Raw genomic sequence first — 57,671 nt, forward strand, 5'->3', positions numbered from 1 at the left:
TCGCCGCACTGCCGGGTCACCCGAGTACGTCCAGTACGCGGGAGACCCGGCAGCGCGGCGAGGCACGGCACCGGACGACGCGGGCCTGACCGGCAGGATCCGAAAGAGACGGCCTAGGCGCTGCCTCCCGGGCTCGGGACGTCGCGATCCGCCGAAGGGTCGATTCACCGAAGGGGAGGCCCCCATGGGCTCCGTTCAACGCAAACTCCTGGCCGTGGCCGCCGCGTGCGCGCTCGCCGCCACCACCGGGGCCGCCGCATCGGCCGGCTCCACGTCGACGGCCCCGCCCGCGCGGGCGTCCGGGGCGGGGCCGCTGGACGGGATGCGGATCCTCATCTCCAACGACGACGGCATCCAGGCCGCCAAGCCCAACCACTCCGACGGACTCGGCGCCTACGAGATGCGCCGCGCACTCTGCGCCGCCGGAGCCGACGTCGTGGTCATGGCACCGTGGCAGGTGCAGAGCGGGCGCGGAACCGCCGTCACCAACCACGGCGTACTGACCGTCCAGCAGCGGGAGCGGATGCCGGCCGGCTACGAGAACGACTGCGCGGGCGCACCCTCGGGCGCCCCGGTCTTCGGCGTCTGCCTGGCGGACGGCCCCTGCGGCCCCGACACACCGAGCGCGACCCCCGCCGACACCGTCAAACTGGCCCTGCGCGGCGGACTCGCCGCCAAGGCGGGCTGGAGCGGCGCCCCCGACCTGGTGGTCACCGGCATCAACTCCGGCCTCAACGTGAGCTCTTCGGTCAACGACTCCGGCACCGTCGGAGCCGCCATCGCCGCCATCGACATCGGCGTCCCGGCCGTGGCCTTCAGCGCCTCCGCGAACGCGGACATGAGCACGCACCCCGTGGAGAACTACCGGGCCACCGCCCGGTTCGGCGCGGAGTTCCTCGCCGGACTGAAGGAACACCGGCTGCTCACCGACGCGTTCGCCCTCAAGGTGGACCACCCCGACATCAGCGCGGGCGCGCAGGCCCGGCCGCCGGTCTGTACCCGGGTCGGCTCCGGCGCGTACGCCTACCACGGCTACGTACGGAAGGGCGCCGGGGACGGCTTCGACATCGCCCTCGGCGACTGCGCGTCGGCGAACCCCGGCAGCGCGGAATGCGTGGAAGGCCGCCCGGACGCCGACTCCACGGCAGCCCTCGGCGGCGCCGTCTCGGTCACCGCCGTCACCTCGGACCGTACGTACGGCACCACGGTCGACGCGAAGAAGCAGCTGAAGAAGACCGAGCAGTACGTGAAGAAGTCCGCCCCCCGCTCCTGAGCCCCACGTGCGCGTCAGATCCACGCGCACGTCAGATCCACGCGTCACGCGTCACCAGCCACGAGCCACGAGAACGGAACGCCCCATGAAGATGGTCATCGCGCGGGACTACGCGGACCTCAGCCGCACCGCTGCCGACATCGTCCTCGGCGAGATGCTGCACGACCGGCGGGTCAACATGGCCCTCACCGCGGGCGCCAGCCCCGCGGGCACGTACGAGATCGTCACCGAGCGGCTGCGCGGGAACCCCGGTGCCTTCTCCGACGTGCACTTCTACACCTTCGACGAGGTGCCGCTCGCCGGGAGGGAGCGCGGACTGACCCTCTCCGCGCTGTACGAGCACCTCTACGGGCCCGGTGGAGTGCCGGAGGCCAACATCCACCCGCTCACGGTCGCCGATCACGCGTCCGTGGCCCGGGAGCTGCACGGGAACGGCGGGCTGGACCTGATGCTCATCGGGCTCGGCGCGGACGGCCACTTCTGCGGCAACATGCCGTACGCCACCCGCTTCGACCAGGAGACCTACACCTACGAGCTCAAGGACTCCTATCCCTGGTACGAGGACGCCCTGCGGCTGCTGCCCGACCCCACGGAGGTCCCCTCGCACGTGGTGACGATGGGGGCGGCCATGCTCGCCAAGGTGCGGCGCCTCGTGCTGATCGTGAGCGGCGCCGCCAAGGCGGACGCCCTCGCCGGCATGCTGGAGCGGGAGATCTCGACCGACTTCCCGGCAACGATCCTGCGCACGCACCCCAACCTCGTCGTCGTCGCCGACCGGGAGGCGGCGTCGAGGCTGGGCTGACCCGGTGGCGAGGGGCGGATCCCGGGTGGTCCGGGGTCCGCCCTCGGGGCTCCTTCAGAACCAGGTGAGGGTGAGGGGGAAGGTGGTGGTGGCGGTGGCCGGGGTGGTGTCGGTGGCGGTGGCGGTGATCTGGATGGTTCCGGTGGCCCAGGGTTTGCCGGTGATGCGGCCGGTGTTGGCGTCGAGGGTCAGGCCCCAGGGGAGTCCGGTGGCGGTGTAGCGGACGGGAGGCTTTCCGCCGGTGGTGGTGAGCTGGATGGTGCAGTTCTGGTTGAACTTGCAGCTCTGCGGGCCGGGGCTGACCAGCTTCAGCTCGGCCGAGGTCGGAGTGGGGGTCGGGGTGGGCGTGGGAGTCGGTGTCGGGGTGGGGGTGGGCGTCGGGGTGGGTGTCGGCGTCGGTGTGCCGCCGCAGCCCGGTGTGGCCTCCGGGGGCAGCGGGACGCGCCAGATCTGGGTGTCGTTCTCCGAGCCGACGAGCAGACTGGTGCAGTCGAGGTACGTCACCGTCTCGCCCTGCGACTGCGCGGGCAGGGCCACGTCCGCGAGCTTGGTGCCCGCGGTGTCGTACACCGAGGCCGTGTTGGCCCCCATCGGCCCGCCGCTGCGCAGGGTGTACGAGGCCCCCGAGGGCGAGAACGCGCCGTCGGTGGCGAAGACCGGGCCCGGCCGGACGGCGGTCAGGGTGCTCAGCTGCCCGGGGACCGGTGACAGCGGCGCCTGGTACAACTGGCCTGCCGCTCCGATGAGTTTGCTCGCGATGTGGATCCGGCCGGTGACGGGGTCGGTGAGCAGGGATTCGGCGTCGTGCCTCCCGTCGGGGTAGGAGAAGCGGTACGTCACGGGCGTCACCGAGGCGTTGGCGAGCTGGTCGGGCTCGGTGAAGGAGTGCACGGTGATCTCGGCGCGATTGCCGAAGTTGTCTCCGATGTCGCCGACCAGGATCGCGGGGCGGCCCGAGGAGTCCTTGCCGATGGCCAGCCCCTCCCAGTCGGTGTTGCCGACCCCCGAGACCGTGTACGTGGCCTTGAGCTGGCCGGTGGCGCCGTTGCAGTCGATGGCGAAGACCTGGTTGGTGTTCCCGCTGTCGTTGACGGCGTAGAAGACGCCGGGGTGTTTGCGGCTCATGGCGAGCCCGCTGAGCTCGGCCAGCCCTCCGGGGAGGGTGCACTTGCGCTCGGGAGCGGCGGCAGCAGCGCCCGCGCCGGACAGGGGCGCGGACAGGGGCGTCAGGACGGCCGCGTCGGCGGGACCGGCGGCCGGTCCGGTCAGCCAGGCCGCGGCCGGCAGGGCCGTGGCGAGGACCGCGGTGGCGAGGGCGGCGGCGCGCGGGGGTGTGAGGAGTAGTCGTAACATGCCCACCATGTGAGGGGGACTCAGGTTCCGGCGCCAGGGTCAATCGGCCTCCCTTTGAGCATCGTTCAATGCCGGGCGGGCATGTCCGGCCGTCCGGAGGGGCCTCTGGCCGGCCCGCCCGGACGTGGCCCGCGCGGTCATCGGGAGGGCTCCCGTACGGGGGCCTTGTGCCGGGAGTGCGCGATGAAGGCGCGGGCCGCGCGGCTCAGCGGCCGACGGGCGTGCGCGATGCCCACCGGGCGCAGGAGGGGCGGGGTGAAGGAACGTACCTCCGCCCGGCTGCCGAAGGCCCTGGCGACCACGTCGCGGTACCAGATGAGGGAGCCCCGGCCGTCGGTCACCCCGGTCACCCAGCCGAGGCGTTCGTCCACCTCCATGCAGGGCACCGGCCGCACGCCCAGACAGCTGAACATGGCCTCCATCTCGGTGCGCCGGCCGGTCCCGGGCGTGGGCAGCACCATCGGGAGCCCGTCGAGCGCGCGGAACGGCAGCGGGTCGGGCAGTGCGGACCCCACGGGGGAGATGAGCACCACCTCGCGCTCCTGGATGAAGTGGGTGGAGAGCTCCTGGTCGAGGGGGAGGTCGACGAGGGCCAACTCCGCCCGCCCCTGAGTGAGTTCCTGGACCACCGCCTCGCGGCTGTCGTACTGGTGGAGTCTCACGTCGAGGCCGGGGTGCCGCTCCGTGAAGGTGTGGATGAGCTCGGAGGCCAGGTCGAGGGCCAGGGTGGGGGTGGTGACCAGGGACAGGGCGGCCCTGGCGCCCAGTCCGTGGGGGGTGCCGATGTCGTCGATGGCCTCCACCGCGTCGAGCACGGTGCGGGCCAGCCGGACGACCCGGGCCCCTTCCGGTGTGAGGTCCACCCCCCTTCCCCGGCGGGCGAGGAGATCGACCCCGAGGTCGCGTTCCATGGCCTGGACGGCTCGGGACAGGGCGGACTGGGCGACGAAGACGGAGGCGGCCGCGCCGGTGATGGAACGGCAGTCGGCGACGGCGACGAGGTAGCGGAGCTGGGCGAGGGTGGGGGTCATGACCGGACGGTAACCGGGCAAGGGTGTACCTGTAAGACCGCGTCGGGTGAACAACCGTCAGACTTCGCAAAGGTGCTCATGCCGGACCGGTGACAACTCATACCCATGCGGCATGAGCCCGCGCCGATGCGGAACGACGGCCGGTGGTCCGAAGGCGGACCGATCGGGCACGACACCGCAGGTCACGGCCTCGGCGGGAGTGCGCCGACGCCATGTACGGGGGGCCGTCGGAGTGGGTGGGGGCCGTCCGGGGCGCGAAGTGAACGGCGCCGCAACACCGTTGACAGTGCAGGGCCGTCACCGCACGATGCATCCCGGCAACAGGGAATTTGACCACTGCTCAACCCTGTCCCCGCCGGATCGCCCGGCCGTTTCGCGGATCGCCCACCTCGGATCCCCCAGCGGGAGGGCGTGTCGTCCGCCGTCCTTCCCGCACACCTGCTGTCGCCTCCCCCGTCTTCCGTCCCGCACTGCGCCATGTCACACAGCACTGGAAGAGGAGCGTCCGTGTCCCCCCAGCCCGAGCCGTCCCCCCAGCCCTTGCGCGCCCTTCCGCCCCGGCCGTCCCCGCCGGGGGAGCGGAGCGAGCCGTCGTCCTCCGAGCTGCCCGATCCGTCGGCTTCGGCCCGGCCGCCCGGGCAGCCCCGGCAGCCCGGGCGGCTCCGCGCCGGCGACCGCGACCTGGTCGTCGCGGTCAGCCCGTTCGAGGAGCCCAACCCGCGGATCGTCACCGCCGCCGAGCGCGCCGGCGCCCTGGGCCTGCTCGACCTCGGCCGGGACTCCGGGTCCGCGCGACGCGCCATGGCCGAGATCGCGCGGCGCCTCGGAGCCGGCCGCTACGGAGTACGGGTGCCCGCGGGCTGCCCCGTATCGCCCGGGGAGCTGCCGGCCGAGGTGGACACCGTGCTGCTCGCCGACCCCGCGCAGCACACCCCGGACGGGGTGGCCGGCTGGGCGGCCGCCGCCGGACGGCCCCGGGTGTGGGCCGAGATCACCGATCCGGCCGAGGCCCTGGCCGCGACGGCCGCCGGGGTGGAGGCACTCGTGGCCAAGGGGCACGAGGCGGGCGGCCGGGTGGGCGGGACCACCACCTTCGTGCTCCTCCAACAGCTGCTCGCGGACCCCGCGTTCGGACTGCCCGTACGGGCCTGCGGCGGGATCGGGCCGCACACCGCGGCCGCGGCCGTCGCGGGCGGAGCCGCCGGGGTGGTGGTCGACGTACAACTGGCCCTCACGCCCGAGGGGGAAGCCGGGCTGCCCGCCGAAGTGGCCGCGGCCGTACGGGCCATGGACGGCTCCGAGACCAGACTGCTGCGGGGCCACCGGGTGTACGCGCGCCCCGACCTGACCCCGCCGCAGGGCCCGGTCGCCCCCCTGCTCGGTGCCCGGGACCTGCGCACGCAGCTGCTCCCGGTCGGGCAGGACGGGGCCTCGGCGGCCCGGCTGGCCGCCCGCCACCGGACGACCGGAGGCATCCTCCAGGGCATCCGGTCGGCCGTCGCGGGACACCTGGCGGCCGTCGTACGGGCCCGGCCGCTGGGGGGCGGCCACGGCCCGGGGCGACCGCTCCCGGTGGCGCAGGGGCCGATGACCCGGGTCAGCGACCAGGCGGCCTTCGCCGAAGCGGTGGCCGCCGGGGGCGGGGTCCCCTATCTGGCGCTCGCGGTCATGGAGGGGCCGCAGGTGCGCCGGCTCCTCGCCGAGACCGCCGAACGGCTCGGCGAGCGGCCCTGGGGGGTGGGCATGCTCGGCTTCGCCCCGGCCGAGCTGCGGGCCGAGCAGCTCGAGGCCGTCGCCGAGGTGCGTCCGCCGTACGCGATCATCGCGGGCGGCACCCCGGGGCAGGCGGCCCCGCTGGAGGCCGCCGGGACCCGAACCCATCTGCACGTGCCCTCGCCGGGCCTGCTGGAGCGGTATCTCGCCGACGGGGCACGGCGGTTCGTGTTCGAAGGGCTGGAATGCGGGGGCCACGTCGGGCCGCGCGCCTCGTTCCCGCTGTGGGAGGAGCAGATCGAGCTGCTGCTCGCCTGCCCCGAACCGGCCGCCCTGGACGTGCTGTTCGCCGGCGGGATCCACGACGCCCGCTCCGCCGCGATGGCTGCCGCCGCGGCGGCCCCGCTGGCCGAACGGGGTGCGCGCGTCGGGTTGCTCATGGGCACCGCCTACCTCTTCACCGAGGAGGCGGTGGCGGCGGGCGCGGTCCTTCCCCGCTTCCAGCGGGCGGCGCTGGAGTGCGCGGACACCGTGCTGCTGCACACCGCGCCCGGACACGCCACCCGCTGCGCGGTCACCCCCTACGTGGACACCTTCGAGGCCACCCGGCAGCGGCTCGCCGAGGGCGGCGCCGAGCCGCGCGAGGTGTGGGAGGAGCTGGAGCGGCTCAACCTGGGGAGGCTCCGGATCGCCAGCAAGGGACTGCGCCGCGGGGCCGAGGGCGACGGGCTGGAGTCCGTGGACGAGGAACAGCAGGGCTCCGAGGGGCTGTTCATGCTCGGACAGGCCGCCACCCTGCGCTCCGGGACCACCACGGTCGCCGCCCTGCACGCCGAAGTCACCGAAGGTGCCACCGAGTTGCTCGACCGGCGGGCCCGGGAACTCGCCGGTCGGCAGCCCGAGGGCGATCGGGCGGCCGCGACGGCCGGCGCCTGGGGCGTCGCGCGGCCCGATCCGCTGGACGTCGCCGTCGTCGGCATGGCCTGCGCCTACCCCGGCGCACCGGACCTCGCCGCCTACTGGGCGCGGATCCTGGACGGGAGCGACGCCGTGACCGAGGTCCCGGCCGAACGCTGGGATACCGAACTGCACTTCGACGCCGACCCGGCACGGGCCGGGGAACGCACCCCGTCCCGCTGGGGCGGCTTCCTCGGTCCGATGCCCTTCGACGCCCTCGCGCACGGCATCCCGCCGGCCTCGCTGGCCGGGATCGAGCCGGTGCAACTGCTCGCCCTGGAGATCTCGGCGCGGGCCCTGGCGGACGCCGGGTACGGCAAGGACCGGGAGTTCGACCGGTCCCGGACCTCGGTCGTGTTCGGCGCGGAGGCCGGCACCGAGCTGGCGGGCGCGTACGGGCTGCGCGCCCTGTACCCCGGATACCTGGGCGAGCTCCCTCCCGAACTGGACGAACAGCTCCCGCGGCTCACCGAGGACTCCTTCCCCGGGGTGCTCGCCAACGTCATCGCGGGCCGGGTCGCCAACCGGCTGGACCTCGGCGGCGCGAACTGCACCGTCGACGCCGCATGCGCCTCCTCGTTGGCCGCGCTCGACCTCGCCTGTCGCCAACTGCGCGACAAGGACAGCGACATGGTGCTGTGCGGCGGCGCCGACGTCCACAACGGCATCAACGACTACCTGCTGTTCTCCTCCGTCCGCGCACTGTCCCCGGCGGGCCGCTGCCGCCCCTTCGACGCGGCCGCCGACGGGATCGCCCTCGGGGAGGGGGTGGGCGCCCTGGTGCTGAAGCGGCTCGCGGACGCGGAACGGGACGGCGACCGGGTCTACGCCGTGATCAAGGCGGTCGGAGCGGCCAGCGACGGACGCTCCCTCGGCCTGACCGCACCCCGGCCGGAGGGGCAGCGCAGGGCCCTGGACCGGGCCTACGAACGGGCCGGGATCAGCCCCGCCGAGGTCGGCCTGATCGAGGCGCACGGCACCGGCACCGTGGTCGGCGACACCACCGAACTGGCCGTACTGACCTCCCTGTTCACCGAGTCGGGCGCCGCTCCCGGAGGCTGCGCGCTGGGGTCGGTGAAATCCCAGATCGGGCACACCAAGTGTGCGGCCGGGCTGGCCGGACTGATCAAGGCGGTCCGGGCGGTCCACTCGGGCGTACGGCCGCCCACCCTGCACCTCGACGCACCGGTCCCCGCCTGGAACGCGGAGAGCAGCCCCTTCACCTTCGACACCGGCGCCCGGCCGTGGGCGGTGCCCGCCGAGCGACGGATCGCCGGAGTCAGCGCCTTCGGCTTCGGCGGCACGAACTACCACGCGGTGCTGACCGGTTACGCGGGAGCCGAGGAGCCCCGGCACGGACAGGAGGAATGGCCGGCCGAACTGTTCTGCTTCCGCGGCGAGGACCGGCGTGCCGCGGGCCGGGCGATGGCCCGACTGGCGGCCCGGCTGGAGGAGAACGACGCGGCCGGGCGCCCGTGGGCGCTGCGGGACCTCGCGGCCGAGGCCTCGGCCGGCACCGGCGCCGTACGGGTCGCGGTCGTCGCCGCCGAACTGGACGAGCTCGCGGCCCGGCTGGAGCGGGCGCGGGCCTTCACCCCGGGCGAGGGCGTCCACGTACGGGAGGAATCGGCGGAGCCCGGGCAGGTGGCCTTCCTCTTCCCCGGTCAGGGCAGTCAACGCCCCGGGATGTTCGGAGAGTTGTTCACCGCCTTCCCCCGGCTGCGGGAACTCCTCGACGCGGCGCCGCGCACGGTGGTCTCCGCGATGTTCCCCCCGGCGGCGTTCACCGCGCAGGGGCGGACCGCCCAGCGGGCCGCGGTCACCGACACCCGGGTCGCCCAGCCGGCCCTCGGGCTGGCGGGCTCGGCAGCGCACCTGCTGCTCGGGGAGTTGGGCGTACGCCCGGACTGCGTCGCCGGGCACTCGTACGGAGAACTCACCGCACTATGGGCGGCGGGGGTGTGGGACCAGGAGAGCCTGCTCCGGCTGAGCGCGCGCCGGGCCGAAGCCATCGTCGCGGCCGCCGGGACGGATCCGGGCTCGATGGCGGCGGTGACGGCCGCGCCGGAGGAGGTGCGAGAGATCGCCGCACGGGCCGGGTGCGTGATCGCGAACCACAACGCACCCCGGCAGTGCGTGATTTCGGGGCCTGCCGCCGCCGTGGCCGAGGCGGTGACCGCCCTGCGGGACGCGGGACTGTCGGCGTCCCCGCTCCCCGTCGCCTGCGCCTTCCACAGCGAGGTCGTCGCGGGGGCGGCCACGGCCCTGGCCGAGGAACTCGCCGGGACGGAACTGGCCGACGCGGCCGTCCCGGTCTGGTCGAACACGACGGCCGGCCCCTACCCGGCGACCGCCGATGCGGTACGGGACCTGGTGGCCCGTCAGGTCGCCGAGCCGGTCCGGTTCGTGGAGCAGGTGGAACACATGTACGCGGCCGGAGTACGGACCTTCGTGGAAGCCGGGCCGGGCCGCGTCCTGTCCGGCCTGGTCGGCCGCATCCTGCGCGACCGGCCGCACACGGTGGTGCCGCTGGACGTGCCGGGCGAGCACGGGCTGCTCCGCCTGGTCACGGCGCTGGCGGAACTGGCGGCGGCCGGCGTGCCGGTGGCGCCGGAAGCCCTGTTCCGCGGCCGCACCCGACGGCTCCCCGAGCGCGCTCCGCGCCGCCCGGGCTGGCTGGTCGACGGCCACCTGGTCCGCACCCGGGACGGCAACCCCGTCCCCGGCGGCCTCCGCCCGGCCCGCCGGGTCCACGTCGCGGTATCCGAAGGAAAGGGAGCCCACCAGATGACACAGCCGATGAACGGCACCGAACCGGCGAAGGGCGCCGGCGACCCGGGGGCCGGGGGGAACGGGGTGCCCGACGCGTGGGGCTCGGCCGGGACCCCCGCCCGGGAGGGGGTCCCGGTGGCCGCGCACGAGAACGGCCGCTTCGTGAGCAACGGGCACGGCGCGGCCCCGGGCGCAGGCGGGCCTTGGCTGCCGGGTGCGGGCGCCGGCGCGGGTGGGGGTTCCGGTCCCGTGGGGAGCAGCGGTCCGGCAGGGGGCGGGCACTGGCTGCCGCGCGGGGGCCCGGGTGTGGGTTCCGGTCCGCTGGGGGGCTCGACGGGCGGGCCCGGGGACGCGTCGAACGGCCGGGCCGGGCTTCCGGTGGCCGGTTCCGTCGGCCGGGGTGGGGACGGCCAACAGCTCCGGACCGCGAACGGCTCCCTCGGCGCGGGCCTCGAGCCGCTGCCGGGCCCGCCCGCGTGGGCGGTCGCGGGCTCCGGCCACCCGGCCGAGCACGCTGCGCCTGCTCCGGCCGACCGCCGTGAGGAGGCGGTCCTGGAGTACCTCCGGGGCTCGCGCGAACTGGTACAGGCGCAGCGGGACGTGATGATGGGCTACCTGGCCTCGACGGCACCGCCGTGGACCGGATCCGACCCGGTCGTACCCGGGTACCGCACGGCCACCGGCCCGGCCGCCGCGATCCGGCCCTCCACCTCCGGCGCCCTCCACGGCCACGAGGGACCGCAGGGGGCGGGTGGAGCCCCGGGGATGCTCCCGAGCGCGGCTCCGGCTGCCCTCCGGGCCGAGCCCCGGCCGGACGGCCAAGGCCTGCCGGGGGGTGCCGATGGCGCCTGGTCCGGGTCCGCAGTCGGTGCGGACCACGGCGTCGGCCCCGCCTACTGGGCCGGTGCCGGACCGGACGACCGAGGCATGCAGGGGGGACCGGTCCATGGCGTGGCTCCGACGGGTCCCGTGCGCGGCGCCGGGGACGCCGGCCCGTGGCCGACGGCCGCCGAGGGCGGGGGTTGGGGTGCCGGACAGCCCGGCGGCCCCCGGGCGTTCGCGGACGCAGCCGCTCCGTATGCACGGGCGGAGTCCGGGCCCGACGGCGCGGGCCTGGCCGGAGGTACCGACGCCGCCTGGTCCGCCACCCACGGCGGAGACGCGGCCCCGGTCCCCGGCGGAGCCGGCCCGTGGCCGGCCCACGTCGGGGCTGCCGAACCCGGGATCCCGGGTTCGGGCATGCCCGGCGGCATGGCCCCGGGCGTCGGGACGCTCGGCGGCGGGTTCCAGGGTTCCGGGTTCGCCGGCGGCGTGGCCGCAGATCCGGGGATGCCCGGCGGCATTGCCCCGGGCGGCGGGGCGCCCGGTGGCGCGTTCCCGGGCTCCGGGTTCGCCGGCGGCGTGGCGGTAGATGCGGGGATGCCGGGTGGCGCGGCCTCGGGGGTGGGGATGCCGGGTGGCGCGGTCTCGGGTTCCGGGATGCCCGGTGGTGCGGCCGCAGGTGCGGGGGCGCCCGCCGGGGCGGTCTCGGGGGGTGGTCTGCCCGGGGGTGACGGTCGGGGTTCTGTGGGCGGGGACGCGGGCCTTGGGGGGCCGCCTTCCTCCGAGGAAGTGATGGACGTGATCGTGGAGATCGTCCACACCCGGACCGGATACCCCCGGGACATGCTCGCTCCCGAGCTGGACCTGGAGGCGGACCTGTCCATCGACTCCATCAAGCGGGTCGAGATCATCGGCGCCCTGGCCGACCGGATCGGTCTGCCCCAAGACCCGGGCGGCTCCGCCGAGTCCGCGATCGAGGAGCTGTCCCGGATCAAGACCCTGCGCGGCATCGTGGACTGGGTCTCCGGCCACACCGCCCACCCGGAGGCCCCCGCCGCTGAAGCGGGGGCCGCGGCAACGGCCCCGCCCGCGCTCGACCGCCTCCGGGTGGACCTGCAGACGCTGCCGCCCGCCCCCGGGGACCCGGAGGTCCTGCGGGGTCTGCGGATCGGGGTCGTCGGGGACCTCGGAGACGGCCAGGGCGTCGGGCCCGCGGTCGCAGGCGCCCTCCGGGCCCGGGGGGTGGACGTACGGCAACTAGCCCAGGCCGAAGCCGGGTTCGACGCCGTCCTCGACCTGTCCGCCCTGCGGCCGGGAGCGCCGCCCGTCCTGCCCGAGGCCTTTCCCGGGCTGCAACGGGCCCTCACCGGCGGTGTGCACCGGCTCCTCCTGGTCACCGCCCGGGGCGAGTCCGCCGGAGCGGGAGTGCACGGCTTCGCCCGCAGCGCCTCCCTCGAATACCCCGGCCGGCTGATCCGCGCCGTGGAAGTCCACGCCAAGGAGGATCCCGAGCGGATCGCGGCGCAGCTCCTCGCCGAGCTGAGCTGCGAACCCGCCGAGCCCGCCGAACCGGCCCAACCGGCCGACGGCACCCCGCCCGTGGAGGCGCTCGCCTCCGTCGTCTACACCGCCGACGGCCTACGGGTCACCCCCCGGCCGGTCCCCGCACCGCTCGTCCCCGGCGACGGGACACCGCCCCTGGACGCAGGCTCGGTGGTCCTGCTCACCGGCGGGGCCCGCGGGATCACCGCACGGACCGCCCTGGCCCTCGCCACGGCCACCGGATGCCACGTAGAGCTCATGGGGCGTACCCCGCAACCCGCCGCCGAGTCGGATGAGTTCGGGCACGCGACCGACCGGGTCGCCCTGCGCGCCGCACTGATCGCCACCGGCCTGCGCACCCCCGCGGAGATCGAGGCCGCGGCCTCGCGGATCCTCGCCGAACGCGAGGTACGGGCCACCCTGGCCGCACTCGCGACCGTGGCCGCGTCCGTCGGCTACCACTGCGCGGACGTCACGGACGAGCAGGCGGTACGCGCCGTCGTGGCCGCCGTACGGGCCCGCCACGGCCGGCTGGACGGGATCGTGCACGGAGCCGGGATGCTGAGCGACGGACTGCTCCGGGACAAGCAACCCGCCGCCTTCGCCGAGGTGTTCACCACGAAGGTGGCCGGAGCCCGCCACCTCGCCGCCGCGGCGGCCGAGCACGGCGCGGCGCCCGCGCCCCGCTTCCTCGCCCTGTTCGGCAGCGTGGCGGGCGTGTACGGAAACCGGGGCCAGACCGACTACGCCGCCGCCAACGACGCCCTCGACGGCCTCGCGCACCTCTGGGCGGAGGACTTCCCGGGCCGGGTGCTGTCCGTCGACTGGGGTCCCTGGGCCGCAGAGGCGGGCGGGATGGTCAGCCCCGAACTGGCACGTGCGTACACCCGCCGCGGCATTCCGCTCATCGCCCCGGAGGAGGGCGGCGCGGCGTTCCTGGCCGAACTCGCACACGGGACCGACGTACAGGTGGTCCTGATGGCGGCCGAGGGGCGCGAGGGGCACGAGGGGAGTGAGCGGCGTGGCTGACCGCCATCGACAGAACCAGGCGCAGAGCCAGAGCCAGAGCCAGAGCCAGGGCAGGCCGCAGGGCCAGGGCGGCCGGCGGCATCACCGCGGCCCGCGGCCCACCGATGCGGCCATCGTCGGGATGGGCGCCGTGTTCCCGGGCGCCGCCGACCTCGCCGCGTACCGCCGCAACCTCCTGGCCGGTACGGACTGCATAGGCGACGTCCCGCCCGGGCGGTGGGACCCCGAGGTGTACTACGACCCGGACGGCGCCACCGGACCGGTATCCGGCGACCGGTTCTACTGCCGGCGCGGGGGCTTCGTGGACGGGCTCGCCGCCTTCGACCCGACCCGGTTCGGCATCATGCCGGCCACCGTGGAAGGAGCCGAACCGGACCAGATGCTCGCCCTGCAGGCCACGGCCGAGGCCATCGCCGACGCGGGGGGCGAAAGCCGCCTCCCGGCCGACCGCTCGCGGATCGGCATCGTGCTGGGGCGCGGCGGGTTCATGGGGGTGGCCACCGCCCGGCTGGATCAACGCGTGCGCACCGCACACCAGTTGGCGCACACCCTGCGGGAGCTCGCGCCCGAACTCGATGAGCGGCGGATCGCCGAGGTGCGCTCCGCCTTCCAGCAGGCCCTGGGCCCCGAACGGCCCGACGCGTCGATCGGACTCGTACCGAGCTTCACGGCCGCCCGGACCGCCAACCGGCTCGACTTCCACGGACCGGCGTACACCCTGGACGCGGCCTGCGCTTCCTCCCTGCTGGCGGTCGACCAGGCGGTGGGGCTGCTGGCCGGCGGGCGCTGCGACGTGGTGGTCGCCGGGGCCGTCCACCACTGCCACATCGCCACCCTGTGGAGCGTCTTCACGCAGCTGCGCGCCCTGAGCCCCAGCGAGCGGATCCGGCCCTTCGACCGGCGCGCCGACGGAACCCTGCTGTCCGAGGGCACCGGAGTGGTGCTGCTGAAGCGGCTGGCCGACGCGGAGCGCGACGGCGACCGGATCTACGCGGTGATCCGTGGCACCGGCGTGGCCGGGGATGGCAAGGCGGCGAGCCTGATGAGCCCGCTCGTCGCGGGCCAGGTGCGGGCGCTGGAACGGGCCTGGCGAGAGGCCGGTCTCGATCCGCGGGCGCCCGGCGCGCTGGGACTGCTGGAGGCGCACGGGACCGGGACCCCGGTGGGTGATGCCGCCGAACTGGACACTCTGGCCCAGGTGTTCGGACCCTCCGTGGGCGGCGGAACGGGGTCCGGGATCGACACCGGCCCGGACGCCGGGAACGCGATCGGCTTCGGCTCGGTGAAGTCGATGCTCGGCCACACCATGCAGGCCTCCGGCATGGCCGGGCTGATCAAGGCCGCGCTCGCGGTGCACGAGGGGGTGCTGCCGCCGACCCTGCACCTGGAGGAGCCGCACCCCGGCCTGGCCCGGACCCGGATGCGGCCGGTGACGGCGGCCCGGCCGTGGGAACGCGGGCCGGCGCCGCGCCGCGCCGGGGTGAACGCCTTCGGCTTCGGCGGCATCAACGCCCACGTGGTGCTGGAGGAGGCTCCCGGCGCCGCGCGCCGCGCCGCGTCCTCGAACCGGACGGCGCCCGCGCGACCGGCAGCCGCGCGACCGGCGCCCGCGCCCGTACGCCGGTTCCTGCCCCTGGGCGACCAGCCCGCGCCGATGGGGGCGCCCGCACGGGAGGAGGTGCTGCTGCTGGCGGCCTCCGACGCGACGGACCTGGCGGACCGGCTGGCGTCCGGATCCCCGGTGTCCGGCGGAGACGGGCCCTGCCGGCTCGCGGTCGTCGGTCCCACGCCCCAGCGGCTCGCGCTGGCCGCGAAGGTCGTGGCGCGCGGCCGGGCGTGGCGGGGGCGCGGTGAGGTGTGGTTCACGCCCGAGCCGCTGGGCGGCCGGCTGGCGTTCCTGTTCCCGGGCCTGGAGCCGGAGTTCGCCCCGGCGCTGGACGACGTCGCGGACCGGCTCGGGCTGGAGCGGCCCCGGCTGACCGGGGGCGAGGAGCTGACGGAACGCGCCCTGGACGCCATCGCCACGGGCCGCTTCCTCGCCCGGGCCCTGCCCGAAGTCGGGATCCGGGCCGAAGTGCTGGCGGGGCACAGCCTGGGGGAGTGGGCGGCGATGGTGACCGCCGGGATGTACCGGCAGGACGCGGCCGACACCTTCCTGGACTCGCTGCGCCCCGGATCGGTGAAGGTGCCGGACCTGGTCTACGCGGCGCTGGGATGCGGGACCCGCCGGGCGGAGGCCGCGCTGCACGGACTGGACGGGGTGGTGGTCAGCCATGACAACTGCCCCCACCAGTCGGTGATCTGCGGCGATCGCGCCGAAGTGGCCACGGTTGTGGACCGGTTGAAGGCCGAGGGCGTCCTCGGCCAGGAACTCCCCTTCCGCTCCGGCTTCCACACCCCCATGTGGGAGCCCTACCTCGGACAGGTCCGTGCCGCCTTCGCCCGACTGCCGCTCCAGCCCGGCACCTTGCCCGTCTGGTCGGCGACCACCTGCGGGCCGTTCCCTCCGGAGCCCGAGGCGGTGCGCGAGCTCGTGGTCCGCCATCTGTTGGAGCCGGTCCGGTTCCGCGAGCTGACGCTCCGGCTGTACGAGGACGCGGGCGTCCGCGGCTTCGTCACGCTGGGCCCGGGAAGCCTCCCGGGCTTCGTCGAGGACACCCTGCGCGACCGCCCCCACCTCGCGGTGGCGGCCTCCTCGCCCCGGCTCACTGGGCTCGCCGCCCTGCGGCGCACCTGCGCCGCCCTGTGGACCGAAGGGCACGCGCCGCGCTGGGACCGGCTGGCCCCCGATGCGCCGGGAGGTCCCGACCGGGCAGCCGCCGGACCACCGGCAGCGCCCGCGGCAGGGCGCAGCGTGCTCCTGGACCTCGGCTCGCCGCTGGTCCGCCTCGGCGAGGCCGCACGCACCACCCTCGCCGGCCTCCTCCCCCAAACCACCACCCGGCCGGCCAGTCCCGCCACCCCGCCGACACCCGCGGCCTCAACCCCGTCGGCCTTCGCCGCCTCAACCCCGTCGGCTCCCGCCGCCTCAACCCCGTCGGCTCCCGCCGCCTCAACCCTGTCGGCTCCAGCGGCCTCGACCCTCTCGGCCGCTCCAGCGGCCTCGACCCTCTCGGCTCCTGCCGCCTCGGCCCCTGCCGCCCCGCGCACCCCCGCCCCGCGCCCCCCAGGGTCCGCGGGCCCCCGGCCGGTCCTGCTCTCCGCCCTGGACGCGGCCCCCGCCGGAGCACCGGCCGAGCCGTACACCGCGCCGCGGAGCAAGCCGCACACCGCGCCGCAGGGCAAGCCGCACACCGCGAAGCAGCCCGCGCCGCACACCGCGGAGCGGCCCGACCACCGCCCCGGCGCCCGCTCCGGGAGTCACACCCTGCACCTCTCCCTCGCCGCGCTGCCCTACGTACGGGACCACTGCGTCTACCTGCAGCCCGAAGGCTGGCCGGAGGACTCCGACCGGTTCCCCGTCGTCCCCATGACGACCACGCTGGAGCTGGCGGCCGAAGCAGCGCTGCGGGACGCACCGCCGGGCCTGGCCGTCGTCGGCTACGAACGCGTACGGGCCCTGCGCTGGCTCCCCGTGGAGCCGGCCCTCGACGTGGAGGTCACCGTACGGCCCGCCGGACCGGGCCGCGTGCGCGTCACCCTCGGGGAGTACGCCGACGTGTTCGTGCTGCTCGGCGATCGCTACGCGCCCCTGCCCGGCCCCGACACCACCCCGCTGCGCGAACCCCGGCCGGCCCCGGTCAGCGCCGAGGCCCTCTACCGGGACCGGTGGATGTTCCACGGCCCCCGCTTCGCCGGGGTGCACGAGGTGCGGGCCGTCGCCGCGGACGGCATCCGCGGCGTGCTGCGGGCGCTGCCCGACCCGGGGGCGCTGCTCGATGCCGCCGGGCAGCTCTTCGGGCACTGGATGCAGCTGAAGCTCCCCGTGGACCGGCTGGTGTTCCCGGCCACCGTGGACGGCATCCGCTTCTCGGGGCCGCCGCCCGCCCCGTACGAGCTCGTCGGGGCCACGGCCCGGATCCGCGAGGTCCGCGATGTCACCGTGCGCGGGGACATCGAGCTGGTGCGGGCAGACGGCCGGGTCTGGGCCCGGATCGACGGCTGGACGTACCGCCGCTTCGGCGCCGACGAGCGGGTCTGGCCGATGAAGTTCACCCCGGAGGTCTGCGGCATCGGGGAACCCCGCCCCGAGGGCTGGTGCCTGGCCCGGCGCCGCTGGACCGACCCGGCCTCGCAGGAGCTGGTCATGCGCCGCTACCTCGGCGCCGCCGAGCGCGCGTCCTATGAGCGGCTCGCGCCGCGCGCCCGGGCGCCCTGGCTGTTGGGCCGGATCGCCGCCAAGGACGCGCTGCGCCACCTGCTCTGGGACGGCGGAGCCGGACCGGTCTTCCCGGCCGAGGTGCCGATCGGCAACGATGCGGCCGGGCGGCCCCTCGCCGGGGGAGCCCTGGCCGGGGGAGTCCGGCTGACGATCGCCCACAAGGACCGCATCGCCGTCGCCCTCGCCCACCCCGGCCTGCCGGTCGGCATCGACGTGGAGCAGGTGACCACCGACCCGGACGCGCTCATCCGCATCGCCCTGGCGCCGGGCGAACTCGGCCTCGCCGAGCGGCTGGCGGCCCGGGAGGGCACGGGACTGCCGGCCGCGCTCACCGCCCTCTGGTGCGCCAAGGAGGCGGCCGCCAAGGCCGCCGGGACCGGACTCGGAGGCCGCCCGCGCGACTGGCGGACCACCGGCGACCCGGACTCCGGCGAACTGCGCGTGCTCTCCCCGGAGGGGCACCCGTACCCGGTCCGCACCACCCTGCTCGCGGACTCGCCACTCGACCACCCCGACCCTCGTGGCCGGCCCGGCAATGCGGGCCACACCGGCAACACGGGCCACACCGGCCACACCGATCACTCCGGCCACGTCATCGCCTGGACTGACCGGCCGGCGACCCCGTCCCCCGTCCCCTTCCACCTCACGGAGACCAGTCATGGCAGCTGACATCCTCGCCGAGATCACCGGCATGCTCGTGGAGATCGTCGGTGACGAGCACCTCCTCGCGGACGAGGTCACGATGAAGACGACGTTCAACGAGGACCTCGCCCTGGAGAGCATCGAGTTCGTCGCCCTCGCCGAACTCCTCCACCACCGCTACGGCTCCGGCGTCGACCTGATGGGCTTCCTGTCCGAGAAGGACATGGACGGCATCCTCGCCATGTCCGTGGGCGAACTCGTCACGCACATCGGCCGGATCACCCACGCCTCCCTCACCCACACGACCCTCGCCCACACCCCCCTCACCCGCGTCTCGGCGGGAGCCGCCGCGACCGGATCGGACGGCTGATCCCGCCATGGCCTTCGTTCCCGCGGGCACCGTCCGCTTCCACGTCCAGCAGCTCCCGGCCACCGCGCACGCGGACGGCCCCGACGCCTTCGACCGCCCCGTGGTGGTGTTCCTGCACGGGCTGGTCGTCGACAACCTCTCCTCCTTCTACTGCCCCCTCGCCGTGCCGGTGGCCCGGGCCGGGCACGAGGTGGTCCTCTACGATCTGCGCGGCCACGGCCGTTCCGAGCGGCCGGCCACCGGATACGACAGCCGCACCGCCGTACGGGACCTCTTCGCCCTGCTCGGCGCCCTCGGCCTCGGGCACCGCCCGGTCCACCTGGTCGGCAACAGCTACGGCGGAACCCTGGCGCTGCACGCCGCCCTGGCCCGACCCGACCTGGTCGCCGGGCTCACCCTCCTCGAACCCCCGCTCAGCGGGGCCTGGGTGGACAACATGGTGGACACGCTGTCGGCGGCGGCGCTCAGTCTGGAGGACAGTGCGGTACCCGCCGACCTGCTCACGCTGCGCCTGCGCAAGGCGGCCAACCTCACGGCCATCGCCGACGACCTGCTCAACCGCACCACCCTCATCGACGACATCGCGGCGAGCCGCACCTTCACCCCGGCCGACTACGCCGGACTGCGCTGCCCCGTCCTGATCGTCTGCGGCGAGCACTCCGAACTCGTCCCGGGCGCCCGGGAACTGGCCCGCCACGCCCCGCACGTCACCGCCGTCGAGATCCTGCCGGGCCTCGGGCACGACGTGCTGAAGGAGAGCAGCGGAGCGCTGAGAGCGGCCGTACTCGCCCACCTCGACGCCACGGCCACGGCCACGGCGGGAGCGCTGGTCCGATGAGGGTGCTCTTCACGGTGCCGCCGCTCGCGGGCCACATCAATCCGACCGTGGCGGTCGGCGCCGAACTGGCCGCCCGCGGGCACGAGGTCGCCTGGACCGGCCCGCCGGGGGCGCTGTCCCGGCTGCTGCCCGAGCACGCCCGGATCCTCTCCGCGGGCGCCGAAGCGGGCGGCGACTACGCCCTGCTGCACGCCCGCTGGCGCGATCTGCGCGGGGTCGGGGCGCTGCGGTTCCTCTGGGAGGAGGCGCTGGTCCCGTTGGCCAGGGCGATGCTCCCGGGCGTGGTCCGGGCGATCGGTGCCTTCGGGCCGGACGTGCTGGTCGCCGACCAGCAGGCCCTGGCCGGTCCGGTGGCCGCGCGGCGGCTCGGGGTGCCCTGGGTGACCTCCGCCAGCACCTCGGCGGAACTCACCCAGCCCTTCGCGGACTTCCCCAAGGTCGGGGAGTGGGTCGCCGAACAGATCGCCGGGCTGCTGACGGACTGCGGCGGAGGTCCCGAGCCGGCCGCAGAACCGTGGGATCCACGGTTCTCGGAGCGACTGGTCCTGGTCTTCTCCAGCCGCGAACTGGTGGGAGGAGACCAGAAGTTCCCGCCTCACTACGCCTTCGTCGGTCCGGCCTTCGGGGCCCGCCCGCCCGCCCCCCGCTTCCCCTGGGAGCGGCTGGACCCGGAACGGCGCCGCGTACTCGTCTCGCTCGGAACCCTCAACCAGCAAGCCGGAGGCCGCTTCTACGGTGCGGTCCTGGGCGCCGCCGAACGGCTCGGCGAACACGTCCAGCTGGTCCTGGCGGCCCCCGCCCCGCTGGTCGGGGCGGTCCCCGGGAACGTACTGCTGCGCGACAGCGTCCCGCAGCTGGACCTCCTCCCGCACCTGGACGCCGTCGTCTGCCACGGGGGCCACAACACCGTCTGCGAGACCCTCGCGCACGGCCTGCCGCTGGTGGTCGCCCCGATCCGCGACGACCAGCCGATCGTCGCCCGGCAGGTCGTGGAGGCCGGGGCCGGGGTGCGGGTGCGGTTCGGCCGGACCAGGGCCGAGGAACTGCGCGACGCACTGACGGCCGTCCTGGACGACCCCGGCCACCGCCGGGGTGCCCGGCGGATCCAGGCCTCATTCGCCGCGGCCGGCGGGGCCGCCGCCGCGGCCGACCGGTTGGAGGAACTCCTATGACGCGCCCCCCGCTCCCTTCCCCCGCCCGGATCCGCCTCACCGCACCCCCGCTGCTGTCCCGCGTCCGGTGGACCTCCGTCCTCCTGCTCGCCGCCCTCGGCGCGGGCACGGTACGGACGGCCCGCCGCCTGCGGGCGGTCCCGGTGCTGCCCATGACCGCCCCCGCGGACGCCGGGGTGCCGCGCGCCGCCGGCTGGCGGCTGCTCACCGCCGGCGGCGTCGAGCCCGACGTCGTCACCTTCCTCGCCGCCTGTTCCTACGCCGACCGGGAGGGCCTGCGGGTACTGGACCTGCTGCCGGGGGACCTGCCCACCGAGCGGGTCCTCGGCCTGCTGCGCCTGGTGGACCCGGCCGGCTACCGGCAGGACCGACTGGGCGAGGGGCGCGGGGCCGGATTCGCCGTGCTCGTCGCCGAGGAGGTGCTCGCCCGGGCCGGCGTGGACCTGCCGGGACCGGACGCCACTCCGGCGGAACTCATGGCCGTCATCCGGCGCGTGAAGGAGTACGCCGCCGATGCCACGGGCCTGGCCATCGCACCCGCGCTGAGCTGCGGACCACCCGCCGACACGGGCGGACCGGCGCGGGCGGCCGAACTGCGGGCCCAGGGACTGCCGCCCGGAGCGCTCGCCGCCGCCCAGCTCGCCGGGCTGGCCCTGCTGGGCGGGGCCGCCGTACGCCAGGGCCGGTGGGGGGCCGCCGCGGCGGGGCTGTACTGGATCCAGCCCTACCTGGCCCTCGGCCGGTCCGGCGCGCCCCTGCGCCCCGGCGACCTCGCCCGGGCCACGGCCGCCCGGCCCCTACGCTCCCTCGGCGCGGCCCTGCGTACGGCGGCCGCGACGACCCGTACGCCGCCACCCCGGGCCGCCGTACCGGCGAACGGGCAGGCCACGGCGCAGGACGCGGACCGGGCCGGCATCCGGGCCGAGGGAGTCCGCGCGGAAGTGGTCCGGGCGGAAGCGGTCCGGGCCGAGTCGCTCCGGGCCGAGGCGGACCGGGCCGAGACGGTCCGCGCCGAGGCCGTCCGCGCGTACCGGTCCGACCTGGCCGCCGGGACCGACCGGTTCTTCGAACCGCGCCGGCCGGACTGCCCGTGGTGCGGCTCCGGAAACCTGACCGTGCGGGTCCGGGTGCCCGACCTGCTCCAGGGCAAGCCCGGCCGCTTCACCCTGGAGCAGTGCGGAGCCTGCGGGCACGTCTTCCAGAACCCCCGGCTGTCCCCGGAGGGGCTGGAGTTCTACTACCGCGACTTCTACGACGGCCGCGGCGGCGAGGGCGCCGCCACCGTCTTCGGCCGGCTCGGCGCCGCCTACCGGGGCCGGGCCGAGATGCTCCGCCCCCACACCGATCCCGTGTCCTGGCTCGACGTCGGCACCGGCCACGGCCACTTCTGCAACGCGGCCCGAGCCGTCTGGCCCGACACCCGCTTCGACGGGCTGGACATGGGCGACGGGGTCCGCGAGGCCGAGCGGCGCGGCTGGGTGGAGACGGGGTACCAGGGCCAGTTCCCCGAGTTCGCGGTGAAACTGGCGGGCCAGTACGAGGTCGTCAGCATGTACCACTACCTGGAGCACACCCGGGACCCGCTCGCGGAACTGGACACGGCGGCCGCCGTCCTCGCCCCCGGCGGCTACCTCACCATCGAACTCCCCGACCCCGAGTCCCGGATGGCCCGGCTGCTCGGACCGGCCTGGCTGCCCTGGTTCCAGCCGCAGCACCAGCACCTGATCCCCTCCTCGAACCTGCGCGAAGCGCTGGCCGACCGGGGCTTCACCGTCCTCGCCGAGGAACACGGGGCCGCCCACCAGGGCAACGACTTCTTCGGCGCGGTGGCCCTGACCGCGACCCGGCTGGCCCCCGACCCGGACCGGCCCTGGGGACCCCCGGCCACCGCCGGCCGACGCGCGCTCACCGGCGCCGTACGGCTGGCCTCGCTGCCCTGCTTCGCCGCCGCGACGGTCCTCGACGGGCTGCGCACCGCCGCGGCCCGCAGCACGGACGGCGGCAACGCCTACCGGATGCTGGCCCGCAAGGACGCACGATGACGGCCCCCGGCACACCGGCCACCACCGGCCCCGCGGCACTTCCCGGAAGCGACCTCGCCCGCCGGGCCACCGCCGACCCGCTCTTCCGCCTGGTGGCCTACGCCCTGGAGGCCGCGCACGGCCGGCCCCCGGCAGCCGTCTGGAGCGCCCCCTACACCTTCCACCTCGGCTCCCCGGGCCTCGTCGCGGCAGCCGGCTGGCCGGTGGCGGCCGCAGCGGCCCCGCGCACCGACGGCCTGGTCCGGCTCAGCTCCCTGGCCCACCCGGCGGACGGCTGCGACCTTCCGCTGACCCTGTCCGGGCCGCCGCCCGCCGCCCCGGCCTGGGCCGCCCGCCCGTACGCGCTGCTGCGCGCGCTGGCCCGGGCCGGCTACGGCCGGGGCGGGACCGACCTGCACGTGCAGGGCTCCCTCACGCAGGCCGCCGGGCTGGCCACGGAGGAGGCCGCCGACTGTGCGGTGGCGCTCGCGGTGGCCGACGTCCACACACCGGCGGGCGAGGACCCGGACCGGTCCCTGCTGGCCCGGCTGACGGCGGAAGCCCTGCCGGACGGCGACGACGCCCTGCGCCGGGGCGCCCTCTTCGCCCGGCCGGGCCGGGCCCTGCTGCTCGGCCACCGCCCGGCCGGGCCGGAGCCCCGGCGGCACCGGCAGCGGTACGTGGTCTTCGACCCGGCCGGGTCGGGGTCCCGCCTGGTGCTGCTGGCCCTGCGGCCGGACCCCGACGGCACGCAGGACCGTACGGCCGAACTGGCCCGGGCCGTCGGGTGCGCCCGCCGGGCCGGGGCCCTGAGCGCCTGGCCGCCCGGGCAGCGGCCGGGGCGGAGCGTCCTGGTCCTGCTGCCCGAGGCCCGGCTGACGGCGGTCCGGGCGGCGGTCGCGGAGGACTTCCGCGACCGGGGGCTGCCCGCGCCCCGCTTCCTGAACATCACCGTGGCCGGCGCGGCCCGCCGCGAGGCGTGACCCCGGCCCCCGACACCAGGCCCCACACCGGGCCCTCACCCCGAGCACCACACCACTCATCACGAGGAGGAACCACCCATGCCCCTCCGTCCCCCGTCGTCGACGACGGCGAGCGCGAGCGCGACCGCTCGCGCGAGACACCGGATCCACCGGTCCGCCCTGGTCGCAGGCCTCGGCGCCCTGGGCCTGCTGGGCGCCTTCACCATCGCCAACTCCCAGGCGGCCGAGAGCGGTTCCGCGTCGCCCGCGGCCGCAGCCGCGCTGCCCGCGTACGACCACGTGGTCGTCGTCGTGTACGAGAACAAGCAGTACGGCGAGATCATGGGCAGCGCCAACGCCCCGTACATCAACCAGCTCGCGGGCGGCGGCGCGAGCCTGACCGGCATGAAGGCGCTGACCCACCCCAGCCAGCCGAACTACTTCAACCTCTTCTCCGGCGCCACCCAGGGCATCACCGGGGACGGCTGCTACACCCCGCAGTCGATGACCGCGGCCAACCTCGGCCAGGAGGTGATCGCGGCCGGCAAGACCTTCGCGACGTACAACGAGGACCTGCCGAGCGAGGGTTCCACGGCCTGCACCAACGGCCAGTACGCCCAGAAGCACAACCCGTGGTTCGCCTTCAAGAACGTGCCGCTCAACACCGGCAAGACCTGGGCGCAGTTCCCGCAGAACAACTTCGCGGCGCTGCCGAACCTGTCGTTCATCGTCCCCAACCAGTGCAACGACATGCACTCCTGCTCCGTCGGCACGGGTGACACCTGGACGAAGAACAACATCGACGCCTACGCGCAGTGGGCCAAGGCCAACAACAGCCTGCTGGTGCTGACCTGGGACGAGGACAACTACCTCGGCTCCAACCAGATCGCCACCGTCTTCTACGGGGCGAACGTCAAGACGGGCACCTACTCCACCGCCTTCAACCACCACCACCTGCTGCGCACCTTCGAGGACCTGTTCGGCACGGCGACGCACGCCGGCAACGCCGCCAACGTCCAGCCGATCAGCGAGGTGTTCGGCTCGACGACCCCGACACCCACCCCGACCCCGACGTCCACCACGACCCCGACCCCGACCCCGACTCCCACGCCCACCCCGACCCCCACTCCGACCTCGGCCGAGCTGAAGCTGGTCAGCCCCGGCCCGCAGAGCTGCAAGTTCAACCAGAACTGCACCATCCAGCTCACCACCACCGGCGGAAAGCCTCCCGTCCGCTACACCGCCACCGGACTCCCCTGGGGCCTGACCCTCGACGCCAACACCGGCCGCATCACCGGCAAACCCTGGGCCACCGGAACCATCCAGATCACCGCCACCGCCACCGACACCACCCCGGCCACCGCCACCACCACCTTCCCCCTCACCCTCACCTGGTTCTGACCCACCTGGTTCCGAACGTGCAAGGAGGCACCCGTGTACCTGTCGACCAGCCGTGCGGCGGACATCGCCGCAGACCCTCCGGCTCCGAAGGGCCCCCTGCGGGCCGTCCCCGGCACGGTGCTCGCCCTCGGCATGGTCAGCCTGGTCACGGACGTCTCCGCCGAGATGGTCACCGCCGTCCTGCCGCTGTACCTGGTGGCCGGACTGGGGATGTCCCCGCTCGCTTTCGGCGCCCTGGACGGGCTGAACCAGGGCGCCACCGCGCTGCTGCGCCTCGTGGGCGGACGGGTCTCGGACCGCACCAACCGGCGCAAGCTCGTCGCCGGCACGGGCTACGCGATCTCGGCCGCCTGCAAGGCGGCCCTGCTCGCGGTCACCACCCCCTGGTCGGTGGCGGCGGTGCTCGCCGCCGACCGGACCGGCAAGGGACTGCGCACCGCCCCGCGCGATGCGCTGATCTCGCTGTCCTGCCCGCCGGGGGAGCAGGGCCGTGCCTTCGGCGTGCACCGCGCGCTGGACACGGCCGGGGCCCTGCTGGGACCGCTGGCCGCCTTCGGCGTGCTGTGGGTGGCGGTGGACGGGTACGAGGCCGTCTTCACCGTGAGCTGCTGCCTCGCGGTGCTGGGTGTGCTGGTACTGGCCCTGTTCGTACGGGAAAGTCCCGCGCCCGCACCGGCGGCCGGTACGGCCGGTACGCCTCCGGTGCGGACCCTCCTGCGGATCCCGGGCCTGCGGCGGCTCTGCCTGACCGCCGCCGTGCTCGGCCTCTTCACCGTCGGCGACGCCTTCCTCTACCTCCTCCTCCAGCGGCGCCTGGACCTGCCGACGGCCTGGTTCCCGCTGCTGCCGGTCGGCACCGCGGCCGTGTTCCTGCTGGCCGCCGTGCCCGTGGGGCGGCTCGCCGACCGGCTGGGCCGCCACCGGGTGTTCCTCGGCGGCCACGGGCTGCTGCTCGGCGCCTGCCTGCTGCTCCTGGCCCCGGTACCGCCCGGCCCCGCGCTCGTGCTCGGGGTCCTGGGGCTGGTCGGCCTGTTCTACGCGGCCACCGACGGGGTGCTGATGGCCGCCGCGGGGCCGCTGCTGCCCCCCGGGCTGCGCACCACCGGGCTGGCGGTGCTCCAGACGGCGCAGGCCCTGGCGCGGTTCGCGGGTTCCCTGCTCTTCGGCGCCGCCTGGACCCTGTGGGGACCGGGCCCGGCGCTGGCCGCGGCGGCCGGCGGACTGCTGCTGGCCCTGACCGCCACGGCCCTGGCCACCTCCGCTCCGGCGGAGGAACCGCCCGGGGCGTGAGGGCGCAGGGTCAGGCGGTCGCTCCGCTCGGCTGCGGCTGCTCCTTCGCGGCCCGCTGCCGCAGGGCGTCCTCGTCGGTGTCCGCGTCGTAGGAGATCAGCTTCGGCAGCAGGGCGGCCAGGAGCGCCACCGAGGCCACGCAGGCGAGTCCGCCGCTCCAGAAGGCCGAACGGGTACCGGTCCAGCCGGCCATCGTGCCCGCGCGGACCTGGCCCAGCTGCGGGCCCACGGTGTACGAGAGCACCTCGATGCCCGCGAGCCGGCCCCGCAGTTCCTCGGGGATCGTCTGGTTCCAGATCGTGGCGCGCCCCAGCCCGCTGAGCATGTCGCCCGCACCGGCCACCGCGAGGCACAGCAGCACCAGCCAGATGTTCCCCGACCAGCCCGCGGCCGCGATGGCCAGCCCCCAGACCCCCGCCCCGCACACCACCAGCAGCCCGTGGCGGCGTACCCGCGAGGCCCAGCCGCTGGTCAGCCCCAGCACCAGGGAGCCCACCGCGCCCGCCGCGTACATCAGACCCAGCGCCCACACGGCGTCGAGCTCGTCCGCCAGGAACGGGAAGATGGCGTTCGGGAAGGCGAAGAACATCGCCGCCAGGTCCACGGCGTACGTGCCGAGCAGCACGGGCCGGCTCCAGGCGTACCGGGCCCCCTCGGCGATCCCCCGCAAGGAGGGCCGCTCGGCGTCCCGTGCGGGCGGAGCCGGACGCAGCCGCAGGCACAGCAGCACCGATACGAAGAATCCCGTGACGGTGACCGCGTACGCGGACGCGTACCCGGCGTACGCGACGACCAGGCCGGCCACCGCCGGACCGGCGATGGCGCCGAACTGGTAGCGCAGCCCGTTCAGCGCGGCCGCGGCGGTCAGCTGGTCGTGCGGCACGATCCGCGCCATCAGCGAGTCCATGGCCGGCCGCTGCAGGCCGGTCAGCGCCGATACGCACGCCGCGACCACGTACAGCGGCCACAGCAGGGGGGTCGGCAGGGCCGAGTTCACCAGGAGGACCAGGGCGAGCACCCCGAGCCCGGCCTCGGTCAGCAGGATCAGCCGCCGCCGGTCCACGGCGTCGGCGAGGGCGCCCCCGTAGAGACCGAAGACCACCAGCGGGAGCAGCTCCACCGCGCCCATCGCACCGACCGCGAGCGGCGAGTCCGTCAGGTGCTTGATCTGCAGCGGGAGCGCGATCATCGCCATGAACGAGCCGAAGAAGGTGACCGTGCCCTGGTAGAACAGCAGCCGGAAGTCGGGGCTGGACCGCAACGGGGACAGGTCGGGCAGCACGGAGGCGAAACGGGAGGTACTCACGAGGGTCCATCGTCGGTGCCGCCCCCGCCCGGGGGCAACGGATTTTCCGCCCCGGACCGCCCCGGACCGGCCTCGGCGCGGTCTCGTGCGCCGCACCCGGGCCTGCGCGGTCGGAAGCACCCGGGCCGATCCTGCACAATCGGCGGATGAGTGATGCAGACCCCTACCTCTGGCTCGAAGACGTATCCGGCGAGGCCGCCCTCGACTGGGTCCGCGAGCGCAACGCCGAGACCGTGGCCGCGCTGTCGGAGGACCCCGCCTTCAAGGTGCTGGAGTCCTCGGTCCGTGAGGTCCTCGACGACGACGGCAGGATCCCCTACACCCGCCGACGGGGACGGCACCTCTACAACTTCTGGCAGGACGCCGACCACGTGCGCGGCCTGTGGCGCCGCACCACGCTGGAGGAGTACCGCAAGGAGCGGCCCGACTGGGAGCCCGTCCTGGACCTGGACGCCCTGGCCGAGGCCGAGGGGGAGAAGTGGGCCTGGGCGGGCGGCGCCGTCCTGGCGCCCGAGCACCGCCACGCCCTGATCATGCTGTCGAGGGACGGCGCGGACGCCTGCGTGGTGCGCGAGTTCGACCTGGAGACGCTGGAGTTCGTCGAGGGCGGGTTCGAGGTCGCGGAGGCCAAGACCCGGATCGGGTGGATCGACCGGGACCGGGTCTGGATCGGGACGGACTTCGGCCCCGGCTCGATGTCCGGGTCCGGCTACCCCCTCCAGGTGCGCCGCTGGCGGCGCGGCACGCCCCTGGCGGAGGCGGAAACGGTCTACGAGGGTCGGCCCTCGGACCTGTCCGCCTCCGGATGGCACGACGACACGCCCGGCTTCGAACGGGACTTCGTCCACCGGCAGATCGACTTCTGGAAGCAGGAGCTGTTCCTCCTGCCCGAGGAGGGGACCGGCGGCGCGCCCCTGAAGATCGACGTACCGGACGACGCCGGCGCCTCGGTCCACCGCGAGTGGCTGATCGTCGCCCCGAAGTCGCCGTGGCTCGGCCACGACGCGGGCAGTCTGCTCGCCTTCGACTTCGAGGCCTTCCGGGCGGGGGAGCGGGAGCCGGCGGTGCTCTTCACCCCGGACGGGCACACCGCCCTCGCTGGCTGGAGCTGGACCCGCCACCACCTGATCCTCACCACCAGCGCCGACGTCTCCTCCCGGATGGAGATCCTCACCCCCGGCCCGGGCCCCGACGGCTGGCGCCGCGCACCGCTGGCCGGCCTTCCGCCGCTGTCTACGGCCTCCGTCACCGGCACCGACCCGGACGTGAGCGACGAGTTCTTCCTGAACGTCTCGGGCTACCTCCAGCCGTCCACCCTCTACCGGGGTACGGCCCCGGCCGGCGCCGAAGAGACCGTCAAGCAGGGCCCGGCGCTCTTCGACACCGAGGGTCTCGCCGTCCGCCAGTGCTTCGCGACGTCCGCGGACGGCACGAAGGTCCCGTACTTCGTCGTCGGACCCGAGGACCGCACCGGCCCCGGCCCCACCCTGCTCTACGGTTACGGCGGCTTCGAGGTCTCCATGGTCCCGGGCTACAGCGCCGTGACCGGTCGCGCCTGGCTCGAGCGCGGCGGAACGTACGTCGTCGCGGGCATCCGGGGCGGCCACGAGTACGGGCCGGACTGGCACAAGGCCGCGCTCGGGGCGAACCGGGTCCGGGCCTACGAGGACTTCGCGGCCGTGGCCCGGGACCTCATCGCCCGGGACGTCACCACCCCCGCCCAGCTCGGCATCGAAGGCGGCAGCAACGGCGGACTGCTCATGGGCGCGATGCTCACCCGTGACCCCGAACTGTTCGGCGCGGTCGTCGCCCACGTGCCGCTGCTGGACATGCTGCGCTTCCACAAGCTGCTCGCCGGAGCGAGCTGGATCGCCGAGTACGGGGACCCCGACAGCCCGGCCGACCGGCCCCACCTGGAGCAGATCTCCCCGTATCACCAGGTCCGAGCGGAGGGACCCCCGTACCCCCCGCTCCTCCTGCTGACCTCGACCCGCGACGACCGCGTCCACCCCGGGCACGCCCGCAAGATGGCGGCCCGACTGCGGGAGTTCGGGCACCCCGTGCTCTTCCACGAGCACCTCGGCGGCGGCCACTCCGGTGCCACCGACCACGGGCAGACCGCCTTCAACGAGGCGCTGGTCCACACCTTCCTGTGGGACCGGCTGACCCCGAAGCGGTGAACCCGGGGGACCGGCCGCGCTCGCCGAACGGATGCGTGGACCGTTCGGAGAACGCGGCCGGGGCACGGCGGCGCGCGTCGTCAGCGCGCGTCGAGTGAGGTCTGCCACCAGACGCCGGCGCGCAGCTTGCCCCAGGTGTTGACGCCGACCTCGCCGTCGTCCGAGATCTTGGCCTTCTGCTGCACCTTGATCACGGCGTCGTAGGTCTTCTGACCGAACTTGCCGTCCACGTCCAGCAGGATCGGGTAGCTCGTGTTCTGGTTGATCAGGCACTGCACCTGCTTGATGCGCTTGACCGCCGCATCGCCCGTCTGCCCCGTCTTGGTGAGCGTGGTCCCGGTCGGGTAGAAGTTGCACGAAGCGGCGGCGCCCTGCCCCGAGAGGGGCGCGGACGCCGGAGCGGCGGCGTTGGCGGCGCCTCCGAAGGCGAGTCCGCTGCCGAGGACGGTCGCGGCCACGGTCACGATGATCTGCTTGCGAAGGTTCATTCTGCATTCCTCCGTTGTCGAGGACCGGGCATCCGGCCCGGTGCTGGCAGCGACTCTCCTGCGCCAACATCGGCGGTGTCCAGGAAGCCCGGAGACCGGGGTCAGCGCGGGACGTCCCACGCTCCGACCTGCTGGGACGTCCCGCGCTGGGACACTTTCGTGGGATGCCGGGACGAGAGAGAGATCCCGCCAATGCGCGGGTTCCCCTGGTCAGCTCCGCGCGGTGCCCCGATGCTGTGCCCTGAGTCGAGGGGGAAGCCACAGTGGCGCGTTGGAAGGAACTGCCCTCCGGGCTCGACAGCCGGGAGGGCCGGCTCGTCGCCGAGTTGCGGCGCCTGAAGGACCGCAGCGGCCTGAGCCTGGCCGCCCTCGCGGCGAAGACCGGCTACAGCCGCTCCTCGTGGGAGCGGTACCTCAACGGGAAGCAGCCCGTGCCCCGCGGCGCCGTGGAGCAACTGGCCCGGCTCTGCGGGGCGGACGAGACGCGGCTGGTGGTCCTGCACGAGGTGGCCGTACAGGCGCGCCGGCAGGCCCCGGCCGCCCCGGTCCCGTCGGTCGCAGGAGCCGCCGAGCCGACGGGCGGGACGACGAATGGCCAGGCGGGCGGTACGGCGAACGGCCCGGCGGGCGGTGTGACGCCGGGGCCGGAGCCCGCAGCCGTACCGGCCCCGCGCAGCGTCCGGCTGCGCACCTTCCTCGCCGGGATCGCGGCGGCCGTGGTCGTGGCCTTCGGCGCCGGCCTGCTGACCGGGGGTGCATGGGCCGATGACGCGGTGCGCGGTGAGGACGCCGGTACGTCCGGCTACCGCCGCGGAGTGGCGTACGACTGCGACATCGCACGGAAGGACGGCGAGCTGCGGGCCGGGCACAGCACCAGCCGCGAGATCCTGCTCGACACCAACAGCACGGGCTTCGACGTCGTCGAGGTCCAGTGCCTGCTGCGCGAGCACGGCTTCGACCCGAAGACCACCGACGGACTGTACGGCCATGACACCAAGGAGGCCGCGACCCGGTTCCAGGCCGCGCGCGGGCTGGTCACGGACGGCATCGTCGGCCCGAAGACCTGGGCGGAGCTGCGCAAGTGACCCTGCCCGCGGAGTGCGGGCACCTCGCCGCCGAACTGCGGCGGCTGCGCCGCCGGACGGGCCTGAGCCTCGTGGACCTCGGCCGGCGCACGCCGTACAGCAAGTCCTCCTGGGAGCGCTACCTCAACGGCAAGCAGCAGCCGCCCCGGCAGGCGGTCGAGGTGCTGTGCGCCGTGGCCCGGGAGGATCCGGGCAGGCTGCTCGCGCTCTGGGAGCTCGCGGACCTCGTCTGGAGCGGCCGGGCCGTCCCCGCGCCCCCGCGGGCCGTCCCCGTGCCCACCTCCGCACCGAGTGCCGCCGGATCCGCCCCCGCGCCTGCCGGACCCGCCTTCACCGGACCCGCCCCTGCCGGACCCGCCCCCGCCGCAGAACCTGCTCCTGCGCCGGGAGGACGGCGCCGGCGGCTGGTCCTGACGGGCTCCGTCCTGGGCGGCGTCCTCCTCGTACTGACCGCGGGTCTGCTGCTGTCCCGGGAGTCCGGACCGCGGCAGGCCGGCGAGGCCGGGCCGGCGGAGAAGATGATCCGCAACCCCGGCTGCGCGGGGGCGGGCTGCGCCGGCAAGGACCCGGTCCGCATGGGCTGCGGGGGAGCGGGCATGGTCACCGCCCTGCGTACCGACACGGGACCCGGCGCCCGCCAACTGGAGCTGAGGTACGGGGCGTTGTGCGAGGCCGTGTGGGTGCGGGCGTCGGGCCTCCGGCCCGGGGACCGCGTCGAACTGATCGTCCCCGGTGTCGCCGACCCCCAGGAAGTGCGGGCGGGCGACCTGGACGTCGGCCAGTACGTGGCGACGCCGATGGTTCCGGTGCCCCGGGGGACCACCGGCATCCGCTCGTGCGTGACGCCGGGGCAGCCGGCCGCCGAAGCCCGGGTCTGCTTCGGCTGAGCCGCCCGGCGCGGGCCCGGCCACCCCTCAGCGGGTCCTTCCTCCCCGGAGCACCTCGACCCGGGTCTCGATCGCGGTGATCAGCGCCTCGACCCTGGCCTCGAAGATCTGCTCGTCCGTGACCTCGGCCAGCTGGGCGCCGAGCCGGCTGATGTTGGGGAAGCCCGCGGGGTCGACCAGGCGGTACTCGCGGTTCCACGAGGACTCGTCGGCGGCCCGGACCTCCGGGTCGAACAGCAGGTAGGCGGCGCGCTGGCCGACGTAGGCCAGGAGGGAGTCGCCGACCATCCGATAGTGGACGGCCGCCTCCGCCCCTTCGAGGCCGGCCTCGGTCACCGCGCCGAGGATCAGCTCCACGACGCGGAACTCGTTGGGCCTGCGGGTGGTCCGGCTGGCCATGGTCGAGCCGACCACCGGGTACCTGAGCGCGACTTCGAGGGAGCCGTCGGCGAGCGCCCGCAGCCGGTCCTTCCAGTCGAGCCCCTCGGGGATGCGGTCGAGCACCTCGCCGAGCGTGCGGTCGGCGACCGACAGCAGCAGCTCGTCCTTGTCGCGGAAGTGCCGGTAGATCGCGGTCGGGTCGGCGCCGAGCTCCTCGCCCAGGCGCCGCACGGTGAAGGCGTCCTCGCTGCCGCGAGCCGCGATGCGCAGGCTCGCTTCGATGATCGCGTCGGGTGTGAGCTGGCTGCCCGCGCGCTTGGACCGGGCGGGTGTGTCGGATGACTTCGGCATGGTGGGGCCAGTGTAACGATGTGGATCAGAGCGAGCGCAACACCGTTGACAACATTGTTGCGCTCCCGTTCACTCCTCCTCAACGAACCAGCCGTGCGGGGCTCACCCGCCGAGCCGAAGGATGCGTCGATGGGCAAGACCAGGCAGCGTGCCGACATCGTCTTCGTAGGGGGACGGGTCTTCACCGGCACCTCACCCACCCCGATCGACGCCGCCGTCGCCGTCGGAGGCGGCCGGATCATCGCCGTGGCCGACGCGGCCACCGTCCGCTCGCTCGCGGACGCCGACACCGAGGTCGTCGACCTCGCCGGAGGACTGCTCGTCCCCGGATTCCAGGACGCCCACGTGCACCCCGCGGTGGCCGGCGTCCAGATGCTCGGCTGCGACCTGAGCGAGGAACGCACCATCGAGGGCTACCTCGCGGTCGTCGCGGAATTCGCCGCGGCCCACCCCGACGCGGTCTGGATCCGCGGCGGCGGCTGGTCGATGGACGTCTTCCCCGGCGGCACCCCGACCCGCGCCATGCTCGACGCGGTGGTCCCGGACCGGCCCGTCCTGCTCACCAACCGGGACGGCCACGGCGCCTGGGTCAACACCAGGGCGCTCGAGACGGCGGGCATCGACCGCACCACCCCCGACCCGGCCGACGGCCGGATCGAGCGGGAGGAGGACGGAAGCCCGGCCGGCACCCTCCAGGAGGGCGCCGTCGAGCTGGTGGCCCGGCACGTGCCCATCGCGAGCCCGGACGAGGCGCTCGCCGGACTGCTCGCCGCACAGGAGCACCTCTTCTCCCTCGGCGTCACCAGCTGGCAGGACGCCATGATCGGCGCCTTCCCCGGCAACCCCGACAACTACGGCGTCTACCTGCGCGCCGCCCGCGAGGGCTCCCTGCGCGCCCGCGTCGTCGGCGCCCTGTGGTGGGACCGCGAACGCGGCCTGGAGCAGATACCCGACCTGGAGGAGCGCCGCCGCACCGGACGGGTCGGCCGCTTCAACGCCACCAGCGTGAAGATGATGCAGGACGGCATCGCCGAGAACTTCACCGCCGGCATGCTGGAGCCCTACCTCGACGGCTGCGGCTGCGCCACCAACAACTCCGGGCTCAGCTTCATCGACCCCGAGGTGCTCACCGCGGCCGTGTCCCGGCTCGACCGGGCAGGCTTCCAGATCCACTTCCACGCACTCGGCGACCGCGCCGTGCGCGAGGTGCTCGACGCCCTCGCCGAGGCCCGCGAGGCCAACGGGGCCAACGACAACCGCCACCACCTCGCCCACCTCCAGGTCGTCCACCCGGACGACATCGCCCGCTTCGCGAGCCTGGACGCGGCCGCCAACATCCAGGCGCTGTGGGCCGCCCACGAACCGCAGATGGACGAGCTCACGATCCCCTTCCTCGGACCGGAACGGGCCCGCCTCCAGTACCCGTTCGGCGACCTCCAGCGCGCCGGAGCCCGCCTGGTCGCGGGCAGCGACTGGTCGGTCAGCAGCCCCAACCCCCTGTGGGGCATCCACGTCGCCGTCAACCGCTCCGTACCCGACGAGGCCCCGAACGCCACCGGGACCTTCGAACCGGCGCCGCCGTTCTTCCCCGAGCAGGCGCTCACCCTCTCCCAGGCGCTCACCGCCTACACCGCCGGCAGCGCGTGGGTGAACCACCTCGACGAGGCCACCGGCACCGTCGAGGAGGGCAAGTACGCGGACCTCGTCGTCCTCGACCGGGACCCCTTCGCGCACCCCCCGATGGAGATCGCCGACACCCGCGTGCTGCGCACGTACATCGACGGCGAACTGGTCTTCGCCGCGACCGACTGAGCGACCGCCACCCGCCCAGCCCCTGCCCAGCCCCCGCCCAGACCCCGCTCAGCCTCCGCACCACCACCGGCCGGGCCGCCACCGGCCGAGCGTCACCCACCCCACCGAGCTCATCCCTCAGGGAGTCAGACGATGTCATCCACCCGATCGGGATCCCCGCTGCGCGACGGCCGCCGCACACACGACCGCACGCACGGCCGCAGCCGCGTGCGCCGCGCCGCGGCCGCCGTCCTCGCCTCGGCGGCCCTGCTCGTCACCAGCGCCTGCAGCGGCGCCGCCGCCGACAAGGACGCGGACCGGGCCACCGCGTACAAGATCACGGACAAGACGCCCGCCGCCACCGGGAACGTGGACTCCTTCACCTGGTCCGTCTACGCGGAGCCGACCACCATCGACTACGCGTACTCCTTCGACTTCCCGCCCAACCAGATCCTCTCCAACGTCTGCGAGAGCCTGCTGCGCTGGAACCCGGACCTGACGACCTCCCCGGGGCTCGCAGCCTCGTACACCAACCCCACGCCCACCACCTGGGTCTACCAGATCCGCCCCGGCGTGCACTTCCACGACGGGACGGTGCTCACCGCCGACGACGTCGTCGCCTCCCTGAGCCGCAACCTCGACCCCGAGACCGCCAGCGTCTGGGCGAACCAGTACAAGAACGTCAAGTCCATCGACAAGACCGGCCCGATGGAAGTCACCGTCACCCTGACCAAACCGGACTCCACCTTCAACAAGTACCTGGCCGCCGGCCCCGGCACCGTGGAATCCGCCGCCACCCTGGCCAAGTCCGGCAAGGACTACGGCAATCCGCAGACCGGCGTGAACTGCACCGGCCCCTTCTCCTTCGGATCCTGGACCTCCGGACAGTCCCTCACCCTCAAGCGGTTCGACGGGTACTGGAACCAGGAGCTGAAGGCCAAGTCCGGCGAGGTGAAGTTCGTCTTCCTCGCCGATGCCACCACCCGCGTCAACGCCTTCCAGAGCGGGGAGGTCGACGGCGGCTGGATGGTCCCGCCGAACGCATACGCCCAACTGGGCTCCACCGAGGCCGGAAAGCTCTACTTCGGCCGCAACACCACCGTCGCCGACGAGGTGGTCGCCAACCTCAAGGGACCCCTCGGCAACCCCAAGATCCGCCAGGCCCTCCTCATGGCCATCGACCGCAAGGGCATCGTCAAGGCCGGCGCCGGCGGGGTCGGCGAGGTCTCGGACTCGCTCGTCACCGACAACCTGTGGGCCGACGCGCCCCCCGCGACCCGCGAAGCGCTCCTGAAGGACCTGCCGAAGTACCCGTACGACCCGGCCAAGGCCAAGGCGCTCGCCGCCGAGGCAGGAGTGAACGGCCAGAAGGTCGTGATCGCGACCAGCCCGCTGGACTCGCAGACCACGATCATCACCCAGGCCGTCGCCCAGGCCGCCACCGCCATCGGACTGAAGCCGCAGATCGACTCCCTCTCCGCGGAGAAGTACACGACGCTCTTCACCGACCCCGCGGCCCGCGAGGGCATCGACCTCTTCCTCACCTTCTGGTACACGTCCATCACCGACCCGCTGGACATGTTCGCCTCGCTGGAGACCGGAGCCTTCAGCAACTACGGCAACTGGTCCGACCCGGCCTTCGACGCCGCCGTCGAAAAGGCCGTCGGGGCCTACGACCCCGCAGCCCACGCGGCCGCCAACGCCGAGGCGCAGAAGATCGCCTCGCGCGAACTGCCCTGGCTGCCCCTCTACTCCCTGCCCGTCAGCGTCTTCATGGGCAAGAAGATCACCGGTGTCCAGCCCTCCATCGCCTACCTCTACTACCCGTGGGCGGCCGAGATCGGAGCCAAGGGATGACGGCCGCGGCGAAGGCCGCGACCACCCGCGCCGTACGGGTGCTGCGCCGCCTGGCCGGCATGGCGGCGACCCTGCTCGTCACCTCCTTCCTCGTCTTCTCCTCCCTCTTCCTCGCCCCCGGGGACCCCGCCAGTTTCCTCATCAAGGGACGCAGCCCCAGCCCGGAGGACCTCGCCGCGCTGCGCAGCCAGTACGGCTTCGACGAACCCTTCCTCGTCCGGTACTGGAACTGGCTCGAAGGGGTGCTGCACGGCGACTTCGGCCGCTCCTACCTCTTCCACCAGGACGTCTCCTCCGTCATCTGGTCGCGCCTGCCCTCCTCCATGCTGCTGATCGCCGTATCCGGCCTGATGATCGCCGTGTTCGGCATCGGCTCCGGCATCATCGGCGCGCTGCGCCGGGGGTCGCGCACCGACCGCTCCCTGATGCTGTTCGTCACGGTGGGCGCGGCCGCACCCGCCTTCGTCGCCGCCCTGCTGCTCAGGTCGGTGTTCGGAGTGCAACTGGGCTGGTTCCCCACCATCGGCAACGGCGAAGGCCTCATGGACCGGCTGCACCACGTGATCCTCCCGGCGGCGGCCCTGTCCGTCACCTTCACGGCCCTGGTCACCCGGGTGACCCGCTCGGCCATGCTCGACGAACTGGGCCGCGACCACGTGGAGGTCGCACTGAGCCGCGGAGCGCCACGGCGCACCGTCATCCGGCGGCACGTCCTGCGCAACGCGCTCGGACCGATCGTCACCGTCTCCGCCCTCCTGGTCTCCGGCATGCTGGTCAGCACCGCGATCGTCGAGACCGCCTTCGGAATGTCCGGCGTGGGCTCCCTGCTGGTGCAGTCCGTCGACCAGCTCGACTTCCAGGTCGTCCAGGCCATCGTGCTGCTGGTGGTCGCCGCGTTCGTCGTCGTCAACGCCCTCGTGGACCTGCTCCAGCCACTGATCGATCCGCGCACGGCCGCGGCGGGGAGCGCCCGATGACCACCCTTCCCACCCTTCCCGACACGGGCACCACGCCCCTGGCCCCCCGTACCCGGCGCGACCCGCTCGCCCGGCTGCGCCGCCTCGGCGGCAGCCGGCTCCAGCGGACCTGCCTGGCGCTCCTCGTCCTGTTCGTGCTCATCGCCCTGCTCGGACCCTGGATCGCCCCGTACGACCCCACCTTCGGACAGCTCGGCGACACCCTCCTGGGGCCGAGCGCCCAGCACTGGCTGGGCACCGACCAGGGCGGCCACGACACCCTCTCGGCACTGTTGGTCGGCACTCGCACCAGCCTGGCCGGTCCGCTCGCGGTCGTCCTGTTCTCCACGATCCTCGGCGTCGCCATCGGCCTGTTCACGGCCTGGCGCGGAGGCTGGATCGACACCGCCGTCGGCCGGGCCCTCGACGTCCTGTTCGCCTTCCCCGCGCTGCTCCTCGCGATCCTCGCGGTGGCCCTGTTCGGCAAGGGGATGACGGCTCCGGTGATCGCCATGGCCCTCGCCTACATGCCGTACACCGCACGCCTCGTACGGGGCCTGGCCGTCCGGGAGAAGTCCCGGCCCTACATCGCCGCCTACCAGGTGCAGGGCCACTCGCCGCTGTACGTCACCGTCCGCAGACTGCTGCCCAACATCGCCCCGACACTGCTCGCCCAGTCGACGGTGAACTTCGGCTACGCCCTGCTCGACCTCGCCGCCCTCTCCTTCCTGGGACTCGGCGTGCAGCCGCCCACCCCCGACTGGGGAGCCATGATCAACCAGGGGCAGGCGGCCGTCCTCCAGGGGCAGCCGCTCTCCGCGATCGCGCCGGCCGTGGTGGTCGTCCTGGTCGTGGTCGCCTTCAACGTCGTCGGGGAAGACCTCGGCGACCGCCTCGCGGGGAGGGACTCCCGATGACACTGCTCGCCTACGAAGCCCTGCGCGTCACCCTCCCCGCGATGGCCCGCCCCCTCCTCGACGGCGTCAGCCTCACCGTCGCGGCCGGCGAGGTCGTCGCCCTGGTCGGCGAATCCGGCTCGGGCAAGTCCGTCACCGCCCGCGCCGCCCTCGGCCTGTTCCCGCAGGGCGCCGAGATCGGCGGCCGGGTCCGGGTGGCGGGAACCGACCTGGTCGGCGCCGCCCCCGCGAGCCTGCGCGAGGTGCGCACGAACAAGGCGGCGATGATCTACCAGGACCCCCGCGCCGCCATCAACCCGGTGCGCCGGGTGGGGGACTTCCTCACCGAACCGCTGCGCCTGGTGCACGGCTGGTCCAAGGCCCGGGCCGACGTCAGGGCCGCCGAACTGCTCGACGCGGTCGGTCTGCCCGACCCCGTACGCCACCTGAACCAGTTCCCGCACGAGCTCTCCGGCGGCATGCTCCAGCGCGTCGTGATCGCCGCGGCCCTCACCACCGAGCCGGGGCTCCTGCTCTGCGACGAGCCGACCACCGCGCTCGACGTCAGCACCCAGGCCGAGATCCTGGCCGTCCTGGGCCGCCTCCAGCGCGAACGCGGCCTCGGACTCCTCCTCATCACCCACGACATCGAGCTCGCCGCCTCCGTCAGCGACCGGATCTACGTCATGTACGCGGGCCGGATCGTCGAAACGGCGCCCGTGGCGGAACTCTTCGCCTCCCCACGGCACCCCTACACCGCGGGCCTGCTCGGCTCCTCCCCGCCGCTCGAAGGCCCCCCGGCCCGTCTCACCCCCATCCCCGGCGCCCCCATGGGCCTGCTGGAGTCGGCCCCCGGCTGCGCCTTCGCGCCCCGTTGCCGGTTCGCCGAACCGGGGCGCTGCGACCAGTCGCCGCCGGAACTCGTGCCACACGGCCCGGCCGAGGTCGCCTGTCACCGCGCCGCCGAACTCGCGCCCGAGCTCGCGTCCAAGGAGGACCGTTGAACACCGAGTCGAGCACGGACATCGAGTCCGGCAAGGACACCGCCCCGGAGCTCCTCCGGGTGACCGGACTGCGCAAGACCTACCGGACCGGCGGGACGGAGGTCGTCGCCGTCGACGATCTGTCGTTCTCCGTGCGGGCCGGCGGGGCACTCGGCATCGTGGGCGAATCCGGCTCGGGCAAGACCACCACGGCCCGGATGCTGATCGGCCTGGAACGCCCCGACGCGGGGGAGATCCTGGTCCAGGGCCGGCCTCTGGCGGCCTCCGTACGGGGGAGGCCGGCCCGGCTGGCCCGTGCCAAGGCGGTCCAGATCGTCTTCCAGGACCCCTACCTCTCCCTGGACGCGCGGCTCGGCATCGGCGAGACGGTCGACGGCGTGCTCAGGCTGCACGGGATGTCCGACCGGACGGCCCGGGCCGCACGGGTGCGGGAACTGCTGGCCCAGGTCGGCCTCGGCGACCGCGAGGCGGCCGCCCTGCCCCGCAGGCTCTCCGGCGGGCAGCGCCAGCGCGCCGCGATCGCCAGGGCGCTGGCCGTCGAACCCGCCGTCCTGGTGCTCGACGAGGCGGTGTCCGCCCTGGACGTGTCCGTACAGGCGCAGGTGCTCAACCTGCTCTCCGACATCCGGCGCGACACCGGGATCGGCCTGGTCTTCGTCAGCCACGACCTGGCCGTCGTCCGCTACGTGTGCGACGAGGCGCTCGTCATGTACCGCGGCCGGACGATGGAACACCGCACGGTCGACGAGCTCCTCACCGACCCCCACCACCCCTACACCCGGCTGCTGCTGGCCTCCGTACCCCGTCCGGGCTGGGACCCCGACTCGATCAGCCGACGCCGCCGGGAGCTGGACCCCCTGACGACGACGGTGACGGCAGGGGCGGCAGGGGCGGCAGATGCGACGGGGGCGTGACGCCGGGGCGGGTTCGTGCGGGCCCGCCGCGGCCGGCAGGCGGAGGAACGCCGCTCCGGGCAGTCGGGCGATCTTGGCCGGATCCTCCCTGGCGCCCCCGGAACGCATGGCGGAAGATCCCTCAGCGGGCGCCGCCCGTGGCTTACGATCGCCGCGGACGGTCCCGCCCGTGATCGCCGCTCGACCCGCACTCGTGGAGGTCCACCGTGTTCCGGACGGCCAGAGGAAACCGCAAGCGTCCCGGCAGCCTCCGCATCCGCGTCACCGCCGCGGCCGCGGCGGCGGGCGCGTTCCTCGTCGCGGGATGCTCCTCGGGTGGTGACGGCCCGAGCGAGGCGGCCGGCGGAGTGCCCGTCGTGGAGAAGGGCAAACTGACGACCTGCACCCACCTGCCCTATCCGCCGTTCCAGTTCGAGAAGGACGGCAAGGTCGTCGGCTTCGACGTGGCCCTGGTCGACCTGGTGGCGAGCCGGCTCCAGGTCGAGCAGAAGATCCTCGATACTCCCTTCGAGAACTTCAAGACCGGGGCCTTCCTCAACTCCGGCGAGTGCGACCTCGCTGCCGCCGGCATGACGATCACCGACGAGCGCAAGAAGAACGTGGACTTCTCCGTCCCCTACTTCGACGCCACGCAGGCGCTCCTCGCCACCAAGAAGAGCGGCGTCACCTCGCTCGCCGACCTCAAGGCGAAGTCGAAGAAGCTGGGCGCGCAGGCCGAGACCACCGGCGAGAGCTACGCCAAGGCCCAGGGCTTCGACCCCGTCGCCTTCGAGAGCTCGGACGCGGTCATCAACGGACTGCGCACCGGCCAGGTGGACGCGGTCGTCATCGACTACCCCGTGGTCCAGGGCTGGCTCAAGGACCCCAAGAACGCCGCCGAGTTCACCCTCGGACAGAACATCGAGACCGGCGAGCAGTACGGGTTCTCGGTGAAGAAGGGCAACACCGCCCTCGTGGCCGCGATCGACAAGGCCATCACCGACGCCAAGGCCGACGGCACCTACAAGAAGCTCTACGAGCAGTGGATCGGCCCGCTGCCCCAGACCACCCCGTGACCTCCCGGCTGACCCGGCGCCAGCGCCGCCGGGTCTCGCAGGGACTCCAGTACGCGCTCTTCGTCGCGGTGCTGGTGCTGATCGCCGTCTCCGCGGACTGGGGGAGGCTGCAGAACCAGTTCGCCCAGAAGGACCTGGCGCTGCGGCTCTTCCCGGACATCATCACCACGGCCCTGCGCAACACGGTGATCTACACGACGTCCGGCTTCCTGCTCGGGCTGGTCCTCGGCCTGGTCATCGCCATGATGCGGCTGTCCTCCGTGGCCCCGTACCGGTGGGTCGCGAGCGTCTACATCGAGCTGTTCCGGGGGCTCCCGGCCCTGCTGATCTTCATCTTCGTGGGCGTGGCCGTGCCCCTGGCGTTCCCCGGTACGGAGATCCCGGGCGGCACGTACGGCAAGGTCGCGATCGGGCTGGGACTGGTGGCCGCCGCCTACATGGCGGAAACGATTCGGGCCGGCATCCAGGCGGTGCCCAAGGGGCAGATGGAAGCCGCCCGCTCGCTGGGCTTCTCGCACGCCCGCGCCATGGTCTCGATCGTCATCCCGCAGGCCTTCCGCATCGTCATCCCGCCCCTCACCAACGAACTCGTCCTGCTGTTCAAGGACTCCTCGCTCGTGCTGTTCCTCGGGGTGACGCTGTCGGAGCGGGAACTGACGAAGTTCGGACGGGACCTCGCCAGCCAGACCGCCAACTCCACCCCGATCCTGGTCGCGGGCCTGTGCTACCTCCTGGTGACCGTGCCGCTGAGCTTCGTGGTGCGCCGCCTGGAGGCCCGCGCGGACAAGGCCGTGTGAGGACGACATGCAACAGGAGGCCCCAGCGGTGGACACGACGGCCACGGACGGTCCGGAGATCGAGATCCGGGGACTGCACAAGTCCTTCGGCGCCAACCACGTCCTGCGCGGCATCGATCTGGACATCGCCCGGGGCGAGGTGGTGTGCGTCATCGGGCCCTCCGGATCGGGCAAGTCGACGCTGCTGCGCTGCGTGAACCTGCTCGAAGAGCCCAGCGAGGGCCGGGTGTTCGTCGGCGGTACCGAGCTCACCGATCCGGACGTCGACATCGACGCCGTGCGCCGCCGCATTGGGATGGTCTTCCAGCAGTTCAACCTCTTCCCGCACGTGAGCGTGCGCGAGAACCTCGTCCTGCCCCAGCGCCGCGTCCTGGGCAGGAACAAGGCCGAGGCCGAGGCCGTGGCCCGGAAGAACCTCGCGCGCGTCGGTCTCTCCGACAAGTCCGAGGCGTACCCCGCCCAGTTGTCCGGCGGTCAGCAGCAGCGGGTGGCGATCGCCCGGGCCCTGTCGATGGGCCCTGAAGTGATGCTCTTCGACGAGCCGACCTCCGCGCTGGACCCCGAACTCGTCGGCGAGGTCCTGGCGGTGATGCGGGTCCTGGCGGGCGAGGGCATGACGATGATGGTCGTCACCCACGAGATGAGCTTCGCCCGCGAGGTCGCGGACCGGGTCGTGTTCATGGACGGCGGAGTGATCGTCGAGCAGGGCCCGGCGGCCCAGGTGGTCGGGGATCCCCTGGAGGAGCGGACCAGAGGCTTCCTCAACCGGATCCTGGACCCGGCGGCGGCCGAGGCACCCGGGGCCCGCGGAGAAGGCCCACCTGCGCCGCCGTGTTGATCATGGGGCAGGATGGCACCCCCGTTCCGGATGCGCACGCATGCGCGAACGCGGCCCCACGCACGACGAACTGACAGGTGACAAGGTGACCACACCCCTCATACGGCGGCCCGCAGGGGCAGCTCCCACTTCCCCGGTCCGGCGAGGGGCGGGGGGCGTCCGATGAGCCGGGAACTCGTCCTGCACGACTGGCTGGTCGCCGGCATCGCGCTCGCCGCGGGCGGGCTGGCCGGGCTCCTCCTGCGCGCCCTCGTACGGTGGCTGGCCAAGCACGCCCTCAGGACCCGCTGGAGCGGCGACGACCTCATGGTCGACGCGCTGCGCACCCTGGCACCGGCGGCGGCCGTCATCGCGGGCGCCGCCGTGGCCGCCTCGACGCTGCCCCTCGGCCCGCGCGCCTCGGGCTGGGTGAGCCACTCGCTGACCGCACTGCTGATCCTCGTGGCCACGATCGGCGCGGCCCGCGTCGTGGCCGGCCTCGTGCAGTCCGTGGCCCAGGCCCGGACGGGAGCGATGGGCGTGCTCGTCGCCCTGGAAAGCGTGGGCGTGTCCATCGCGCCGCTGGTCACGGCCCTCGGGGTGGGCGGTCTCGCGGTCGCCCTGGCCCTGCAGGACACCCTCGCCAACCTCTTCGCGGGCGTGCACATCCTCGCCTCGAAGACGGTGCAGCCGGGTGACTACATCCGGCTGACGAGCGGTGAAGAGGGGTACGTCGTCGACATCAACTGGCGCAACACCGTGGTTCGCAACCTGTCGAACAACCTGGTGATCATCCCCAACGGGCGCCTCGCGCGCACGAACATGACCAACTTCACCCAGCCCGAGCAGCAGTTGTCGATCCTGGTCCAGGTGGGAGTGGGCTACGAGAGCGACCTGGAGCACGTCGAGCGGGTGACCATCGAGGTGGTCGACGCAGTGATGGCGGACGTCAAGGGCGCGGTTCCCGACCACGAGGCACTCGTACGGTTCCACACCTTCGCGGACTCCAGGATCAACTTCACCGTGATCCTCGGCGTGGGCGAGTTCAGCGACCAGTACCGGATCAAGCACGAGTTCATCAAGCGGCTGCACAGCCGGTTCCGGGCGGAGGGCATCTCGATCCCCGCCCCCACGCGGACGGTCGCGCTCCGGCAGGAGGACTCCCGGTCCGAGCCGCTCGCCGCGTCTCCGGCGGTGTCGCCCGTCCCTCATCAGCGCGAGGCGTCCGTCCCGGCGCTGGCGGACGGTGCGCGGTAGCGGGGGACACCGGAGGAGGGCGGCGGGGAGGCGGGTCATAAGCTGACGCCCCGGGGCCCGTGCCCCGACGTCACCCGCACCGCGCCGCCCATCGAAAGGACCCTGTCATGAGTGAGAAGGCCCGCAAGCTCTTCGACGCGCTCGACCTGAACAGCGACGGGGTGCTGACCCGGGTCGAGGTGATCACGGCCCTGCGCAGCAAGGGCCCCACCCTCGCCGCCCAGGGCGATCTGCCCTTCTGGGCCGTGGGCGACGTGGACACCTCCTCGGCCCTCTTCGACCGGGCGAACGCCGACGGCGACGACGTGCTGAGCTTCGAGGAGTTCGAGCGCGAGGTCGACCGCCGCTTCGGCTGGTAGCCGCGAACGGGCCCCGGACCAGGGTCGGTCCGGGACCCGTTCGGGGGCCGCTCGGGGCGCGCTCGGCTCAGGGCACGCTCGCTCAGGGCCTGCTCAGGCGCGGATCCCGTCGCAGGCGATCCGCAGGTGCCGCGGCCCGCGCAGCACCGCGTTCTGCCGGTAGGGCGGCGGGTCCTCCAGCAGCCGCGGGTTCTCCAGCCGCCGGGCCAGCTCGCTCAGCGCGAGCTGCGCCTCCATCCGGGCCAGCGGGGCGCCGAAGCAGCTGTGGATGCCGCTGCCCAGGCCCAGGTGCTGGATGTCCTTGCGGTACGGGTCGAAGCGGTCCGGGTTCTCGAAGCGGTTCGGGTCCCGGTTGCCGGAGGCCAGGATCAGCCACATCGAGGAGCCCTTGGGGATGGTCACCCCGCCGACCTCGATGTCGACCAACGGCGTCCGCTGCGGCAGCAGTTGCACCGGAGGTTCGAACCGCAGCAGCTCCTCCACCAGAGGCACGGCCAGGCCGGGTTCCTTCCGCAACTGCGCCAGCACGTCCGGGTTGCGGAGCAGCGTCAGCATCCCGTTGGTGATCAGGTTGACCGTGGTCTCGTGGCCGGCGATCAGCAGCAGGGCCGCCGTGCTCAGCAGCTCCATCGTGGACATGGACTCGTCCGGGCCGTGCCCCACGGCCAGTTGGGAGAGCATGTCCTCGCCGGGATCCTTGCGGCGCTGTTCGATCAGCCCGGCCAGGTACATGCCCAGCTCCATGCGGGAGTCGTGGGTCTTGCGCTGCCGTTCGGCGGGATCGGCGTCCGGATCGGGGTCCAGGCTGGCGGCGAGGGTGTCGGCCCAGACGTGGAACTTGGGCTCGTCCTCGCGCGGTACGCCGAGCAGCTGACAGATCATCGTCACCGGGAACGGGTAGGCGAACTGGTCGACCAGGTCGATGTCCTCGGTGTCCCCGAGGTTGTCGATGAGACCGGTGACGATGTCCTTCAGCCCGCCGCGCATCCCGTCGACGCGGTGCGGGGAGTGCGGCGGCCCGAAGGGCCGGTTGGTCATCCGGCGCAGCCGGTCGTGTTCCGGCGGGTCCAGCTTCAGGAAGGCCGGCGGCAGCGCGGTCTCCTCCGCCTCCCCGCCCTCCGCCAGCGGGTCCCCGGCCGTGGCGGCCAGGTTGCGGGCGTCGGAGCTGAGCCGCGGATCGTGCAGCAGGCTCTGGATGTCGTAGTAGGTGCTGATGACGTAAGGGCCGGTCCCCTCGTGGAAGACGGGGGTCTTGCGCAGCTCCTCGTACAGCGGGTACGGGTTCGCGCGGCTGGAATAGTCCAGGATCTGGCTCAGGATGCCGTGGGCCATGGGGGTCCTCCGGGAACGTGCGGGTCAGTGCCCGGCGGGAGTGAAGGTGGCGATCCGGCGGTCGGCCGGCGAGTACCCGCTGAGGGTGATGGTCGGGCCGTGCGTGGGCACGGAGGGGTCGGGGAAGTCGGCCGGGATCGGCCGCTGTCCGTCGGGGCGCCGGTCCACCGTGGTGTACGGGGGCGGGAACGGCGCCGTGCACTCGATCTGCTTCTCGTAGAACTGCAGCCAGCGCGCGTTGTCGAAGGTGACGGCCCCGATGACCCGGCCCTGGTAGCCGTAGACCCCGGTGAACCGGCGCTCGGCCCGGGACCCCTGGGTGATCATGATCTCGGTGCCCATGGAGGGAACGCCGACGGACTTGATGTTCACGCCGAACTGGGAGGACCAGAACGCCGGCACCCACAGGTGCGGCCGGCGGTCGGTGCTCTCGCTCAGCATGTTGTGGGCGGCGGTCTCGGCCTGCGCCACGGCGTTGCCCCAGTGCTCCAGGGAGAGGAACTGGTAGCCGAACAGCGCGTGCGGGGAGCGGGCCACGTCGCCCGCCACGTAGATGTCGTCGGTGACGATCCCGCGGAGGTCGAAGGCCCGGCAGCCGGCGTCGCAGGCGATCCCGCGCGGCCCCGCGCCGAGCCCCGAGCCCATCAGCCACTCGGTGTTGCGCTGGGCGCCGAGGGAGACGACCACCACGTCGCATTCCAGCGTGGTGCCGTCGGAGAGGTGCGCGGCGCGCACCCGTCCGGTGGAGTCGCCCTCCAGGGCGGTCACCGAGATCCCGGTGCGCAGGTCCACGCCGTTCTCCCGGTGGAGTTCGGCGGCCACGGCCCCGATCACCCCGCCCAGGGCGCCGACCAGGGGGCCGTTGCCGCGTTCGGCGACGGTGACCTCCAGTCCGCGTTCGCGGCACGCCGAGGCGATCTCGGAGCCGGTGAAGCCTGCGCCGATGACCAGGACCCGGCGCGGTCCGGCGGCCAGGGCGCGGGCCAGGCCCGCCCCGTCCTCGCGGGTGCGCAGGGTGAACACCCCGTCGAGCTCGCCCTCGGCCTCGTTGGGCCAGGGCCGGGCCCGGACCCCGGTGGCGATCAGGAGACGGTCGTACGGGACCTCCTCGCCGTCGGCGAGCTTGACCGTACGGGCCGCCATGTCGAGCCCGGTGGCCGCGACGCCGAGGCGCCATTCGGCTCCGATGTCGCGCCGACGGGGGAGCAGGGTCTGCTCGGCCTCGGCCTTGCCCAGCAGCACCCCTTTGGACAGCGGGGGCCGGTCGTACGGCTGGTGTGGCTCGTCGCCGATCATGGTCAGCGTGCCGGCGAAGCCCTTCTCCCGCATGACCTCGGCGGCGCGCAGGCCGGCCAGCGAGGCGCCGACGACCACGATGCGGCCGGAGCGCTTGAGGTGGTCCAGGGCGGTGTCAGCCATCGGAGGCCTCCCCTCCGGAGCGGGCGGGGGCGGTGGCGGCCAGGTCCAGTTCGTCCACGAGGATCGCCTGCACGGGGCAGGCGGCCACGGCCTGGGCCACGCGCTCGCGCTGGGCGTCCTCGGCCTGCGGATCGTAGAGCAGCCCTTCGTCCCCGTGCATCGCGAAGACGTCGGGGGCGAGGAAGGCGCACTGCGCGTATCCCTGGCACCGGTTGAGATCGACGACGAGCCTCAGCAAGGTGAGTCCTTTCGGTGCCCCCCTGGGCTTTCCGAACCAGCCTGCGCTCGCTGGTGCTAAGGAGCGCGTCAGGTGCCGCCATCGGAGTGGTGCGCGGGTCGCCCCTCAGGCGGCCGGGCGGGGGCGGCCCCGGCCCGACCGCAGGATGTACAGGCTCACGAGCAGGGCCCAGGCCGGGAAGACCAGCTCGGACCAGGGCAGGGAGGAACCCGCCACCAGCAGCACCAGGCCGGCGAGGTACCCGGTCAGGGTCAGCGGGCGCGGGAAGACCCCGAGACGGCGGCCGATCGTGGAGGTCGCGATCACGAACACGGCGGCCATCCGCATCCCGTAGGTGGTCAGCAGCGTGTAGGCGAAGTGGCGGCCGAACTCCTGGGGCTGATCGGCGTCCAGCACCGTTCCCGCCGCCGCGGAGGCGCCGAAGAGGCAGGCGACGAAGACCATCCCGCTGCCCAGGAAGACGCTGGCGACGAACCGGTCCTCGGCCTCGCCGGAGTGCTCCCGCAGTGCGCCCATGAACCACAGGAAGGCGATGCCCGCGAAGGGGACGAGCTCCAGCGCGGTGGTCACCGCGTCCCGCTGCCCCGAGGTGACCTCGATCTCGGCCGCGCCGCCCCCCTCGGGCAGGCCGATCCGGGCCAGCACGATCGCCGCCGCCATGAGGACGGCGAAGAGGATCCCCGCGAGCCCCGCCGCCCTGGGGGTGCTCAGGCTCTGTCCCGGGGGCGTCCCCGGTGCTCCTAGTCTCATGCGTCCAGCAAGCCCGCGGTGCGGCCGTGGTGCCAGCGGGGCCGCGCGCCCGGGTGACATGGCCCCCGGGCCGTTTCCCGAACGCCGCGTGTAAGAAATTATTGACATGAAGTATGGATCCTTTTACCTTCGTGATGTCAAAGTTCTTTTACACGGGAGCGGGTGCGGTCGTGGCCTTCGAAGAGAAGCGCGCATGGATCATGGGGGTGGTCGCGGCCGTCGCGTACGCGGTCTACCTGGCCCTCGTGCTGGGCCGGTCCGGCGGCGGGGTCCCCCTGACGGAGGTTCCGTACATCACGCCGCTGCTCTGGACGGTCGGCGGCGCCATCGCCGCCGCGATCCTGCTCAACATCGCCGTGGCGGTGGCCAAGCCCGGCGAGGCCGACGTCAAGGACCAGCGGGACAAGGAGATCGGCCTCCTCGGCGAGCACGCCGGACAGTCCTTCCTCGCCATCGGCGGTGTGGCCGCGCTGATCCTGTCGATGGCCGGGGCGGACCGCTTCTGGATCTCGAACGCCCTCTACCTGGGCTTCGTCCTCTCCGCGGTCCTCGGTTCGGCCGTCAAGCTCGCCGCCTACCGCCAGGGGTTCCAGCAGTGGTGAAGCCCACCGGCATCACGAACCGGATCAGGATCCTGCGCTTCGAGGGCGGGGAGATGACCCAGGCGGAGCTGGCGGAGCGCATCGGCGTGACCCGCCAGACCGTCATCGCCATCGAGAAGGGCCGCTACTCGCCCTCGCTGGAGACGGCGTTCAGGATCGCCCGCGTCTTCGCCGTGCCGCTCGAACAGGTATTCCAGTACGCAGGCAGTGCAGACGACGAAGGGACGGCGCCGTGAAGGCGATCATGCAGGACACGTACGGCTCCAGCGAGGTGCTGGAGCTCAGAGACGTCGAAACGCCGAGACCGGGCAACGGGGAGGTGCTCATAGCCGTCCGGGCCGCCGGCCTGGACGCGGGGGTCTGGCACCTCATGAGCGGCAAGCCCTACCTGCTGCGGCTCCTCGGCTACGGGCTGCGCGCACCCGCCGTCCCCGTACGCGGCCGGGAGGTCTCCGGACGGGTCGAGGCGGTCGGCGAGGGTGTGAGCGCCTTCGGAGTGGGCGACGAGGTGTTCGGGATCTGCGAGGGCTCCTTCGCGCAGTACGCGACCGCCCGGCAGGACAAGCTGGCGCCGGTGCCCGCAGGGCTGCCCCCGGAGCAGGCGGCCGCCCTCCCGATCTCCGGGCTCACCGCCCTCCAGGCGCTGCGCGACGCGGGGCGGGTGCAGCCGGGGCAGCGGGTCCTGGTCATCGGGGCCGCGGGCGGCGTCGGCACCTTCGCTGTCCAGCTGGCGAAGGCGTACGGGGCGCACGTGACCGGGGTGTGCAGCACCGCCAAGACGGAGCTGGTGCGCGGGCTCGGCGCGGACGAGGTGATCGACTACACCCGCGAGGAGTTCGCGGACGGCGTGCGCCGCTACGACCTCATCCTGGACACCGCGGGCAACCGCGCGCTGTCCCGCCTCCGGCGCGCCCTCACCCCGCGCGGCACGCTCGTGATCGTCGGCGGCGAGGGCGGCGGCCCCTGGCTGGGCGGCATGGGCCGGGTCCTGTGGGCCGCCCTGCTGAACCCCTTCGTGCGCCACGGCCTCAAGGGGTTCGTCTCCGCCGAACGTCAGGCGGACCTGGAGGTCCTGCGGCGGCACGTCGAGGACGGCACCCTGTCCCCGGCCGTCCACCGCACCTGCCGGCTCGCCGACGCCCCGGACGCCATCGACCGGCTCCACCGGGGCGAAGCGCGCGGCAAGACACTGATCACGCCTTAGACCGAAAGGCTCCGGGACCGGCGGCGACGGCCGGTCCCGGAGTACCCGTGAAGCGAGCTCAGTTGGTCTCGTAGTAGCCGAAGATGTCGACGATCAGGTCCGTGGGCTCCCAGCCCTGGTTCCAGAAGTCGACGATGCCGTGGGCTCCGGAACTCGCCTGCGCCAGGTTGGGGACGGTCGCGCCCTTGGTCCAGTTCAAGGTCGAGGACACGGGGCGCTGGGGCCACACGTTCGTGCCGTTCTCGTAGTCCTCCACCGAGTTCGGGTCCGGAGCCACCGAAAGGAAGCCGGGGCCGAGCGTGTTGGTGACCGTCGTGTTCAGCACGTAGCCGGCGACGCCGGGCACGCCGGGGGAGAGGGGGACGGAGTAGTAGCCCCGCGGGCTGGCCGGGCCGTCCGAGTACGCGGCGCGGGTGTCGAGGACCCGGCCCGGCTCGTCGAGCGTCATGAGGGAGCCGGCGCTGGCAGTGCTGTAGTTGCCGACCAGGTCGATGACGACGTCGGTGGGCTGCCAGGCTCCGTTGCGGATGGTCACCGAACCGTCGGCGGCGACCGGCACGATCACCGAGTTGGCGACCGTCTGCCCGCCCACGAAGTTCAGGTTCGAGGTGGTGGGCGCCGGCTGGTCGCTCGGGTAGGCCGTCAGGTGGCCCGCGTCCCGCGGATTGGTGACGGTCACGTTCAGCGCGACGGCCGTGTAGAGACCCCGCGGGAACTGGATCTTGAACGATCCCTGGCCCGCGACCTGGCCCCGCTTGCCGCCCCGGCCGATGCCCTCGCGGGTGTCGACGATGCGAACCGGCGCTTCGGGGGTGTAGCCGCTGCCCTGCGTGCGGCTGAAGTAGCCGGTGACGTCCGCGATCAGGTCGATCGAGTCCCAGCCGCCGTTGTACAGCTCCACGTAGCCGTCCTTGCCGACCGGCACGATCACCAGGTTCGGCACCGTCTGACCGGGCGCGAAGTTGAGGTTCGACGTGGCCGGCCGTTCGCGGCCCGAGGCGAAGGCGATCACGTGACCGCTGCTCCGGGCGTTGGTGACGGTGACGTTCAGGGCCACCGCGGTGACCCCGGCCGGGATCTTGCCGTTGCCGGCCACCTTCACCCGGGCGCTCGTGTACGCGGGCACCTTGGTCGCGAAGGAACCGCGGGTGTCCAGGAGCCGGGTGGGCCCGTACGGGGTGAAGTCCGATCCCGCGGCCAGCAGCGGCAGCTCGTTGACGACCTCGGCCTGGTTCACGGGGTCGGTCACCGTGATCTTGGCCAGGTGCTCACCGGCCTCCGCGTAGACGTGCTCGGTCGTGAGCACCTCGTCGCCGAAGGCCTCGGCCCGGTCGGAGGTCCCGTCGCCCCAGTCGATGACGACGTTGAGCGAGACGTCAGCGCTCCCGATCGTGGTGACCAGCTTGAACCCGTGCGCCGTCGTGGCCTCGGCCAGCAGGACGACGGACAGGTTCGGGTTCCCGGCGGCGGCCTGCTGCGCCGAGGCCTTCTTCCCGGCGGCGGGCAGCGTCCGCCGCACCGCGTTGCCGGCCGGGCTGGTGAACGTCTGGAGTCCCGCCTTGCCGGCCTTCTTCACGTCGAAACCGGGCGCGGTCGCCGCCTGGGCGCCCGGCGGCACCGGTTCGGCGGCGTGGGCCGCACCGGGTACGAATCCCATGCCGGCCGCGGCGATGGCGACGGCTGACACTACGAGTCGGCGATTGCGCACCGGTCCCCCTGTTGTTTTTCACACCCTCGGACTTGTCATGGGGTGTGACATGCGACCAGCCCTGAGGGTTGTACGCATTTCCGGAAAGATTCCGGGGTCAGGGGACGAAGCCGCTCAGGAGGCGGAAGGGAACCCGGCGGCCGGTGCGGAGCCAGAGGCGGACGGGGAAGGGGACCCGGACGCGGAAGGGGCCGACGAAGGGCCGGGAGCCGCCGGGGTCGCGCCGCCGGAGGGGGCCGTCGCGCCGGGCGTGGCCGTGGGGGATTCCGGGGCGCAGACGATCTCGTCGCGCGGGGTGTAGTGCGTACGGAACGTCTCGCGGCCGACCTCGTGGCCGCCCCGGACGAAGACGCGGTCCACGGAGACGTCGAACCCCTCCAGCGGGGTCTGCGGCTCACAGGTGGGTCCGGCGACGGTGCGCTTCACCGGCGGCGTGACGTGGGTGCGCGGGCCCTTGGTCGCGCGGATCTCGTCGTACTGCTTCGTTCCGAGCAGGGTGACGGTCACCGACTCGGCGGTGGACGAGGCCCGGACGGTCACCGGGTGCCCCGAGTCGTTCTGCCAGCGCAGGTCGAGGGTGCCCCAGGCGACGGTGGCCTCGCGGCCTTCCGGGTACCGCTCGATGTAGAACGAGTGCGCCCCGTGCTCCACCGGCTTCAGGCCCGCGAAGAACATGGCGTTGTACATGGTCGTCGCGACCGCGGAGACCCCGCCGCCCGGGGACTTCACGTAGCGGCCGTCGTTGATCATGATGCCGTCGACGAAGCCGTTCTCCACGGTCCGCTCGCCCACGGCCTGGTTGAAGCTCCAGATGTCGCCCTGCTCGACGACGGCCCCGTTGATCAGTTCCACGGCGCGCGCGATGTTGTGCGTGCGGTAGGGCGCGGCGGGATAGGCGACCGTGAAGGTGGAGAGGACCTGCTGCCCGACGGCTGCCGGGGCGGCTGCCGCGGGCTGGGCGGTCCGGTCCGGGGTCGGCGTGCCCGCGGCTGCCGCGGTACCGGCGGAGAAGCCGCCGAGGCCGAGCACGGCGGCCGTACCGGCCGATATCAGGGCGATCCGCGTGGTGGCCGTACGGCCGTGGGCGCGTCGCATGTCTCTCCCTGTCGCTTCGGAATCCGAACCACACAAGCTTGGTCCAAAACGGACCAAAAGGGTGAGAAATGTGCCGGGTCTCACGATAGTGCCCCCTGCGGGACCACCTGCGGGACCACCTGCGGGACCACCTGCGGGACCGCCTACGGGACCGAGCGGATCCGCCTGACCAGCAGCGATCCCGCCAGGGCCAGGGCTCCCGCCAGCGCGTACAGGGCCGTGTACCCGCCGAGGTGGGTGACGACCGGGGCGGCGATCACGGGGGCCAGAACCTGCGGCAGCGCATTGGCGATGTTGATGACGCCCAGGTCCCTGCCCCGGTCCTCCGCGGTCGGCAGCACGTCCGTGAGCAGGGCGAAGTCCACCGCCGTGTACACGCCGAAGCCGAGGCCCAGGACGAGCGAGGCGACGACCGCGCCGGTCCAGGTCTGCCAGACGGCGAGCAGCAGCGTGGCCGCGGCGATGACCAGCCCCGACCGGATGACGTAGGACTTCCGGCGGCCGCTGCGGTCGGACCGGACGCCGCTGATCACCACGGTGGAGAGCAGGGTGAGGGCGTTGAGCGCGGTGAGGATCAGGACGCCGGTGTCCGCGTCGCCCCGGTAGTGCACGGCGTCGGTCAGGTAGTAGAGCAGGTACATCGTGCTGATGGAGTACGAGAGGTTCATCAGGAACCGGGTCAGCCAGGCCCAGCCGAAGTCGGGATGGCGTCGCGGGTCGATCCAGAAGCCGGTCAGGAAGCCGCGCCACCGGAAGACCGGCCGGGCGGCGGGAGCGAGCACCGAGTCCCGGCGCATCAGGACGTACGGAACGGCCGCGAGCACCGAGAAGGCCGCGCAGGCCAGATAGCCGGCGGTGATCCCGCCCGCGACCGTCGCCAGCGCCGTGCCCACCAGGATCCCGATGACCTGGGAGACGCCGAGCCAGCCGCCGACCAGCCCGCGCTGCCGGGCCGGGACCTGGTCGGGGACGGCCGCGGTGAGTGCGGCGAAGGCGGCGTTGAGCGCGAGCTGCACCAGGCACCAGCCCGCGATCACCACCGCGATGCTCTGCGCGAGCCCGAGGACCACCAGGCCGGCCGCCCCGCCCGCCACCCCGGCGACCACCCAGGGGATCCGGCGGCCCGCGCGCGCCGTCGTACGGTCGGACAGGGCTCCGAAGACGGGATTGGCGACCATCGAGACGGCCGCCCCCAGCCCCGTCACCAGGGCGAGGGTGGAGGCCTTGTGGTCCGGGGCGAGCTGCTCGGCCTGGCGCGCCAGCAGCAGCTGGAGCGGGCCGAACCAGCCGACCCACACCCCGAGGTTGGCGAGGGACAGCGCGCTCACCCACCGGCCGCCGGGCGGTGTGGCGGTCTCCTCCGCCGCGGCGGCCTTCGGCCCGGCGGTCACCTGCCGCTCTTGATCAGGTCGCGGTACCAGGCGTACGACTCCTTGGGGGTTCGGGCGAGGGTCTCGTAGTCGACGTGGACCAGGCCGAACCGCTGCCGGTAGCCCTCCGCCCATTCGAAGTTGTCGAGGATCGACCAGATGAAGTAGCCGCGGACGTCGGCCCCCTCGGCCATCGCCTCGTGCAGGGCGCGCACGTGGCCCTCGTGGTACGCGATCCGGCGGGCGTCCTCGATCCGGCCCGTGCCCGGGTCCGGCCCGTCCCCGTACGAGCAGCCGTTCTCGGTGATGTACAGCGGCGGGAGCCGGTCCCCGTAGCGCTCGCGCAGGGTGGCGAGCAGTTCGCGCAGCCCGTCCGGGACCACCGGCCAGTCGAAGTCGGTCCGCTCGTACCCCTCGATCTCCCGGATGCCGAAGGGGAGTCCGGAAGGGATCTCGATCCCGCCGAAGGCGGAGGTGCCGGCCGGGGTGGGGGCGCCGACGAGCATCGGGTTGTAGTAGTTGACCCCGTACCAGTCCAGCGGCGCCGAGATCGTCTTGAGGTCCTCGGCCACCGGTCCGGGCAGCAGGGACTCCAGGCCGTCCGGGTAGGCGCCGGTCAGGATCGGGTCGGCGAAGAGACGGTTGGTGAGGGTGTCGTACAACGCGGCGGCGGCCCGGTCCTCCTCGCTGTCGCCGGCGGCCCAGACGGGGCTGTGCGAGGCGGCTATGCCGATGTGGCGGGCGCCCGCCGCGCGCAGGGCCTGTACGCCCAGACCGTGGGCCAGGAGCTGGTGGTGGGCGGCGGGCAGGGCGTCGAAGACGAGCTGCTTGCCCGGGGCGTGCTCGCCGAGGCCGTACCCCAGGAGGGTCACCTCGGCGGGCTCGTTGATGGTGATCCACATCGGCACGCGGTCGGCGAGCCGCTCCGCGACCACCGAGGCGTACGCCGCGAACCGCTCGGCGGTGTCGCGCTCCAGCCAGCCGCCCCGCTCCTCCAGGGCGAGCGGGGTGTCCCAGTGGAAGAGGGTGGGGACCGGATCGATCCCCGCGGCGCACAGCTCGTCGACGAGCCGGTCGTAGAAGTCCAGCCCCGCCCGGTTGACCGCCCCGTGCCCGTCGGGAAGGACCCGGGACCAGGAGACGGAGAACCGGTAGGCGTCCACGCCCAGTCCGCCCATCAGGGCCACGTCCTCGCGGTAGCGGCGGTAGTGGTCGGTGGCCACCTCCGCGTGCGAGCCGTCCTTGACGCGCCCCTCCTCCCGGGTGAAGGCGTCCCAGGAGGAGGGCCCCCGGCCGTCGGCGGTGGGGGAGCCCTCGATCTGGAACGCGGAGGCGGAGACACCCCAGCGGAAGTCCGCCGGGAACCGCAGAACGGGCGGTACGGGCGGCGCGGGAGGTACGGGCGGTACGGACGCTGACATGCGGACTCGCTTCGGTCTCGGGGACGTTCACGGCACTTTCGGGTCCCCGGACCCACCCTGTCAATGGAAAGTGAACAATTCTCAACTTTTACCGGGGCGGTGGGCGCACCGCGTCGAGCAGGGCGAGCTCCCGCGCGCCCGAAGTCTCCAGCTCCCCGGCGAGCTGCCGGGCCTCCCCGGCCCCGCCCGAGGCGCGTTCGCCCGCGCAGAGCAGGAGGGACTGCGTGAGATGGGCCCGCAGGGCGGCGGCGAAGACCCGGTCGAACTCCTCCCCCGACAGTGCTCCGGCCCTGCGCAGGGTGTCGGCGGAGACCATGCCCGGCATGTCGTGCCCCTCGTGCGGGCGGGTGTCGGGCGCCGCGGACAGCGCCAAGAGTCCACGCAGCCGCGCGAGTTCGGCCTCCTGCCGGTCCGCCGCCCGCTCCGCGAACCGCGCCAGCGCAGGATCCCCGCCCCGCCCCGGCGCCAGACCGGTCAGCAGCCGGGCCCGCTCGTCCATGGGGATCATCAGTTGGATCCAGGCTGTGTCGGTGGCGTTGAAGGCCGCCGCCCGCGGCGTCCCGGCCACCGGTTGCGCACTGCAACCGGTGGCCAGGAGCGCCGCGAGCAGGGCCCACACGGGCCGCCGGCTCAGAACGTACCGGCGGAATTGCACTTGGCGCTCTGCACGACGCAGTCCTTCACGCGCTGGCCGAGCGCGGTGTTGTCCCAGGCGTTGAAGAAGTCGCCGTGGATGGAGGAGGCCATGCCCGAAGACAGCGAGAGGCCGTCGGGGCTGCCGCTGGTGGGGTAGCCGATCACGAAGGAGACGGAGGGAATGGCGACGGGGTGGGCGCCGGAGCACTTGCCGCCCACGGTGTTGTAGGAGACGTGCGACTTGTGGTCGGGGCTGTCGAGGTGCTTGCCGTCCCAGCAGTCCGGGAAGACCAACTGGTACACCAGCTTGGCGGTCGGAGCGCACACCGGCCAGTTCCCGTCGGCGCTGCGGCCGATCTCACCGCCCTCGCCCGCGCACCAGAACTGGTTGGGCGAGCCGGCCGGAGTGGGCACCTGGGACTTGGAGTTGCCCGCGATCACCCGGAAGCCCTGGGGGAAGGGGACCGTCGCCGTGGGGTCGGGCAGCCGGGAGCCGTAGTAGACGATCATCCCTTCGGGTTCGACCGCCTTGCCGCGCTCGTACAGGGTCGGGATCCAGTAGCTGGAGAGGTCCTTGGCGGGCGAACAACTGGTCGCGGCGTGGGACAGCAGGGACTCGGTCGTCGTGAACGCGTCCGTGCTGCGGTTGCCGAAGAAGCTGTGCATGTGGGACGCGCCGGGCAGACCGGGGGCCACGATCGGGTCGTCGGGCTTGGAGTGGCTGTAGACGCAGGTGGCGTTGAACTCGGGAACGCGCACCGAGTTCGCGGGCACCGGAGCGGGGGTCATCGCCCGGAACTGGGCCAGCTGGGCACCCCACTTCGCCTGGTCGACGGGGATCCATCCCGGGGCGGAACCGGTGCCGAAGGAGAACCAGTTGATGTTGACGAAGTCCCCGGCGCCGCTGTTCCGCATCACCGCGAACACGGTCTGCGGGCCGGTGGGGTGGGCGGTCACGTCCGCGGTGCGCGTGGCCCAGCTCTGCCAGCCGCCGGTCACCGGGATCTCGATCCGGGCGAGCAGCGGTCCGTCGGCGGATCCGGTGTGCAGTTCCACGGCGCCGGTGCCGCCGACGGCGGAGGCCACGCGGGCCGAGACCGTGAGGGGGCCGGCGGCGCCGAGGTCCACGTTGTCGAAACGCAGCCAGTCGCCGTCGGCGAGGTACGCGGCGTTCTGTCCGCCGTCCGCGTCGGCGGTCGCTTCG

Annotated in this window: 43 protein-coding genes (1 of these 43 running past the window's edge); 28 read left to right on the plus strand and 15 right to left on the minus strand. The window is 73.7% G+C overall.

Features of this window, described 5'->3' with window-relative positions; translation table 11 throughout:
- The first annotated feature begins 184 nt into the window (after nt 1-184).
- Nucleotides 185-1,273 (plus strand): 5'/3'-nucleotidase SurE, encoded by a 1,089-nt coding sequence (surE, locus tag ACFRU2_RS23600; protein WP_382975214.1) that lies wholly within the window; start codon nt 185-187, stop codon nt 1,271-1,273.
- An 85-nt stretch (nt 1,274-1,358) separates the two neighbouring features.
- Nucleotides 1,359-2,075: a 6-phosphogluconolactonase gene (locus tag ACFRU2_RS23605; protein WP_382975216.1), complete on the plus strand. Its 717-nt coding sequence runs from the start codon at nt 1,359-1,361 to the stop codon at nt 2,073-2,075.
- 54 nt (nt 2,076-2,129) lie between these two features.
- Here ACFRU2_RS23605 and ACFRU2_RS23610 read toward each other — a convergent pair whose 3' ends face one another.
- Nucleotides 2,130-3,428 carry a putative Ig domain-containing protein gene (locus ACFRU2_RS23610; protein ID WP_382975218.1) on the minus strand — a complete coding sequence of 433 codons (1,299 nt, stop codon included), beginning with the start codon at nt 3,426-3,428 and terminating at the stop codon, nt 2,130-2,132.
- Between the two features lie 137 nt (nt 3,429-3,565).
- Entirely contained in the window at nt 3,566-4,459 is an 894-nt protein-coding gene (locus tag ACFRU2_RS23615) for a LysR family transcriptional regulator (RefSeq protein ID WP_382975220.1), read from the minus strand.
- Between the two features lie 507 nt (nt 4,460-4,966).
- Here ACFRU2_RS23615 and ACFRU2_RS23620 point away from each other — a divergent pair.
- The 9 genes from ACFRU2_RS23620 (at nt 4,967) to ACFRU2_RS23660 (ending at nt 26,311) form a co-directional block, all read left to right on the plus strand.
- Nucleotides 4,967-13,294, plus strand: coding sequence for an SDR family NAD(P)-dependent oxidoreductase (locus ACFRU2_RS23620; RefSeq protein ID WP_382975222.1), 8,328 nt, complete (start codon nt 4,967-4,969; stop codon nt 13,292-13,294).
- Nucleotides 13,287-18,284 carry a beta-ketoacyl synthase N-terminal-like domain-containing protein gene (locus ACFRU2_RS23625; RefSeq protein WP_382975224.1) on the plus strand — a complete coding sequence of 1,666 codons (4,998 nt, stop codon included), beginning with the start codon at nt 13,287-13,289 and terminating at the stop codon, nt 18,282-18,284. The genes ACFRU2_RS23620 and ACFRU2_RS23625 overlap by 8 nt, the downstream gene beginning before the upstream one ends.
- On the plus strand, nt 18,274-18,627 hold the full coding sequence (locus ACFRU2_RS23630; protein ID WP_382975226.1) for an acyl carrier protein: 354 nt from the start codon (nt 18,274-18,276) through the stop codon (nt 18,625-18,627). Before ACFRU2_RS23625 ends, ACFRU2_RS23630 begins: the two co-directional genes overlap by 11 nt.
- Nucleotides 18,628-18,634: 7 nt before the next feature.
- Nucleotides 18,635-19,465, plus strand: coding sequence for an alpha/beta fold hydrolase (locus ACFRU2_RS23635; protein WP_382975228.1), 831 nt, complete (start codon nt 18,635-18,637; stop codon nt 19,463-19,465).
- Complete coding sequence (locus tag ACFRU2_RS23640) at nt 19,462-20,637, plus strand: glycosyltransferase (protein WP_382975230.1); 1,176 nt, start codon at nt 19,462-19,464, stop codon at nt 20,635-20,637. The genes ACFRU2_RS23635 and ACFRU2_RS23640 overlap by 4 nt, the downstream gene beginning before the upstream one ends.
- Nucleotides 20,634-22,679 carry a methyltransferase domain-containing protein gene (locus ACFRU2_RS23645; RefSeq protein WP_382975233.1) on the plus strand — a complete coding sequence of 682 codons (2,046 nt, stop codon included), beginning with the start codon at nt 20,634-20,636 and terminating at the stop codon, nt 22,677-22,679. The genes ACFRU2_RS23640 and ACFRU2_RS23645 overlap by 4 nt, the downstream gene beginning before the upstream one ends.
- On the plus strand, nt 22,676-23,641 hold the full coding sequence (locus tag ACFRU2_RS23650; protein WP_382975235.1) for a galactokinase: 966 nt from the start codon (nt 22,676-22,678) through the stop codon (nt 23,639-23,641). Before ACFRU2_RS23645 ends, ACFRU2_RS23650 begins: the two co-directional genes overlap by 4 nt.
- Nucleotides 23,642-23,719: 78 nt before the next feature.
- Nucleotides 23,720-25,021, plus strand: coding sequence for an alkaline phosphatase family protein (locus tag ACFRU2_RS23655; RefSeq protein WP_382975238.1), 1,302 nt, complete (start codon nt 23,720-23,722; stop codon nt 25,019-25,021).
- Nucleotides 25,022-25,054: 33 nt separating this feature from the next.
- Nucleotides 25,055-26,311 carry an MFS transporter gene (locus tag ACFRU2_RS23660; protein WP_382975241.1) on the plus strand — a complete coding sequence of 419 codons (1,257 nt, stop codon included), beginning with the start codon at nt 25,055-25,057 and terminating at the stop codon, nt 26,309-26,311.
- A 10-nt stretch (nt 26,312-26,321) separates the two neighbouring features.
- Here the strand turns inward: ACFRU2_RS23660 and ACFRU2_RS23665 are convergent, their stop codons facing one another.
- Complete coding sequence (locus ACFRU2_RS23665; protein ID WP_382975244.1) at nt 26,322-27,617, minus strand: MFS transporter; 1,296 nt, start codon at nt 27,615-27,617, stop codon at nt 26,322-26,324.
- A gap of 146 nt (nt 27,618-27,763) precedes the next feature.
- Between ACFRU2_RS23665 and ACFRU2_RS23670 the strand changes: the two genes are divergently transcribed.
- Entirely contained in the window at nt 27,764-29,797 is a 2,034-nt protein-coding gene (locus ACFRU2_RS23670) for a prolyl oligopeptidase family protein (protein WP_382975245.1), read from the plus strand.
- 80 nt (nt 29,798-29,877) lie between these two features.
- Here ACFRU2_RS23670 and ACFRU2_RS23675 read toward each other — a convergent pair whose 3' ends face one another.
- Entirely contained in the window at nt 29,878-30,285 is a 408-nt protein-coding gene (locus ACFRU2_RS23675) for a peptidoglycan-binding protein (protein WP_382975248.1), read from the minus strand.
- Between the two features lie 263 nt (nt 30,286-30,548).
- On the opposite strand from ACFRU2_RS23675, the gene ACFRU2_RS23680 reads away from it, so the two are divergent.
- Nucleotides 30,549-31,370: a helix-turn-helix domain-containing protein gene (locus ACFRU2_RS23680; RefSeq protein ID WP_382975250.1), complete on the plus strand. Its 822-nt coding sequence runs from the start codon at nt 30,549-30,551 to the stop codon at nt 31,368-31,370.
- Nucleotides 31,367-32,257 carry a helix-turn-helix domain-containing protein gene (locus ACFRU2_RS23685; RefSeq protein ID WP_382975253.1) on the plus strand — a complete coding sequence of 297 codons (891 nt, stop codon included), beginning with the start codon at nt 31,367-31,369 and terminating at the stop codon, nt 32,255-32,257. Before ACFRU2_RS23680 ends, ACFRU2_RS23685 begins: the two co-directional genes overlap by 4 nt.
- A 27-nt stretch (nt 32,258-32,284) precedes the next feature.
- Here ACFRU2_RS23685 and ACFRU2_RS23690 read toward each other — a convergent pair whose 3' ends face one another.
- Entirely contained in the window at nt 32,285-32,989 is a 705-nt protein-coding gene (locus ACFRU2_RS23690) for a TetR/AcrR family transcriptional regulator (RefSeq protein ID WP_382975256.1), read from the minus strand.
- A 129-nt stretch (nt 32,990-33,118) separates the two neighbouring features.
- Between ACFRU2_RS23690 and ACFRU2_RS23695 the strand changes: the two genes are divergently transcribed.
- The 11 genes from ACFRU2_RS23695 (at nt 33,119) to ACFRU2_RS23745 (ending at nt 44,692) form a co-directional block, all read left to right on the plus strand.
- Nucleotides 33,119-34,801, plus strand: coding sequence for an amidohydrolase (locus tag ACFRU2_RS23695; protein ID WP_382975259.1), 1,683 nt, complete (start codon nt 33,119-33,121; stop codon nt 34,799-34,801).
- A gap of 132 nt (nt 34,802-34,933) precedes the next feature.
- The gene (locus ACFRU2_RS23700) at nt 34,934-36,637 is read left to right on the plus strand and encodes an ABC transporter substrate-binding protein (RefSeq protein WP_382975262.1); all 1,704 of its coding nucleotides are present in this window, start codon (nt 34,934-34,936) and stop codon (nt 36,635-36,637) included.
- Nucleotides 36,634-37,614 (plus strand): ABC transporter permease, encoded by a 981-nt coding sequence (locus ACFRU2_RS23705; RefSeq protein WP_382975265.1) that lies wholly within the window; start codon nt 36,634-36,636, stop codon nt 37,612-37,614. The genes ACFRU2_RS23700 and ACFRU2_RS23705 overlap by 4 nt, the downstream gene beginning before the upstream one ends.
- Entirely contained in the window at nt 37,611-38,510 is a 900-nt protein-coding gene (locus ACFRU2_RS23710; protein WP_382975268.1) for an ABC transporter permease, read from the plus strand. Before ACFRU2_RS23705 ends, ACFRU2_RS23710 begins: the two co-directional genes overlap by 4 nt.
- Nucleotides 38,507-39,493, plus strand: a complete 987-nt coding sequence (locus ACFRU2_RS23715) for an ABC transporter ATP-binding protein (RefSeq protein WP_382975271.1) — start codon at nt 38,507-38,509, stop codon at nt 39,491-39,493. The genes ACFRU2_RS23710 and ACFRU2_RS23715 overlap by 4 nt, the downstream gene beginning before the upstream one ends.
- Nucleotides 39,490-40,407, plus strand: a complete 918-nt coding sequence (locus ACFRU2_RS23720) for an ATP-binding cassette domain-containing protein (protein ID WP_382975274.1) — start codon at nt 39,490-39,492, stop codon at nt 40,405-40,407. The genes ACFRU2_RS23715 and ACFRU2_RS23720 overlap by 4 nt, the downstream gene beginning before the upstream one ends.
- Nucleotides 40,408-40,613: 206 nt before the next feature.
- Nucleotides 40,614-41,462: an ABC transporter substrate-binding protein gene (locus tag ACFRU2_RS23725; RefSeq protein WP_374213291.1), complete on the plus strand. Its 849-nt coding sequence runs from the start codon at nt 40,614-40,616 to the stop codon at nt 41,460-41,462.
- Entirely contained in the window at nt 41,459-42,259 is an 801-nt protein-coding gene (locus ACFRU2_RS23730) for an amino acid ABC transporter permease (RefSeq protein ID WP_327308669.1), read from the plus strand. Before ACFRU2_RS23725 ends, ACFRU2_RS23730 begins: the two co-directional genes overlap by 4 nt.
- 7 nt (nt 42,260-42,266) lie before the next feature.
- The gene (locus tag ACFRU2_RS23735; RefSeq protein WP_382975278.1) at nt 42,267-43,097 is read left to right on the plus strand and encodes an amino acid ABC transporter ATP-binding protein; all 831 of its coding nucleotides are present in this window, start codon (nt 42,267-42,269) and stop codon (nt 43,095-43,097) included.
- 162 nt (nt 43,098-43,259) lie between these two features.
- Entirely contained in the window at nt 43,260-44,333 is a 1,074-nt protein-coding gene (locus ACFRU2_RS23740) for a mechanosensitive ion channel family protein (RefSeq protein WP_382975281.1), read from the plus strand.
- A gap of 107 nt (nt 44,334-44,440) precedes the next feature.
- Nucleotides 44,441-44,692 (plus strand): EF-hand domain-containing protein, encoded by a 252-nt coding sequence (locus ACFRU2_RS23745; RefSeq protein WP_327250773.1) that lies wholly within the window; start codon nt 44,441-44,443, stop codon nt 44,690-44,692.
- A 93-nt stretch (nt 44,693-44,785) separates the two neighbouring features.
- Here the strand turns inward: ACFRU2_RS23745 and ACFRU2_RS23750 are convergent, their stop codons facing one another.
- The 4 genes from ACFRU2_RS23750 to ACFRU2_RS23765 all read right to left on the minus strand — a co-directional run bounded on the left by ACFRU2_RS23750 (nt 44,786) and on the right by ACFRU2_RS23765 (nt 48,431).
- Nucleotides 44,786-46,024, minus strand: a complete 1,239-nt coding sequence (locus tag ACFRU2_RS23750) for a cytochrome P450 (protein ID WP_382975284.1) — start codon at nt 46,022-46,024, stop codon at nt 44,786-44,788.
- 24 nt (nt 46,025-46,048) lie between these two features.
- The gene (locus ACFRU2_RS23755; RefSeq protein ID WP_382975287.1) at nt 46,049-47,443 is read right to left on the minus strand and encodes an NAD(P)/FAD-dependent oxidoreductase; all 1,395 of its coding nucleotides are present in this window, start codon (nt 47,441-47,443) and stop codon (nt 46,049-46,051) included.
- Nucleotides 47,436-47,678, minus strand: a complete 243-nt coding sequence (locus ACFRU2_RS23760) for a ferredoxin (protein ID WP_382975757.1) — start codon at nt 47,676-47,678, stop codon at nt 47,436-47,438. Before ACFRU2_RS23760 ends, ACFRU2_RS23755 begins: the two co-directional genes overlap by 8 nt.
- Nucleotides 47,679-47,786: 108 nt before the next feature.
- Nucleotides 47,787-48,431, minus strand: a complete 645-nt coding sequence (locus ACFRU2_RS23765; RefSeq protein ID WP_382975290.1) for a hypothetical protein — start codon at nt 48,429-48,431, stop codon at nt 47,787-47,789.
- Nucleotides 48,432-48,565: 134 nt separating this feature from the next.
- Here ACFRU2_RS23765 and ACFRU2_RS23770 point away from each other — a divergent pair, with 134 nt between their 5' ends.
- Genes ACFRU2_RS23770 through ACFRU2_RS23780 form a run of 3 tightly spaced genes read left to right on the plus strand, consistent with a single transcriptional unit; the run spans nt 48,566 to nt 50,237 of the window.
- Nucleotides 48,566-49,033 (plus strand): hypothetical protein, encoded by a 468-nt coding sequence (locus tag ACFRU2_RS23770; protein ID WP_382975293.1) that lies wholly within the window; start codon nt 48,566-48,568, stop codon nt 49,031-49,033.
- Nucleotides 49,030-49,269, plus strand: a complete 240-nt coding sequence (locus tag ACFRU2_RS23775; RefSeq protein ID WP_382975759.1) for a helix-turn-helix transcriptional regulator — start codon at nt 49,030-49,032, stop codon at nt 49,267-49,269. The genes ACFRU2_RS23770 and ACFRU2_RS23775 overlap by 4 nt, the downstream gene beginning before the upstream one ends.
- The gene (locus ACFRU2_RS23780; RefSeq protein ID WP_382975296.1) at nt 49,266-50,237 is read left to right on the plus strand and encodes an NAD(P)-dependent alcohol dehydrogenase; all 972 of its coding nucleotides are present in this window, start codon (nt 49,266-49,268) and stop codon (nt 50,235-50,237) included. Before ACFRU2_RS23775 ends, ACFRU2_RS23780 begins: the two co-directional genes overlap by 4 nt.
- 58 nt (nt 50,238-50,295) lie before the next feature.
- Here the strand turns inward: ACFRU2_RS23780 and ACFRU2_RS23785 are convergent, their stop codons facing one another.
- The 6 genes from ACFRU2_RS23785 to ACFRU2_RS23810 all read right to left on the minus strand — a co-directional run.
- Entirely contained in the window at nt 50,296-51,945 is a 1,650-nt protein-coding gene (locus ACFRU2_RS23785) for a hypothetical protein (RefSeq protein ID WP_382975300.1), read from the minus strand.
- 114 nt (nt 51,946-52,059) lie between these two features.
- The gene (locus tag ACFRU2_RS23790) at nt 52,060-53,040 is read right to left on the minus strand and encodes a VanW family protein (protein ID WP_382975303.1); all 981 of its coding nucleotides are present in this window, start codon (nt 53,038-53,040) and stop codon (nt 52,060-52,062) included.
- A 143-nt stretch (nt 53,041-53,183) separates the two neighbouring features.
- Nucleotides 53,184-54,431 carry an MFS transporter gene (locus ACFRU2_RS23795; protein ID WP_382975306.1) on the minus strand — a complete coding sequence of 416 codons (1,248 nt, stop codon included), beginning with the start codon at nt 54,429-54,431 and terminating at the stop codon, nt 53,184-53,186.
- A complete protein-coding gene (locus ACFRU2_RS23800; protein WP_382975309.1) occupies nt 54,428-55,831 on the minus strand; it encodes a GH1 family beta-glucosidase in 1,404 nt (467 codons plus the stop codon). Before ACFRU2_RS23800 ends, ACFRU2_RS23795 begins: the two co-directional genes overlap by 4 nt.
- Before the next feature lie 88 nt (nt 55,832-55,919).
- Nucleotides 55,920-56,486 carry a DUF305 domain-containing protein gene (locus ACFRU2_RS23805; RefSeq protein ID WP_382975312.1) on the minus strand — a complete coding sequence of 189 codons (567 nt, stop codon included), beginning with the start codon at nt 56,484-56,486 and terminating at the stop codon, nt 55,920-55,922.
- Nucleotides 56,462-57,671, minus strand: the 3' portion of a protein-coding gene (locus ACFRU2_RS23810; RefSeq protein WP_382975315.1) for a DUF1996 domain-containing protein. Its footprint extends 155 nt past the window's final position; the window shows 1,210 of its 1,365 coding nt (coding positions 156-1,365); the start codon falls outside the window, past its right edge — the gene reads right to left on this strand; its stop codon occupies nt 56,462-56,464. Before ACFRU2_RS23810 ends, ACFRU2_RS23805 begins: the two co-directional genes overlap by 25 nt.

Origin of the sequence: Streptomyces sp. NPDC056883 (genome assembly GCF_042788835.1) — a bacterium.
Lineage (GTDB): Bacteria > Actinomycetota > Actinomycetes > Streptomycetales > Streptomycetaceae > Streptomyces > Streptomyces stoeckheimensis.

What these genes read in the sequence shown, in the direction of transcription:
- surE (WP_382975214.1), top strand. Translation starts at nt 185, where the DNA reads ATGGGCTCCGTTCAACGCAAACTCCTGGCCGTGGCCGCCGCGTGCGCG.
- ACFRU2_RS23605 (WP_382975216.1), top strand. Translation starts at nt 1,359, where the DNA reads ATGAAGATGGTCATCGCGCGGGACTACGCGGACCTCAGCCGCACCGCT.
- ACFRU2_RS23610 (WP_382975218.1), bottom strand. Translation starts at nt 3,428, where the DNA reads ATGTTACGACTACTCCTCACACCCCCGCGCGCCGCCGCCCTCGCCACC.
- ACFRU2_RS23615 (WP_382975220.1), bottom strand. Translation starts at nt 4,459, where the DNA reads ATGACCCCCACCCTCGCCCAGCTCCGCTACCTCGTCGCCGTCGCCGAC.
- ACFRU2_RS23630 (WP_382975226.1), top strand. Translation starts at nt 18,274, where the DNA reads ATGGCAGCTGACATCCTCGCCGAGATCACCGGCATGCTCGTGGAGATC.
- ACFRU2_RS23635 (WP_382975228.1), top strand. Translation starts at nt 18,635, where the DNA reads ATGGCCTTCGTTCCCGCGGGCACCGTCCGCTTCCACGTCCAGCAGCTC.
- ACFRU2_RS23640 (WP_382975230.1), top strand. Translation starts at nt 19,462, where the DNA reads ATGAGGGTGCTCTTCACGGTGCCGCCGCTCGCGGGCCACATCAATCCG.
- ACFRU2_RS23645 (WP_382975233.1), top strand. Translation starts at nt 20,634, where the DNA reads ATGACGCGCCCCCCGCTCCCTTCCCCCGCCCGGATCCGCCTCACCGCA.
- ACFRU2_RS23650 (WP_382975235.1), top strand. Translation starts at nt 22,676, where the DNA reads ATGACGGCCCCCGGCACACCGGCCACCACCGGCCCCGCGGCACTTCCC.
- ACFRU2_RS23655 (WP_382975238.1), top strand. Translation starts at nt 23,720, where the DNA reads ATGCCCCTCCGTCCCCCGTCGTCGACGACGGCGAGCGCGAGCGCGACC.
- ACFRU2_RS23670 (WP_382975245.1), top strand. Translation starts at nt 27,764, where the DNA reads ATGAGTGATGCAGACCCCTACCTCTGGCTCGAAGACGTATCCGGCGAG.
- ACFRU2_RS23675 (WP_382975248.1), bottom strand. Translation starts at nt 30,285, where the DNA reads ATGAACCTTCGCAAGCAGATCATCGTGACCGTGGCCGCGACCGTCCTC.
- ACFRU2_RS23690 (WP_382975256.1), bottom strand. Translation starts at nt 32,989, where the DNA reads ATGCCGAAGTCATCCGACACACCCGCCCGGTCCAAGCGCGCGGGCAGC.
- ACFRU2_RS23695 (WP_382975259.1), top strand. Translation starts at nt 33,119, where the DNA reads ATGGGCAAGACCAGGCAGCGTGCCGACATCGTCTTCGTAGGGGGACGG.
- ACFRU2_RS23700 (WP_382975262.1), top strand. Translation starts at nt 34,934, where the DNA reads ATGTCATCCACCCGATCGGGATCCCCGCTGCGCGACGGCCGCCGCACA.
- ACFRU2_RS23705 (WP_382975265.1), top strand. Translation starts at nt 36,634, where the DNA reads ATGACGGCCGCGGCGAAGGCCGCGACCACCCGCGCCGTACGGGTGCTG.
- ACFRU2_RS23710 (WP_382975268.1), top strand. Translation starts at nt 37,611, where the DNA reads ATGACCACCCTTCCCACCCTTCCCGACACGGGCACCACGCCCCTGGCC.
- ACFRU2_RS23715 (WP_382975271.1), top strand. Translation starts at nt 38,507, where the DNA reads ATGACACTGCTCGCCTACGAAGCCCTGCGCGTCACCCTCCCCGCGATG.
- ACFRU2_RS23735 (WP_382975278.1), top strand. Translation starts at nt 42,267, where the DNA reads ATGCAACAGGAGGCCCCAGCGGTGGACACGACGGCCACGGACGGTCCG.
- ACFRU2_RS23740 (WP_382975281.1), top strand. Translation starts at nt 43,260, where the DNA reads ATGAGCCGGGAACTCGTCCTGCACGACTGGCTGGTCGCCGGCATCGCG.
- ACFRU2_RS23745 (WP_327250773.1), top strand. Translation starts at nt 44,441, where the DNA reads ATGAGTGAGAAGGCCCGCAAGCTCTTCGACGCGCTCGACCTGAACAGC.
- ACFRU2_RS23750 (WP_382975284.1), bottom strand. Translation starts at nt 46,024, where the DNA reads ATGGCCCACGGCATCCTGAGCCAGATCCTGGACTATTCCAGCCGCGCG.
- ACFRU2_RS23755 (WP_382975287.1), bottom strand. Translation starts at nt 47,443, where the DNA reads ATGGCTGACACCGCCCTGGACCACCTCAAGCGCTCCGGCCGCATCGTG.
- ACFRU2_RS23765 (WP_382975290.1), bottom strand. Translation starts at nt 48,431, where the DNA reads ATGAGACTAGGAGCACCGGGGACGCCCCCGGGACAGAGCCTGAGCACC.
- ACFRU2_RS23770 (WP_382975293.1), top strand. Translation starts at nt 48,566, where the DNA reads ATGTCAAAGTTCTTTTACACGGGAGCGGGTGCGGTCGTGGCCTTCGAA.
- ACFRU2_RS23790 (WP_382975303.1), bottom strand. Translation starts at nt 53,040, where the DNA reads ATGCGACGCGCCCACGGCCGTACGGCCACCACGCGGATCGCCCTGATA.
- ACFRU2_RS23800 (WP_382975309.1), bottom strand. Translation starts at nt 55,831, where the DNA reads ATGTCAGCGTCCGTACCGCCCGTACCTCCCGCGCCGCCCGTACCGCCC.